Here is a 57,671-nt window from a genome sequence, read left to right on the forward strand (position 1 = left end):
GCGCCTGGCCAAGGCGGAAACCTTCCTGGCGTCGGTCGCTCAGGACGTTTTCAACGGTAGCGACGAGCGCGAAGTAACGATCCCCGCCGGCGGCGGTGCAACGGTCACGATGCGCGGCGACGAATATCTCCCGCTCTTCGTGCTGCCGAACTTCTATTTCCACGTCAGCATGGCGCACGCCATCCTGCGCGCCCAGGGCGCGCCGGTCGGCAAGCGCGACTATCTCGGTCACTACAACTGAGGCATGGACGAATTAGAAAGCGGACCGGATCGAGACCGGTCCGCTTTCGGTCAGCTCCGTAAAGGCGAGCGTCTGGTCGAGATGCCGCGCCCTGAGCGACAGAAGCTTCTCGGCATAGGCGAGCCTGACGGGAAGATAGTCCCGGTCCTCTGCCCGATTTACGAGCTCCATCGGGTCCTGCTGCAGATCGAAGAGCAGCGGCGGCAGACCGGCGAAATGCACATATTTGAACCGTTCGTCCCTGACGACCGCGAGATTGCACTCGCTGGAGCGCAGGCCGAAATGTCGCTCTGCCCCGCCACCCGAGATGTCGCGGAAGTCGAACTCCCAGAACGCCGCATCCCTTGAGCCATCAGAGCTTTCACCATTGATGAAAGGCAGCAGGCTCGAGCCGTCGACATGGTTGCTCGGATCGATGTCGAGCCGGTCGCATAGCGTCGGGAAGATATCGGCAGCGCTGGTGAAATGATCGACCTGCAAGCCCGTAGACGTGGCTCTGGGATCGCGGATCACCAGGGGAATATGGTAGCTGCCGTCGAAGAAGCCGCCCTTGCCGAGCGTCCAGTGATCTCCGGCCATTTCTGCATGGTCCGACGTGAAGATGATGAGCGTGTTATCCCAATCATCCGTTTCCTTCAGCGCCTGCCAGATGCGGCCGAGCTGTGCATCGACCTCGGCGATCATGCCGTAATAGATGGCGCGGATCGCCGCCAGATCGCTGCTGCTCCAGTCACCGACGGGGCCTCTTGCACCATGGATGAAGCCGCCCTTGCCGACGCCGGGCATGGCATAGGCGAGATAGGGGTGAAGCGATTTCTCGAGATCGAAGGTTTTGGCGCGGGCAAAGTCCGGACCATCAGAAGCCGAAAACATCCTGTTATAGGGCTCCGGCACCGAGAAAGGCGGATGCGGCCGCAGGAAGGAAACATGCGCGAACCAGGGCTCGTCCTGCTCGCCCACCCAGCGGATGAACTCGCCGGCGAGAAAGGCCGTCTGCGTCTCGTCCTTGGAATAGGCAGGGGCGGCATTGGAGATTTCCCCGAAATCCGCGCCGACAGGAACATGGATGTCCCTGGTATCGGCATCCCGATGACCACGCGACCGCAGCCAGGAAAGCCAAGGCTTCTCGTGCTCCGGCAGCAGCTGACGCACGCTGAAACCCGGCAACACGCCTTCATAGGTCGTCAGATGCGGATCGCCGGGATCCATGGTCCGCGGATCCGGCGCCGTGTCCGTATAGCCGAACAGGGTCGGATCATATCCCACCCGCCGGGCCGCCAGCGCCAGATTGTCGAAGCGCGCATCGAGCGGCGAGCCGTTGCGGCAGACGCGGTGGTTCATCTGGTAGAGGCCGGTATAGAGCGTCGCCCGCGCTGGAGAACAGGGCGCGGCCCCGGCATAGTGGCGCCGGAAGAGAACGCCTTCCCGCGCCAGGGCATCGACCGCAGGTGTCCTGACGCTGGAATGACCGACCGCCGAGAGGCAATCGCCGCGCCATTGATCTGCACTTATCAGAAGAATGTTCGGCCGATCGCCCACGCGCTTACCCTCAATGTTGGTTTGACTTGGAATGCCAGCTCCAGGCTGATTCGATGATCTGCGAGAGGTCGTATTTCGGCGCCCAGCCGAGCACCTCGCGCGCCTTGTCGTTGTTGGCGACCAGCGTCGTGGAATCGCCCTCGCGACGGCCGACATATTCGACCGGGAAGGGACGGTCCGAGACCGTCTCGATGGTCGACAGCAGTTCCTTGACCGTCGTGCCGGTGCCGGTGCCCAGGTTGAGCGCGACCGACTGGCCGCCGTTCAGGAGATATTCCACCGCCCGGACATGGGCGTCGGCAAGGTCGAGCACATGGATATAGTCGCGCACGCAGGTTCCGTCCCGCGTGTCATAGTCGCTGCCGAAGACCTTGAAGCCCTGGCGGCGGCCGAGTGCTGCATCGATCGCCAGCGGAATGGCGTGTGTTTCCGGCGTATGCCATTCGCCGATGCGGCCTTCGAAATCGGCGCCGGCGGCGTTGAAATAGCGCAGGCATACCGAGCGGAAATCCTTGTACTGGTCGTAATCGGCCAGCGCCTGCTCGACGATATATTTGGTCCGGCCGTAGGGATTGATCGGCACCTGGCGATGGCTCTCGTCGAGCGGAACGCTCTGCGGCAGGCCGTAGGTGGCGCAGGTCGAGGAGAAGACGAAGGCCTTGATGCCGGCCGCCTGCGCTGCCGAGAGCAGCGTCAGCGTGCCGATAACATTGTTTTCATAGAAGGAAACCGGATCCTTGACGGATTCGCCGACTTCGATCAGCGCTGCGAAATGCAGGATTGCCGCCGGCTTGTGTTTTGCCAACACCTCGTCGAGACGGGCGCGATCCCGGATATCGCCCTCTTCCGCCGGTCCCCATTTGACGAATTCGCGGTGGCCGTTGGAGAAATTGTCGTAGACGACAGGTTTGAAACCTTTGTTGGCAAGATCGAGGCACGTATGCGACCCGATATAACCAGCACCACCCACCACAAGAACCGTTTCACCCGCCATTCCGCTCTTCCTTTCGCTGAACATGCCTATCTGCATGCAAGACTTAGCCGAGTTGTAAGTCGAGAAAAAGACTGAACGTGCCGACGATGATCCGGCTTTATTTGGGCCGGTTTTCCGCGGAGTGATCGTCGACGTGGATCATGATCGCGAAAAACGCCAGGACGGGTGGCACGAGAAAGCAGAACACTCCGGCAAACAGGAAGGAGAGGGCGGCCGCAGCGCAACCGAGCGCGAAGCCGCCGACCGCAGCGCTCATCCGCTTCAGCCGTGAAAGTAGGGCAGCCCTGGCATCCGGCGAAACGACACGCATCAGGTCGGCGACGTCGATCATGATCTGGGTTGTCGTGCCCGTCATCAGCGTGGTCGGCGGCGCAGTGCCGAGATGGACGCGGTGCACGGCGTTCTGGATTGCCATGGCGGACACCAGCACCATCCCCGTCAGGATCGCCTGCCAGCCATCGCCGGTCGCGAAGGGACCGAAATGGATCGCCAGCGCGGCTGCGATGACCAACAGGGCGAGCTTGAGACCGAGCAGAATCCTTAGGACAGGCGCGCCCGCCTTCGCAAGGCTGTCGCCGAGAAGCCGGGCGCAGATCACCACGACGCAGAAGACCGGCAAGGCCAGAAGCTTTGCCAGCGCTCCCGATGTGCCAAGCACCATCGAGGCGCCGAATGTGACGAAATTCCCGGTCACATGGGCGGTAAACAGGCCCTGCAGGGCCAGGAAGCCGGCCGTATCGACATAGCCGCCATTCAGGCTCAGCAGGGTTGGAAGGCTAAGCTTCATCGAGAGTTCCCCCAAAGCGTCGACATCGGGTCGTCATCGGCGGCATCGCACATTGATGGACCCCGTCATCATTGCCCGACAGACTTGGCATGAATCTCGGCGATATAGCCACCGGGAAATTCGACCATCGCAGCCTCCCGGCCATCCGAGACATAGGGTCCGCCGAGTACCTGCACGCCGCTCGCCTTGGCCTTCTCCAGCGTGTCCTTGAGATCGGTCACCTCATAGCCGGTCACTTCCCGACCATAGGGAAAGGGCAGGTGCCCATCTGTCACCAGAAGCACAATCTTCCCGAAGATCGATTCGATGCGGATACGGTGAAATTTTTCGCCGGGCCGCCCAATCTCCGCCCCATCGGCATTGCTCTCGTCCGAGACGACTTTGCCATGCGAAAAGGCAAGGAAGTCATGGACGAAACCCGCCACACCGTCCGCTGAGAGATAGATGCGATTTTCCGGCACCGTCTGAAGTGCGGGATAGGACGGTGAAACCGTATGCCAATAGAGCTGCATGTTGACGCCATCAGGCCATTGAATGACGGCATCGCGGCCGATGGGATCAGGAAAGGGAGCAACGAGAATATCGGCGCCGGCTGCGCGCGCAGCCGCGACCGCCTTGTCCATATCCGTCACCAGATAGCCGGACCGCTCAAGCCCGAAAGGGTAGGGGATCGGGGTCTGGAAGCCAAACAGGGAGACCGCGCCGAACGGCGTCTGAAGCAATTGAGATGTCGTCTTGCTCGGCGTCGGGGTGACTGTTGTGACCACCTTCTTGGTGCTCGTGCCACCAAAGGTGGCAAGGAAGCTCCTGGCAAAGGCGTCTACGTCCTGAGGAGCGATATAGACATGCGTGGTGTCGTACTGAGCCCCGACCCCGACCTGCAATTCCGATGCAACGGCCGGCACGGGACCGGCTACCGATAGGATCGAGAGGACGGTGAAGAAAAGGCGTGGCAGGCGGGCCGGACGGAAATCCATTGGAGCTTATCCTCGACTGGGGCTGATATTCGCATATCAAACACCCGGCCGAGGTTGAAGTCGTCAGCGCGTGGACAGACTGTTAGCGAAACCCTCTTTCAAGGCTGTCAATCTCATCCGAGACTTCGTCGATGCGCTGCCGAAGATCCGTCTCCGTTCCGTCGTCAATCTCCTCTTCGCCAAAACAGTATCGCGCATTATGCATCTCGAGCTTGGCCTCAAGCTCGGCACGTTTGGCGTAGAGACGATCGAGATATCTAGTGCTCATAAGCAAACCTCATGTCTCTGCGTTTGTCGTTCTTCCCTATGTAGTGTCGGCAAGCCGCGGGTACTATGGCCGACGATTGCGGCGTGGTATTGTCCTCTCCAGGAACTTCACTCGACATCAAACGTTCCATGTCGGCGAAGAATTCGCGTCCTCTCACGAGCGGAGATTGCCATGACGACCTCTCGGCGCCGGATGACTTTGCTATTGCCGTTGTTGCTGCTTGCGGCGCCCGCTTTCGCCGACGAAACCGGCTTTCTGAAATCGCTCGAAGGAAGCTGGGCCGGGAGCGGAATGGTCAAGACCAACGCGCAGGCAAAGCCGCTCAATGTCACCTGCAGCTTCGATTCCCGCGCCGACGGCACCGCTCTGTCGATGAAAGGCAATTGCCGCGGCCTGCTCGTCATATCGCGCTCGATCGGCGCCGATCTTCAGACAAACGGGGCGCGCTACAGCGGCGTCTACGTCGGGCCCCAGGGCGGCAGATCGAGCCTCAACGGCGCACGGCGGGGCAATACCATCAATCTCGCCGTGCATTGGGCCAAACCGGTCAATGGCGACCGCAATGCCGACATGATGATCCAGAAGATCGGCAACAATGGAATGAGGCTGACAACCGTCGATCGCGACCCGACCTCGGGACAAAAGGTCACGACAAGCGAGATCAACCTGCAGCGCAAGACGGGCGCGTGACCGGCGAAAGCCCGATCACGCAGGAATACACACGCAGGAATACAATTGCTATGCCGCATCCGGCATAGGCGACTTCAGATAGCCCATCATGAGCTTGAGCAGGTCGCCGGTTTCGGCCGTTTCCGCGTCGACGAGATCATCGATCGAAACCAGCACTTCGCCCCGCTTCCAGCCGCTGGCCACGGCGCGATCGATCAGATCGTTCAGCTCGCGCAGCACGGCTCTCTGGCAATCGCGGATACGACGTGGATCACCCTCGGCAAAATTGGGCGAACTGATCATAAATCCCTCCTTCAGTTTCCGAACAAACAATATCTGCGCGCTAAAAATGGTAGGAACCTAACTTTTTTGTGGCGCATTGAAGATCGCACGAGATCGTGATGTTGCGTGTTCGGCTAAGGGTTCGCGGCGCGCGGCGTGAAAAATTTCAGCGGCTTCCTTAAGGGCCGGGGCTTGAAGGGCAGGGGCGCGCAGCTAGTTGATTTCATGGCTTGATCGGTTTTCGCAAGCCATAGCTAGGGGCACCTCATATGAACAAATCCTCCATCGCCGCCGCCTGCCTCCTTCTTCTGACCCTCTCCTCCTGCGCCAACACCGTTCGCGGCATGGCGACCGATGTAAAGGATACCGGCCAGGCGCTGGATTCGAGCACCAGACGCGTTGTAAAGGCAGCGAACTGACGGACGCGCCTCGCAGTACACTTCGCGATAAATTCTTGCCCCTACGACCGGAAATCGACGCGGGATGTTGGATAGTGGCTTTTTCACGGGATTATGCGAACAGGTGCCACCAATGACCGCTTTCTGCCCGTAGCGGCCATACGGTCTATTGCTAGGGCATTGGCTTCTGGTCCGGATTCGCGAATAGGAATTCGGCAAGGGTCGGGGCCTCGGAATGGCGTTTCTGCTGATCGACAATCACAAAATCAGCCGCCAACTCGACCTGAAGCAAAATCAGAAGCTTGTTATCATGCGATGGCTCCATGTCCGAGGTTGCATACTCGGCGCGCTTAAGGCCACGCCTTAGGCTGGATTGCTCATTTTGCATGGTTTCTTTGTTAGAAGGCTCTACAGTCACAACAATACCCTGCGGAGCAGAAGAACAACACAATGCGAATGCCCGGCACCCTCAGCTCTCCCGTTGCGGGCGCGACGGACGGTTTCGCTCCCTACGAAGCGCCTTGAGAAGGCCGGCCTTTTCCCGTCGTTTGGCAACGTCACCAGTATTGATGGTGCGAAATACCGTGGCGGTCTTCTCACTCATCGTGCATTTAAAGCCTCTTGCACTTTTCGACGTTTGGCTGCTGTTGTCTGACATAATGGCATCCTTGCCTGTTGCGGAAGGTGATCGGCATCATAGATGAAATAAATTTCATCATTCTCATTTGTAGAAATAATTTCCTAGAGAGGTGATTATATCATGCCTCTGCCGGAATGGTTTTCTTTATATGTGCATTTAATAAAATTATGACTAACCCTATGAGCACACACGAAACAATGTGCAGTCCCAGTCGCCGACGGGATGTTCCCTGGATGCAGCGGGGTATTTAGTACCGTTAGGGTCGACACCGGGCGTGTCCATCAACGGGTTGGCGCGTGATGCGCCCTGCCCATCGGGGTAATTCTATTGTGATCGGGCGAGGCGTAATGTTCTATTTGGCCTTCATTTCAGCGGCCAAAGAGGAGGACGCAATGCCTACCATACTGGCCTACCATGACGTCAAAGATGTCAAACATTGGCTCGCTTCACCGCGCCGAAAAGAGATTTTCGAACCCATCGGCTGCACAAACATTCGCACGTTTGTCGATCCACAAGCGTCCAAAAGAGTTGGCCTGGTCATGGAGGTAGCCGACATGGGCCGCTTGGCAGAGTTTATGAAGACCAAGGCAGCGGCGGATGCGATGGAGTACGACGGAGTGTTGCCAGAGACTTTGGTGATCCTTGCTCAATCGTAGCGGGAAAGTGCAGAGTTCGGCGTCATGAACGCCAATTCGAACGTCAGGAGGCCGAGCCTTGCCCAGGACGGTGTGGATGGAGACTTGGGCTCGTCCATCTATCTCACATATCAGAGGCCGCCACAGGTTTTCATCGATCACGCGTAGCGGCCTAGAGCCCAAATGCCCCCATCGGGCAAAGAATGAAATAGAGCGAGGGAGGGTTACAGCAAGGCCCGGACCTCTGAATAGACGAAGGCCAGGCACCACTAGGGGGACGCCGGCGGCACCTGACCCATTCCCCGGCATCGAGGTTTTGCTCAATGACGGGTTGGGAACCTTGATGGTAAGGAACCTGGCGGGATGCGATCGGCTAGCTCCAAGCCACCTGGCGCAATTCTGGTTGTTAAAGCCAGGTTTCTTATTCTCCGTATCAATGCGGAGGGACGCCCGCCTACCGCGCTGAACTCTGCTGTCCAACTGCGAATAATATTAGATGCATTCGGTTCCTTTTTGCCGCTCTGCGCAGCAAGTCGAAGCGATCTTAAATGGGCAGTTTTTGCCGCCCGTTCTTCCGTTTCGGCCGTTGTGATCTCGCGAGAGACGATGTCCGTTACAACACTTTTATCGCCGGGGAACCGACTGGCATTCCTGTACGAGGAAATTCTTCCGTTTGTCATGATAGCTCCGCAACGCAGCGTGATCGCTGCTTTCTCTAACATTGGCGAGATGCGCTACGCGCATCACCAAGCGATGCGCGTAGCTGCTCACGGCCACGGGTACGCAAACAATCCCACGGCAATGTATTGTCCAGATTGGCAGTTTACGGTTGGGCTCGCATTATTCTAAGCAGATCGTTGTCACTGCCCATACCTTGGCCATAGTGCTTAAAGCGCATGACGGAGAGGCTTTGGATTTCGCAGTTCATAGCTGTCCGTCGGTCCGCCCTTCGGCCCGCGCCGAAAAAAACGCCGATAATCGAATGTCCTGCTAGCTTCTGATGGAGTTGTCGGACTGGACCAAGCATGGCTAGTCCTTTCAAATTGGGGCGAAAGCGTCCCATGCTTCCAAACCGCAGCCGCCCGCAAAAGGTTGGCTCCGACGATCGAAGGGTGCGCTGCTCGGCAGGATATAGCAACCCCTTTCCACTAATCACTTTGATCGGGAGCGGATTGACTCGATATTCGTTGTCGAGCACCGTTTTTTCGTCTCCGGCCCCGGAGCGCTCACAGCCTGACATCCGATTAGAGATCATTCGAACTGGAGCGTCACTGTAATATGCCCGACAAGAAGGGGGATCATATAGCGCCTGCGGATTCCTTTCGGACCTCCCCCGCTACCAATCCCCTCCAACCGGAGCATTCCCCGATGACTTCTCTCCCTGTTCTCGGCGCAGCCATGACGCTCGACGACCTCGAAATTCACCGCGACTGGCTTTTCGAAAAGCAGCGCGACCTGGAACTGCAGAGCTTTGTCGAAGCCAACATCTTGAACGGCGATTGGACGCCGCTGGCAGATCGCACAAAGAAGCTGCTTGACGGCTACACTGGCCGCCTTGGCATTCACGGTCCTTTCTGGGGCTTCATAATCGCCTCCCAGGACCCTGACATCCGTGACGTCGTCAAGAAGCGCATCGGACAGGCACTCGACGTTTGCGAAAATATCGGCGCGACCCAGATGGTCATCCATAGCCCTTACACGACCTGGTCCTACAACAACCTGGACAACAACAAGGGCGAACGCGAAAAGATCGTCGACTATTGCCACCAGACGCTTCGCGATGCCGTCAAGCGCGCTGAGGACATGGGCCTCACCATGGTCATCGAGAATATCGAAGACATCGATCCACATATCCGCGTGGCGCTTGCCGACAGCTTCAACTCAAAGGCCGTCGCCGTCTCGATCGACACCGGCCATGCGCACTATGCCCACGGCTCGACGGGCGCTCCGCCTGTCGATTACTACGTCCATGCCGCCGGCAACCGCCTCCAGCACGTCCACCTGCAGGACGCCGATGGCTATGCCGACCGCCACTGGAGCCTCGGCGAAGGCACCGTTCGCTGGCATGCCGTCTTTGCGGCCCTCGCCAAGCTCGAAAGCAATCCGCGCCTGATCATCGAGATCAAGGACAAGTCCAAGATCCCCGCCTCCGCCGCCCATATCGCATCGCTCGGCCTCGCCGAGTAAGCAAAACGGATTGCACCGGTCTCCGGATTTGCATCGGAGGCCGGCCACCTGTCTTGCATCGCGGCAACGCGTGTCAGTCCGCCCCAATCGCCAAAGCAATCGAACGCGGCAGCGGATAAAGCTGTTCCTGCGGCAAGTTTGCCTCGAGATACGAGCGATCTCCTGCATCCACTGCCTTTTTGAGGCGTGATGCTTCTTCTGTGATATCGGTGATCGACTTGATCCACTCTCCGGCATACATGTGAACAGCTTCGCCGCTGAGGCCGATCTGAAGCGATCGATGCGGCAAGGGCCGGAAGAAGATATCGCGTTCCGGATCCCATTGAATCCGGACCGCACTGGCCTGAAGCTTTTCCTTCCAAGCCGTCTCGCTGGGGTAAAGCTCGGAATCGAAGTGGCTCAGACATGCCATCGACAACGCGCGCTCGAAGCCGGCGCGATCGATATCGATGGCCAATACCCGCTTTTGGTTCTCATCCTTGAGACCCCAGCCGCAACGATACATCATCCAGAGGAAGGAAGGTTTGATCCAGGTCATTCGCGAGAAGCTGAACGGCGCTGCAAAAGTGCCCTGCCGAAGCGCTACATCGGCGATTTGATCGCCATAAGCTTGATAAACCCGAATTGTAGTATCAGTAAAAATTGCTCGTATTTGTTTATGCATAGCCACTCATAGGTGAAAAACCTTAGCCGTACAAGCTTGCCTCATAACATGCACCTAGCGGCAAGAGGCCTCAACGCGCCCGCAAACCGTACCGTTTCGGCCCGTTGCTTGCTTGAAAAGCCTCCATCGCGGGTCTAATAACCCGCTACCAATTTCTTTTGCGGAGGCTTTTCCCATGACAGTGCGCAATCTCTTCCTCCTGCCCGGCGACGGCATCGGCCCCGAGGCCATGGGCGAAGTCCGCAAGATCATCGCCTATCTCAACGAGGCGAAGGGCACCGGCTTCGTTCTCGACGAAGGCCTCGTCGGCGGCTGCGCCTATGATGCGCACGGCGCTGCCATCTCCGAAGCTGATATGGCGAAGGCCATGGCAGCCGATGCGGTTCTCTTCGGCGCCGTCGGCGGCCCGAAGTGGGATAGCGTTCCTTACGAGGTTCGCCCGGAAGCCGGCCTGCTGCGCCTGCGCAAGGACATGCAGCTCTTCGCAAACCTGCGCCCGGCCATCTGCTATCCGGCGCTCGCCTCCGCCTCCTCGCTGAAGCCGGAGCTGGTCGAAGGCCTCGACATCCTCATCATCCGCGAACTGACCGGCGGCGTCTATTTCGGCGAGCCGAAGGAGATCATCGATCTCGGCAACGGCCAGAAGCGCGGCATCGACACGCAGGTCTATGACACCTACGAAATCGAGCGCATCGCCGGCGTCGCCTTCGAGATGGCCCGTACGCGTCAGAACCGCGTCTGCTCGATGGAAAAGCGCAACGTCATGAAGTCTGGCGTCCTCTGGAACCAGGTCGTGACCGCGACGCACAAGGAAAAATATTCGGACGTTCAGCTCGAGCATATGCTGGCCGATGCCGGCGGCATGCAGCTGGTCCGCCAGCCGAAACAGTTCGACGTCATCGTGACCGACAACCTGTTCGGCGATATGCTCTCGGACGTCGCGGCGATGCTCACGGGCTCGCTCGGCATGCTGCCCTCGGCCTCGCTCGGCGCCCCCGACGGCAAGACCGGCAAGCGCAAGGCGCTCTATGAGCCGGTCCACGGCTCTGCCCCTGATATTGCCGGCCAGGGCATCGCCAACCCGATCGCCATGATCGCCTCCTTCGCCATGTGCCTGCGCTACTCCTTCAACCTCGTTGCCGAGGCCGATGCGCTGGAAAAGGCGATCGCTAACGTTCTCGACCAAGGCATCCGCACCGGCGACATCATGTCGGAAGGCGCCCGCAAGGTCGGCACGACGGAAATGGGCGACGCGATCCTCGCCGAATTCAAGGTTCTCGCTGCCTGATTTTGGCCGCCTGATATATTTCACGTGAAACATTCTGGGCTATGCATCCTGTCGCATAGCCTGGATTACAGTCCGAAACGCCCGTTCCGATCCCCGGTGCGGGCGTTTTCGTTGATCTTCCCGCCAGTGTCTCCTATCTCCGCCATATGGACGCAGAAAGCACCAGCATTCCCCCCACAAGAAAGAAGATCCCTTTCCGGCAGGCCCTGTTGCGCCGCTATGCCGTCCGCCGCACCCTGCGCCGGCCGATCCCCTGGATCGTCTACACGCTCAGCGCCATCAACATCGTGGCAATCGCCCTCTTCATCCTCGATGCGCCGCTCGGGCAGGGCGCAAAGACCCTTCCGCCGCATCTGATAGCACTTGCAAATGCCGTGACCGATCTCGGGCGACTCGTCTGGGTGCTGGTCATGGTGAGCGCCGTTCTAGCCGCAAGCGTCTTTGCCGCGGCACGACTTTCCGACGGCCGCCGTCGCTTTCGGCTGAGCTATGTCGAGCGGGTGGCGGCCTATGTCGCCATGTCAGTGCTGTCGGCGAGCATATCAGTCCATATCCTGAAATATGCGATCGGCCGCGCCCGGCCGCTGGTCTACGACCAATACGGCATTTTCAGCCTTCACCCCTTCAATGGTGATTTCCTGTTCCAGAGCTTTCCCTCGGCGCACTCGGCACACGTGGGAGCGCTCTTTGCAGCGCTTGCACTGCTTTTCCCGCGTCTCAGGGCGCTCTTCATCGGCCTGGCTTTGTGGCTTGCGGCAACAAGGGTCATCATCGGGGTGCACTATCCGAGCGACGTCATTGCCGGACTGGCCCTCGGCTTCTGGTTCGGCTATGCGACGGCGATCGTCTTTTCCCGCTTCGGCCTGGTCTTTTCCCTAGGCCTTGCGGGCTGGCCTGTCCCGCGCCTCAGGCATCCGGGCCGGATATTCAGAGCGCCTTATCGGCCGGGTAGGGCGTCGGAAGCAGCAGCAAAAGACCGCCCGCCAGAAACAGGATGAGCGTCGCCATCCCGAGCCTTGCAGACCCGCTCCAATAGGTGACGAGCGAGAAGAACAGCGTCGCCATGAAGCTGGTGGCGCGGCCGGACAGCGCATAGATGCCAAAATAACGACCGGCCTCATCGAGGCTGACGCTGCGCGCCAGATAGGATCGCGACGAGGCTTGCACGGGCCCGAAGGCAAGGCCGACCAGAAGCCCGTAGAGGATATAGGCCTTTTCTGCCGCGGTTCCGAAAAGACCGCCGGAATCCGCAGTCGAAAGCGGCACCAGACCGAACAGCGTGAAGCCGGGGCCAGTCGAGATGATGCCGACCGCTGCAACGGTCAGCATGACAAGGCTGATGACGACAGTCGTCTTGGAACCGAGATGGCGGTCGACGCGTCCGGCGATCAGGCAACCGAAGATCGCGACCACATTGAGTATGATCCCGTAAATGCCGATCTCTATCGTCGCCCAGCCGAACATGCCGGCCGCGAATGTCCCGCCGAGGATCAGCAGACCGTTGACCCCATCCTGATAGATCATCCGCGCAATCAGAAAGCGGCTGATGCCGTGGCGGCGCCTGAGTTCGCCAAGCGTTGCCCTGAGCTCGTGGAGGCCGGAGCGTACGGCGGCGCCAAACGGCTTTCCGCGCGGCGCATCCGGCGTGAAGAAGAACATCGGCAGCACGAACAGGAAATACCATACGGCGGAGATCGGGCCGGTGATGCGCGCATCCTCGCCGAGATTGGCATCGAGCCCGAAGAGGGGCGTCAGCCCGAGGATAGTCTTGCCTGTCTGCGGATTGCCCGCGAGCAATGCCACGACAGCAATCAGCACGATCATGCCGCCGAGGTAGCCGAGCCCCCAGGCCGTATTGGAAAGCCGGCCCACATCATCCTTGGGCACGAGCCGCGGCATCATGGAATCGTTGAAGACGATCGAGAACTCAGCCGCGATCGAGGCAAGGATCATGAAAATGACGGGATAGATGACCGGCGAGCCGGGTGCCGCACCCCAGAGCGCAAAAAGGCTTGCGATCTTGATAACGGCAAAGAAGCCGATCCAGGGTTTTCTTGCACCCGATTGATCGGCGATCGAACCGAGGACGGGAGAGAGCACGGCGATGATGACCGAGGAGATGGTCGCCATGTTGCTCCATGTCGTCTGCGCCGAAACGGGGTCCGCCGTCAGCCGCGACACGAAATAGGGCCCGAAGATGAAGGTGGTGACGACAGTGAAGAACGGCTGCGCCGCCCAGTCGAAAAACATCCAGCCCCAGATGCCACGCGCCGGCACTTTTGCCGACGCTTCCTTCCCGATATCGATGGTCACCAAATCCCGCCCTCAAGCATGAGCCGCGCGGACCATGTCACCTCGCCCGGTCGCGCGCAAGATCGGTGAGCAGGCCGGCGGCAACGGTGATCCGCGCAAGATTGGGGTCGCCGCTCTCGCTGAGGCCGGAGAGCTCCTCGATGATGCGGTTGATGCGGATACGGTCTTCCGCATGCCAGGCGAGCACCGGCTGCTTCTCTTTCGGATGGTTGCTGAGCGCCGAGATGACGATATCGCGGCGGGCGCTGGCGATCTGGTCGATGCTGCGCGCAAGCGCCAGGCTTTCGTAATGATCGCCGGTGACGATGCGGCTACCGGACACCAGAAGCCGGCCGACGCGGAATGTCTGCGACACCGTGAAATAGCTCTCCGCCGCCCGGGCCAGATTGTCCCCGGTGCTTTCGGCGATCTGCATGATCTCGGGCACGAGGGCGAGCGTGTAGATGGCGGATATCTCGGCAGCAAGCGTCTCGGGGAAACCGTTGGCCTGATAATCCGCCTGACGGGCCGCGATCTCGTTGGCAAATTCCGCCGGGATATTGGCAAGGAAGAGCGGCCGCAGCTTCTTCAGCGCCGTCTGCAGCCGGCTAATGGTTTCTTCCATCGCGCCCTTCGCCATGCCTGTCTTCAGGATAAGGCGAGTGAGGATCGTGTAGATCTGGCTGAGCTCGCCATAGGCGCGGTTCTGCACCTGGCCGGGCACAGTGCCGTCGAGCGCGTCCAGTTCTGCCCAGAGCCGGTTGAGGTCGAAGCCGTCACGAGCGAGAACGGTCGCCTTGACGACTTCGGCAGCCGATGCGGCGGTCGCATCCATCATGGCGACGGCAAAGCCGGGGCCGCCGCGATTGATCGCCTCATTGGCCAGCGCCGTTGCGATGATCTCGCGGCGCAGGCGATGGCCGTTGATATCTGCCGCATGGCTGCGCTGCATCTTGACCGGGAAGTAGTCGGAGAGCGTGTCAGCGAAATAGGGATCGTCGGGCAACTCGCTTGCGGCGAGTGCATCGAAGAGCACGATCTTGGCGTAGGAGAGCAGCACGCCGATCTCGGGGCGAGTCAGCGGCCGATTGTTGGCATAGCGCTCGGTAAAGGTCTGGTCGTCGGGCAGCGTCTCGACCTTGCGGTTCAGCTGCTTGGCGCCCTCGAGCACGCTCATGAAGCGGGAAAGCTCCAGCCCGTTGGCCGTCCCCTTGCGCTCCGTCAGCGAAATCGCGAGCGATTGCAGGTAGTTGTTGCGAAGCACCAGCTTGGCGACCTCATCCGTCATCGAGGCAAGCAGCTGGTCGCGCTTGGCGCGCGTCAGCCGGCCGTCATGCATGGCGGATGCCAGCGCGATCTTGATGTTGACCTCGACGTCGGATGTGTTGACGCCGGCGGAATTGTCGATCGCGTCGGAATTGCAGCGGCCACCCTTGAGGCCATAGGCAATGCGGCCCTTCTGCGTCACGCCGAGATTGGCGCCTTCGCCGATCACCTTGGCCCGGACATCGTCTGCCGTAATGCGGATCGGATCGTTCGTGCGGTCGCCCACATCGGAATCGGTCTCAACCGCCGCCTTTACATAGGTGCCGATGCCGCCGAACCAGAGAAGATCGACGGGAGCCTTTAGGATCGCCGTCATGATCTCGAAGGGCGTTGCGACCTTCTTGCCGATATCGATTGCGGCCGCCGCTTCCGGCGTCAGCGTGACGGACTTGGCGGAGCGCGGGATAATCATTGCGCCTTCGGAAAGGACGCTCTTGTCGAAATCCTGCCAGCTCGAGCGCGGCAGGTCGAAGAGCCGCTGACGCTCGGCGAGCGTCTTCTCCATGTCCGGATTGGGATCGATGAAGATATCCCTGTGGTCGAAGGCGGCGATCAGCCGGATCTTCGGCGACAGCAGCATGCCGTTGCCGAAAACGTCGCCCGACATGTCGCCGACGCCGACGACATTGAAGGACGTCGTCTGGATGTCGATATCCATTTCGCGGAAATGGCGCTTCACCGTTTCCCAGGCGCCACGGGCCGTGATGCCCATTTTCTTGTGATCATAGCCGGCAGAGCCGCCCGAGGCGAAGGCATCGTCCAGCCAGAATCCGGCTTCCTGAGCCAGCGCGTTGGCGGTATCCGAGAAGGTCGCCGTGCCCTTGTCGGCGGCAACGACGAAATAGGGGTCGTCGCCATCAATTCGCACCGTATCCGGCGGCGCGACGATGTCGGTACCGGAAATATTGTCGGTGATCGACAGCAGCGTGCGGATATAGGTCTTGTAGGCTTCGCGACCTGTGTTGAAAATCTCGTCGCGCGTGCCTCCGACAGGCAGCTTCTTCGGATAGAAGCCACCCTTGGCACCAACAGGCACGATAACGGCGTTCTTGACCTGCTGCGCCTTGACGAGGCCAAGCACTTCCGTGCGGTAGTCCTCGGCGCGGTCCGACCAGCGCAATCCGCCGCGGGCGACCTTGCCGAAGCGCAGGTGCACGCCCTCGACCTCGACGCCATAGACGAAGATTTCGCGGAAGGGCCGCGGCTCCGGCAATCCGTCGAGCAACTTCGGATCGAGCTTGATGGCAAACATCGCCTTCGGCATGCCATCCGGATCTTTCTGGAAATAGTTGGTGCGTAGCGTCGCATCCACGGCATTGACGTAGCGCCGCAGGATCTGGTCGTCGTCGAGGCTCGGAACATTCACAAGCTCCGCCTCGATCGCCTGATGGAGATCGGCGAGCTTCTTCAGGCGGCTCTTCTCACCCAGCTTCGGATCGAGCGTGTCGCGGAAAAGCCGGAAGATCGAAGCGGCGATCGAGGGATATTTGTCGAGCGTCGTCGCGATGTAGTCCTGTGAATAGGCGATGCCGGCCTGCCGGAGATAACGCGCATAGGCACGAAGAACGTTGACCTCGCGGGACAAAAGGCCTGCCGAAATGATGAGGCGATTGAAGCCGTCATTGTCAATCGTGCCGGCGAAGGCCGACAGGAAGGCCTCTTCCAGCGCTGATCCGTGCTTGTCGAGATCGATGGCGGCGCCATTACGAGCCTCGAGTTCCATATCATGCAGGACGATGGAGCTTGTCCGTCCACCCTTGTCAGTCACGTCGATATCGAAGGTCCGCTCGGCGAGAACGTTGAAGCCGAGGTTTTCGAGAAGCGGTACGCGGCGCGAGAGCGCCAGATTGCCGTGCCCATGAAAGATTTTCAGCGAAAGAATATCAATCTCGTCCGTCGTGCGCACATAGAAGGCAATGCGGATCGGCTCCTTGCCTGACGTCGCAACAATATCGGGAAGGTCGGCAACCGCCTCTTCCGGCGTGAACGCTTCCTTGAACGCCTGGCTCACGGCAATACGAGGCGCCTTGGGCCCGGCCAGCATCTCGAAGCGGTCGCTCCAGCGCGCGGTAATCGCGCGGACCACTTCCTCCAACTTCGCCTGCGGGATGCGGGGAGTCTTGCCGAAGGAACGGCCGATGATGAAGTGGACACGGGCGACACCGCCTTCCGGGAAGGCCGGATAGTAAGCCGAAACGCGACCGTCGTAGATAGTTTTCAGATAGTTGCCGATCCGCTCGCGGACGATGGAATCATATTCCTCGCGCGGGACATAGACGATGACGGAAACGAAGCGATCGAACCGGTCGATGCGCGGCAGGACGCGCACGCGCGGCCGCTCGGTCAAATCGTTGATCTGCTCGCAGAAGCCGGCAAGCAAGGTGGTGTCGATCTGGAAAAGATCGTCGCGCGGATAGGATTCCAGCGTGTTGGCCAGCATACGCCCGGAATGGCCCGCCGGATCGAAGCCGAAATGATCGGTGATCTTCTCGACCTTGGCCCGCAGCAGCGGAATGTCGGAAGCCGCACTGCTATAGGCGGTCGAGGTGAAGAGGCCGACGATGCGCAGTTCGCCGACGACATTGCCGTTGCCGTCGAAGCGCTTGACGCCGACATAGTCCATATAGGCGCGGCGATGAACGATGGACTTCACATTGGCCTTGGTGACGATCAGGAAATCGGGACCATCGAGGAAGGCGAGAATTTCCGGCGTGGTGGTAACGGCATCCTTGCCCTGGCGCAGCACGCGAACATCGGGATTGGAGAGAATGCCGAGCCCTGCACCCTTGTCGCGCTCGACCTTCGCATCGGCGCCACGGCCCGAATAGACATATTCGCGCATGCCGAGGAAGGTGAAATTGCCGTCGCGCAGCCATGCAAGGAAGGCCAGCGCCTCATCGCGATCTGCCTTGCGGCGCCCGGCATCATGAGCCGATAGTTCCTCGATGACCGTATCGAGCTTGGCGAGCATCGGCTTCCAGTCGGAGACGGTCATGTGCGTCTGTTCAAGCACGGTCTCTATGCGCTTCACGAGTTCCGCTGCCTGCCCCGCACCGAGGGGAGCGAGATGCAATTGTATGTGGCTGACACGCCGCGCGGGATCGCTGGGAACTTCGGCCGAGAAGAGCGTCGGTTGCTTGCCGTCTTCGATGACCAGGATCGGATGGACGGCCATATGGAGATCGCGATAGGTGCTCGTGACCTCGCCCATGATGGATTCGTAAAGGAACGGCATGTTGCGGTCGGTAATCGACAGGATTGAGACGGCAATTCCTTGAGGTTCGATATTGGGAACGGTCTCGACGGTCACACGCGGGGCATCGCCGCTCCAGGCAGCCAGTTCGCGTGCCGCATGGACGGCTGCAAGCGCCAGCATTTCCGGCGTATAACGCTCCATGTCGTCATTGCTGGCCCGGCTAAAGAGGATCGCCGGATCGAGGTGATTGTCCCCCGTAGCCGCAGCAATCTTGCGCGCAGCCTCGATCTGTTTTTCCCGCTTTGGGTTGTTTCTGGCACCCATCGAATCCTCCCGGATATAAAATTTTTGCTCAGGCTAGCAGAAGGTTGATTGAAACACTTGCAAAGAATCTAAGGCATCTTGTCGCCGGTCAAAATGGATCGAATCTTACGAAATCTCCGAATTAGTATGCGATTTCTATCCATACTTTGTGAAAAGAAGAAAGATTGGACACGGCTTTGATCCAATGAGGTTTTCATGGCTTCATGAAGCACTGTTGACAGCCGGGCGGCAAAGATATCATCAACGGCCATTGCAAATCGGAAGAACGTGTCATGTCGGAAATTGCGGCGGGAGCCATCATCGTCATCTCCAGCCATGTCGTCAGAGGATCGGTCGGCAACCGGTCAGCCGTCTTTGCCCTTGAGACGCTTGGCCATCCCGTCTGGGCATTCCCGACCATCGTGCTTCCCTGGCATCCGGGCCATGGCAAGTCGACGCGCCTGACCTTCCCGGAAGCCGATTTCGACCAGGCGATCGACGATATCATCTCGGCGCGCTGGCTGCCCGAAGTCAGGGGGGTTCTGTCAGGTTATTTCGCCAATGCCGCGCAGGCACGCTCGGTCGCAAGACTGGTGACGGCGATGCGGGAGAAGAATCCTGATATCTTCTACGCATGCGACCCTGTCATCGGCGACAAGGGCGGCCTCTATGTCGCCGAACAGACGGCTGAGGCCGTCCGCGACCATCTGATCCCGCTCGCCTCGCTGGCAACACCCAATCGCTACGAACTCGCCTGGCTGGCCGGCGCGCCGCTCGACGACAACAATTCAGTGATGGAAGCCGCCCTGGCGCTTGGCCCGTCGCGCATGCTCGTCACCTCGGCTGTGCCGATGATGACGGGAGGCATCGGCAACCTCTATCTCAGCGGCAAGAATGCCCTCTTGGCGGAGCATCGCGCCATCGAAAATGCACCGAATGGCCTCGGCGACCTTCTCTCGGCCGTGTTCCTGTCCCGGCTGCTTTCCGGCAACGACGAGGAGAAGGCGCTACAGCTGGCGACGGCGAGCGTCTACGAGGTTCTGGCAAGGGCGGTGAAGCGCGGCAGCGACGAGCTGACCCTGGCAGCCGACTCCTCCAGCCTGTCGACGCCGATGGCGATGGTACAGATGCGCAGGCTCCTGCACCCGGCCCAACGGCGAAGAACCTGATCTTGCCAGAGTCATTTTGCGCTGCAGCAGTTGATATTGCAGGCAGGGCGCTGTAATCGAAAATGATGCAGCGTTTTCCTTCTTATCTTTTGAACGGTTATCGCAACTTCATGAGCGGGCGCTATGAGCGCGAACGCTACCGCAGCCTTGCGGAAGAAGGTCAGAGCCCGAAGACCCTCGTGATTGCCTGTTCGGACTCCCGTTCGGCGCCGGAGACCATCTTCGACGCAGGCCCCGGCGAACTCTTCGTCATCCGCAACGTCGCCAACATGGTTCCGCCCTACCAGCCGGACGGCCATTTCCATTCGACGTCCGCCGCACTCGAATTCGCGGTGCTGGCGCTGAAGGTGACCGATATCGTCGTCATGGGCCACGGCCGCTGCGGCGGCATCAAGGCGGCGCTTGATCCCGATGCCGAGCCGCTGTCGCCCGGCGATTTCATCGGTCGCTGGATGTCGCTGGTCAAGCCCGCCGCCGAGCAGATCCAGAGCAACGACGTCATGACGGCTGCCGAGCGCCAGACGGCGCTGGAGCGCGTCTCGATCCGCAATTCGCTCAACAATCTTCGCAGCTTTCCCGACATCGAAAAGCTCGAGAAAGAAGGCGCGCTGCAGCTTCACGGCGCCTGGTTCGATATTTCGACGGGCGAACTTTGGGTCATGGAGCCCGATACAGGCGATTTCATCCGACCTGACCTGCCCGTTTAGGGCTTGTTTAAGAGAATTTTTATATTTTGCCGAACGGATAGTCTCCGCATGACGTTGCGGAAGGGACCATTTCTGTCGGCAAGGGCTCTGGATGAATTTTGAAACCATCAAGAAAGTCGTTCTCGCAGCGATCGTGCTGCCGTTCATTTTCATGATGGCGGAAGGGCTGCTGCTCATCCATTCCTCCTACGAACAATTCGTCGAACTGAAGAACGACCGGGAAATCGCCGATCTTCTGGCCCAGGCCGGTGCCATCGCCTCGACTGAGATCATCAACGAGATGGACGCGACGCAGCGCTTCCTTGAATCACCCGACGCACAAACCCAGTCGGCGATGCAGAACGCACGCACGACGCTGGACAACGGACGCAGGAAATTCTTCACGCGTCTGCCGTTGGGCGATCAGCGGAATCCCGGATTGAAGAACGAGCTGTCGCAGCTGAAGATGGCCTATAGCCGCATCATAGGATTGCGCGCCGCCGTCGATGCCGGACGCTACGGCAAAGCGTCCGATGTCGAATATATCTACCGCCGGGCGGCCCTCAAACAGCTCGGCATTGGCGGTTCGCTCTCCGCACGCATCCATGACCCCGTGCTTCTGAGGAAATCCGGCGACCTCCTCAGCATGTTGCTGACCTACCACGGCGAGATGGTGGTCAATGCCCTCGGTACCCGCTATCTGGCGCAATCGGAATTTTCCGCCACGTCCCATGACCAGCTGGTCCAGGGCGATATCCTGCGCCGCTCCGGAATGGATCGTCTGCAGTTTAGGACATCATCGGCGGTCATCCGCGACGTGCTGCGGTTCCTGCGCCAGCCCGACCAGCAGGCAGCCGAGATCTTCACGCACGCGATCCTGACGGGCGCCCTGAAGCCGACGCTCGGCCTGCGCGACAGCTGGATCATGACCCAGCAGACGCGCCTGTCCTTCCTTCGTAGCAAGATCATGCTGCTGACCGACAATCTGCGGACGACGGGACAGACGCTGTCGGCGCGGTCCGACCGCCACATGATGGCTGTTGTCGGCCTCTCGCTCGCGCTCCTCATCCTGGTCGCGATCATCGCCGGGCTCGCAGCCAAGGGTATAAATCTGGTAGACAGGCTGACCCGCGAGCGCGAGACGCTGGTCCGCGAACTGCGCGATGCCGCGCAGACGGACCTGCTGACCGGCCTCTACAATCGCCGCGGCTTTGAATTTGCCGCCAAGGCGCTGGTGACCCAGGCGACAAGCAGATCGCGCTGGTTTTCGGTGGTACTGTTCGACCTCGACCACTTCAAGCGGATCAACGACGTCCACGGCCATGACGCGGGCGACATCGTCCTCAGGCAGGTCGCCGATATCGCCAAGCAGAATTTCCGCGGCTTCGATCTGCTGGTCCGGCATGGCGGCGAAGAATTCATGGCATTCCTGCCGGACTGCACGCCTGAGGTAGCCGCAAGCGTCGCCGAAAGGGTACGGGAAGCGGTCGAGGCAGCCTCGTTCAATCTGCCGAGCGGCGAAGAGCTGAAAGTAACCGCAAGCTTCGGCTGCGCCGGCCGCACGCATTCCGCGGCATCGGTCAATTTCGAAGATCTCGTCAAACGGGCCGATCTCGCCCTCTACGCCGCAAAGGCAGCGGGCCGAAACCGGGTTTCCAGCGGCAGCGTACAATCCGCATCGCCGGAAGCAGGCCGCCGCTCGCGGCCGGCCTGACGACCCAGAGCAATTCCAGCAAAAGCGTCACAGGGTTTTGCGTCCGGAATTGCGTCAAATCAAAGAGATGACGCGCTTCCGCTATCCGAAGAAAAGCGGAAGGGCTGTAGCCTTAGCGACCGTCGATCTGCTGGCCGATATAGGCGAGGGCCTGCTGGTAGACCATGGCGTCATTCCAGCCGGCGATCGCGGCGAAGTTGGGCTCGCCCTGCTGATAGCCGGCTCCGGGGCGCCACCCGTGTCCCCGCAGGAAATTCCCCGTGGAGGCCAGTGCGTCGGCCTTGGAGCCGACAAGATCCACTCGACCATCGCCGTCGGCATCGACGCCGAAATTGACGACGTTGCGCGGCATGAACTGGGTCTGGCCGATCTCGCCATGCGTCGCGCCACGGGCGTTGGGGCTGAGGTAGCCTTCGCCGACGAGCTGCAGGGCTGCATAGAGCTGATCGGTGAAATAGGGAGAGCGGCGGCAGTCATAGGCCAGCGTCGCAACGGACGATATCGTCGGCTGGTTGCCCATAAAGCCACCGAAGCCAGTCTCCATGCCCCAGATCGCGATGATCGGGCCGGCGGGAACGCCGTATTTTCGCTCGATCATGGCAAACAAGGCTGCGTTGGCGCGCTTGTACTCGCGGCCACGGTTGATAACCGCCTGACCGCCGCGCTTCTTCATGAATTCGTCGAAGGACAGCTTGAAGCTCTTCTGGCCGCGATCGGCGCGGATGGTCGGAACGTTGTAATGGACATCGGCAAAGGCGCGATCGAGAACCGAACGGCTGACACCCTGGCCTGCTGCCTCCTGCTTGAACTGCTCGACCCAGGCCGGAAAGCCGGCCGGACCGTTACCGCATTGGGCGGCGTTCGCTGCGACGGGCGCCGCAAGCAGCAACACCCCTGCAAGAGCCGACCATCCAGACTTCACCATACGCATCCACGTCCCCATATCTTTGTCTAACCTCCCCGGACCATGCCAGCCGGAGGCAATTATGTCATCATCACGTTTCAGCTACCGCGCATTTGCACCCGACGTGAAACACGAAGGCAACAACGGCATCCAAAAACCCCGCTGCTTCAAAACGAAACAACGGGGCTTTTATAAGGTAATGGTTTATAAACCGTATTTGTCGGACAACTCGGCGCCGATCCGAGGCGTTTAGGCGGCCTGCTTGCGCGGCTTGATCAGGCCACGATTGACCAGCAATTCAGCGATCTGGATTGCGTTCAATGCAGCACCCTTGCGCAGATTATCCGAAACCACCCAGATGTTCAGGCCGTTTTCGACCGTCGCATCCTCGCGGATACGCGAGATGTATGTGGCATCCTCGCCGGCGGATTCGTAAGGCGTGATGTAGCCGCCGTTCTCGCGCTTGTCGATGACAAGGCAGCCCGGCGCTTCGCGCAGGATGTCGCGAGCCTGGTCGGCCGTGATCTCGTTTTCGAACTCGATGTTGACCGATTCCGAATGGCCGATGAAGACGGGAACACGCACGGCCGTGCAGGTGACCTTGATCTTCGGATCAAGCATCTTCTTGGTCTCGGCCAGTACCTTCCATTCTTCCTTGGTGTAGCCGTCTTCCATGAAGCTATCGATATGCGGGATCACGTTGAAGGCGATGCGCTTGGTGAACTTCTTGTTCTCGATCGGATCGGCAACAAAGACGGCGCGCGTCTGGTTGAACAGCTCGTCCATGCCTTCCTTGCCGGCACCCGAAACAGACTGGTAGGTCGAGACGACGACGCGCTTGATCTTGGCGAAATCATGCAGCGGCTTTAGTGCGACCACGAGCTGGGCGGTCGAGCAATTCGGGTTGGCAATGATGTTGCGCTTGGTGAACTGTGTGACGGCATCCGGGTTCACTTCCGGAACGATCAGCGGCACGTCTTGGTCGTAGCGCCAGGCTGAGGAATTGTCGATGACGACGCAGCCCTGCGCGCCGATCTTCGGCGACCACTTCTTGGAAACCTCGCCGCCGGCCGACATCAGGCAGATATCGGTGTCGGAGAAATCATAATTCTCCAGGTTGGCGACCTTCAGCGTCCGGTCGCCATAGGAGACTTCAACGCCCTGCGAGCGGGAGGAGGCGAGCGCCACCACTTCGTCGACGGGAAATCCGCGCTCGACGAGGATATTGAGCATTTCGCGGCCGACATTCCCGGTCGCTCCCGCAATTGCAACTTTGAAACCCATTCTAAAGCTCTCTTTCTCTTCTCTCCTCTTGTCGGTGAGGGGGAAAGGCGCGACAAGATCGCGTCTTCCTGTCCCCAGCCGAGCCGGGGAGAGAGCGGCAGGCCAGAGACGTCAGACGGTTTTCGTCGTCGTTTTGGCCTTGGTTTTGGAGGAAACCGAAAAACAGAAATTCCCCCGGGCAGAATATGCCGGGTGATCGCTCATGCCGATCTGTTCGAAGCGAACCATGGAACGTCTTCCTTTTCCGGCGTTGGTATTCATTTTTTTTGGAAAAGAGTCAAGGGAGACCCTTTGCCTCTTGCCCGTCGCAGGAAGGGATTCGGCGAATCGATATCGTCGAAAAACACTCAGGTCCGCGCCTCGACAGCCAAGGGCTGTGGGAACTAAAAGATCAAGCAGAATAGAGTTTTGTGCCGACATGCACCGATGACGACAATTGATTGGGCTGGAGAGGGTCCTTGGCCGAGATTTACGCAATGAACTTCCCATTGGCACTGCTCGGACGATGGGGGTCAGACGCTGGTGAGGATGACGCGCGTTCTGAATATCACGTGTCTATCGAGAACGGTCGCCTGACAGTCATGGGTAGGGACTGCGTGGACCACGAACCATTCATTATCTCGAATATTACTTACGATCGGAATCGCGTTGAGTTTGACACCCTGATGCCCTCTACAGGGCGAGCGGGTCACCTGATCCTCGTCGACATCGGCGTTCCAGACGCCGCACAAATGAAATTTACATTTACCGATACGGCCATCGTGAAAAAGCTGATCGATAAAGCTTAGAAGCTTCCGGCAGTCGCTGGCACTAAGCCCAATTCAAAAGTGTCAGCTCTCCAAAAAATACGACGCAGGCAACGAGGCCTGCGTCGTGTGGTCAGTCTTGGGAAATCAGGCAGCAGCCGACTTTGCGGTCGGGACGGCAGCGATGGTCTTGAGGACCTGCGAAGCGATTTCGTAGGGGTTGCCTTGGCTGTTCGGACGACGGTCTTCGAGGTAGCCCTTGTAGCCATTGTTGACGAAGGAGTGCGGAACGCGGATCGAAGCTCCACGGTCGGCAACGCCGTAGGAGAACTTGTTCCACGGAGCCGTCTCGTGCTTGCCGGTCAGACGCAGGTGGTTGTCCGGGCCGTAGACGTTGATGTGGTCATGCAGGTTCTTTTCGAATTCAGCCATGAGGGCTTCGAAATATTCCTTGCCGCCGACTTCGCGCATGTAGGTCGTCGAGAAGTTGCAGTGCATGCCCGAGCCGTTCCAGTCGGTGTCGCCGAGCGGCTTGCAATGCCATTCGATGTCGATGCCGTACTTTTCGCAAAGGCGGAGCATCAGGTAGCGAGCCATCCAGACTTCGTCGGCAGCGCGCTTGGAGCCCTTGCCGAATACCTGGAATTCCCACTGACCCTTTGCCACTTCGGCATTGATGCCTTCGTGGTTGATGCCGGCGGCGAGGCAGATGTCGAGGTGCTTTTCAACGATTTCGCGGGCAACCGAGCCGACATTGCTATAGCCGACGCCGGTGTAGTACGGGCCCTGCGGAGCCGGATAGCCGGCTTCCGGGAAGCCGAGCGGACGACCGTCCTTGTAGAAGAAGTATTCCTGCTCGAAGCCGAACCAGGCGCCTTCGTCGTCGAGGATCGTGGCGCGCTTGTTCGACGGATGCGGCGTCTTGCCGTCGGGCATCATGACTTCGCACATGACGAGAACGCCGTTCTTGCGCTCGCTGTCCGGGAAGACGGCAACCGGCTTCAGTACGCAATCCGAGCTGCGGCCTTCGGCCTGCTCGGTCGACGAGCCGTCGAAGCCCCAGAGCGGGAGCTGTTCGAGCGTCGGGAAAGCGTCGAATTCCTTGATCTGCGTCTTGCCGCGGAGGCTCTGAACCGGGGTGTAACCATCGAGCCAGATGTACTCAAGCTTATACTTTGTCATTGCGTGTCTCTCATAACGTGTTGCTGCCGGGAGCGAGCAATCCTGATGTCTGGCCAGAAACCTGCGTCATCAGGGGCCGGAAAAGGAGAAGCATTTTGCGTGCCAATTGCAGACCACGATGCAAAAAATTCGCGGAGTAAAGCCGATTCCCGATCTGTTCATTCCGTGGGCATTAGCGGATTGTATTAGCATCCACCGAAACTTAAGCCATTTCTGAGACGTTAAGCTATCTGCCGAACAATGAATCGGATGCAGAAAAAAGAGGCAGAAACGGACCGAGAAGAATCGATCGTCGCCCTCTGAAACGCGGCATGCTCAGATTTCCGACAAATATTGCCGATATTTGCAGCATTTCGCGCAAACAAGATGCAGATCTGCTATATTCTCATCCCGGCGCTTCGGCGCCACACCAAGGAGGTGACATGATGACGACGCAGTTCCATCGCGAATCGGCGAAGATCTATCAGTTTCCGAAGAGGCCAATCCGTCAGAACGGACTTACGGCAAACGCCGCCCCGCCCGTCGAACTCGACCCCTCCGATATCTGCTATGCGGCGCTCGAGAACTGCTGGTATCACCAGGAGGCAATCCGCGAGGATGCAGAGCACGATCACAAGGGCAAGCCGCTGTCATAAGGACGCATTTGCTTCATTGACCTCGTAGCCCAAAATCCCTTTGCTTCGCCCGGATTTTCCCAAGAGGAGATTTGTCGGTGGGCTGGATTCCACAAACAACGGGAAGGCGCTTGCCGCTCCTGATCGCCACAGTCGCGGATGACGCGCGGTCCGGCGAATAAAAAATCCCCCTCCAATTTTCCCCCTTACCCAAAACCATGCCTACAATCCTCCCGCTTCCGTCGCCGGAGTGTTTCGCGAGACGTTCGCGGGCAGGCGGGAGCCGGCGCTTTCGTCTGACCCGTAACGTGCGGGAAGGGCGGAAGAGGTGAAAGCCATGGAGCGCCCGTCGAAAGACAAATGGCTCCTATCAAGCCTCCCCCGGGCAGCCGTGCCCGGTTCGGTTAAGCCGTGCAAGTAGCAGGATTTCCCGAAAGGAAATCGCAAATGCAGCTACGCAGCGAGGCGAGGTGATCACCTGTAGGGGAGGGATGCCCCGAAAGAACGCCGAAGGCCACGCGAATGCGGAGCCACAGAATTTAAATAAAAGTGAGGTTCCGCATTCGCGTGGGCTCTCCAGCTTGAAATCTCAAAACGCAGGCGGATTCCGTCGTGCGAACGCGGACTTAGACTAAAGTCATAAGCCGAAAGCATCTCTCTGTCTGACTGCGCTTTTCTGTCACAGTCAACGCAAGTGCGTCGCGCCTGTTCGGCAACCCGGAGGAGAGTTGGGTCAGACGCGCTTGGACACACTCTGTTGGAGGACAGAAAATGGCGAATGTTGCAAGCGTGGGCCGCCCCAAGGCCGGCCCCATGACGGGCGAGGAGAAGAAGGTCATCTTTGCCTCTTCACTCGGTACCGTTTTCGAATGGTATGACTTCTATCTCTACGGTTCGCTCGCCAGCTATATCGGCGCGACCTTCTTCACCCAGTATCCCGAAACGACACGCAACATCTTCGCGCTGCTGGCTTTCGCGGCCGGCTTTCTGGTTCGTCCCTTCGGCGCGCTTGTCTTCGGCCGGCTCGGCGATCTCGTCGGCCGCAAATATACGTTCCTCATCACCATAATGATCATGGGTCTGTCGACCTTTCTGGTCGGTCTGCTGCCCGGAGCGAGCTCTATCGGCTTTGCCGCACCGGTCATCCTGATTGCGCTGCGCCTGCTGCAGGGTCTGGCACTCGGCGGCGAATATGGCGGTGCTGCGACCTATGTCGCCGAACATGCCCCTCAGGGAAGGCGCGGCTACTTCACCTCCTGGATACAGACGACGGCAACGCTTGGTCTGTTCCTGTCGCTCATTGTCATCCTTGTCGTTCAAGGCTTCATGAGCAAGGAGGATTTCGGTGCCTGGGGATGGCGCATTCCGTTCCTCGTCTCCTTCGTATTGCTGGGTATTTCGGTCTGGATCCGCATGCGGATGAACGAGTCGCCGGTCTTCCAGCGCATGAAGGCGGAGGGCAAGGGCTCGAAGGCTCCTCTCACTGAAGCATTCGGAACCTGGAAGAACGCCAAGATCGCGCTTCTTGCGCTCTTCGGCGCGACCATGGGCCAGGCGGTTGTCTGGTACTGCGGCCAGTTCTACGCCCTGTTCTTCCTGCAGAACGTGCTCAAGGTGGAGTTTCGGGCTGCCAACATCATGGTCGCAGTCGCTCTTCTCATCGGGACGAGCTTCTTTGTGTTCTTCGGCTGGCTATCCGACCGCGTCGGCCGCAAGCCGATCCTCATGCTCGGATTGCTGCTTGCCGTGCTGACCTACTTCCCGCTGTTCAAGGCAATGACCTGGACGGCCAATCCTGCTCTTGCCCAGGCCCAGGCGACTGTCCGCGCGACCGTCACCGCCGATCCCGCCGATTGCAAGTTCCAGTTCAACCCGACAGGCACGTCGAAATTCACCAGCTCCTGCGATGTGGCGACCGCCTTCCTGACCAAGAACTCGGTGCCCTACGACATCGTGGCGGGAGCACCGGGACAGGCTGCTTCGGTCAAGATCGGCAACGAGACGGTGCCGAGCTATGACGCGGTTGCCGCCGGCGACAAGGCGAAGTCACTGAACAGCGCCTTCGAGAAAGGCATCAACGTGGCGCTGCATGACGGTGGCTATCCGCTGGTCCGCGGCGCCATCAAGGTGCCTGACATCAAGCTCGACGGCTTCATCAACGCCAATCCCGAACTCAGCCTTAATGCAGACGCGGTCAGAGGCGGGGACAAGGCGATGGTGCCGGTCGACAAGCTCGTCGCCGACAAGCTGATCACCAAGGAAGAAACCAACGGCCTGACCGAAATGCCGGTCTATACGATCGCAAACGGCGGCGCGTTCGCCATGGTCGCCGATCCGGCAGCGGTCAACTGGTTCGGCACGATCGCCATCCTGACGGTTCTCGTCATCTATGTGACGATGGTTTACGGCCCGATCGCAGCCCTGCTCGTCGAGCTCTTCCCGACACGCATCCGCTACAGCGGCATGTCGCTGCCCTACCACATCGGCAACGGCTGGTTCGGCGGCCTGCTGCCCGCCATGGCCTTCGCGATGAGCGCGGCCAAGGGCGATATGTATTACGGCCTCTGGTATCCGATCGTCTTTGCCGCAATCACGCTTGTCATCGGCATGCTGTTCCTACCGGAGACAAAGGATCGCGACATCAACGCGATGGACTGACCACCCCCAGCCGTCGCGTGACGAACCCGGTGCCTCAGGGCGCCGGGTTTTCATTTGCCGATGTCGAGCGGATGATCGGCAGGCGCGGCACGGGCCAGCCATTCTCGCCGATCCTGAAGAGCAAGCCATAGCGGGAATAGACGATCGCCAGCATGAAGGAGAACCAGGCGCCGAGCGCAAGGCCGGCGATGACATCGCTCGGATAATGCGCACCGATCATGACGCGCGTGGCGGCAAGCCAGATGGCACAGGCCGCAAAGACGAAACGATAGCGCGGGGAGAGAAAGGCAAGTGCTGCAAAGAAGGCGCCGATCGTCGTGGCATGACCGGACGGAAAACTCTCGAAGCTGGCATGGCCATTGAAAGGCGAGAAGCCGAGGATGCCCCAATCATCATAATGCATGGGCCGCGCGCGCCCGATGATGCGCTTCAGGATATTCACGAGAATGCCTGAAAGAGCGATGGAGACGAGCAGATAGCCGCCGATGCGGCTGAACTGTACCGCCTGGCAACGGCAGCGCGCCGAGCGCAGCAGCCGGCTGCCGGCAAGGCCCTCGAAAAACAGGAAGGCGCTGACGATGATTAACCAGCCGGACTCGCCGAAATTGGTGAGAAGCTTTGCGAAGAAATGGATTGGCGGAGCAAGGTTCTTGGCGTTGGCACCGACGGGAGCATCCAGCAGAAGAGCCGACAACAGCACGATATTGGCTGTCATGAACAAACAGATCTTCCAGTGAAAAGGTGCAAAACCACCCTTACCGCGCTTCCATCTCCTGTCCAGCGAAACCAGGATTGCCTGCATCTCCACCACCTTCCCTCGTCGCCGGCACGCCCTCTGTGCCGGCGAGATGGTGGTAGCAGCCCCTTGCAACAATTTTTTTACGGATCTGCGACAGTTCACAGCACCCGTACGGGATATCCGATCTGAGAGAAAGGATATCCCTTAGTGGCGGAAATGCCTGATGCCGGTGAAGACCATCGCGACATTGTGCTCGTTCGCGGCCGCGATCACCTCCTCATCGCGCATCGAGCCGCCCGGCTGGATGACCGCGGTCGCGCCTGCCGCGATGGCAGACAGCAAACCGTCCGCAAACGGCAGGAACGCCTCGGAGGCGACGGCTGAACCGCGAGTCAGCGGCTCGGCGAGACCCATGGCCTTTGCGGCTTCCTCGGCCTTGAGCGCCGCGATACGGGCGGAGTCGACACGGCTCATCTGGCCGGCACCGATGCCCGCCGTCTGGCCGTCCTTGGCATAGACGACAGCATTGGACTTCACATGCTTGGCGACGCGGAAGGCGAACTTCATGTCCTCAAGCTCCTGCGCGGTCGGCGCACGCTTGGTCACGACCTTGAGTTCCATGTCCTCGACCAGCGCATTGTCGCGACCCTGGACCAGCAACCCGCCGGAGACGGTCTTTGCCGTGATGCCGGGTGTGCGTGGATCGGGCAGGGCGCCGACCGAGAGAAGACGCAGGTTCGGCTTGGCGGCGATGATCGCCTTTGCTTCCTCGGTCACCTCAGGGGCGATGATGACTTCGGTGAAGAGCTTGACGATCTCTTCGGCCGTCGCTGCATCCAGGATCTGGTTCAGCGCAATGATGCCGCCGAAGGCCGAGACCGGATCGCAAGCCAGCGCCCGCTTGTAGGCCTCGACAAGGCTTGGGCCGGTGGCAACGCCGCAAGGGTTGGCATGCTTGATGATGGCGCAGGCCGGCCCCTTTTCGGGCAAGAACTCGGCAACCAGCTCGTAAGCGGCATCCGTGTCGTTGATATTGTTGTAGGAAAGCTGCTTGCCCTGCAGCAGCGTTGCCGTCGATACGCCGGGCCGGTTCTCGCCGGTGACATAGAAGGCAGCCTTCTGGTGCGGGTTCTCGCCGTAGCGCATTTCCTCGCGAAGCACGCCGCCGATGACACGGTGGCGTGGCGTGGCGATATCGAGCGCATCCGCAAACCAGTTGGAGATCATCGCATCGTAGGCTGCGGTGCGGGCAAAGGCCTTGGCGGCCATGCGCTGGCGGAAGGAATAGATCGTCTGGCCATTGTCGGAAGACAGCTGCGACAGCAGCTCCGCATAATCTGCCGGATCGGTCAGGATCGTTACATAAGCGTGGTTCTTGGCCGAGGCGCGGATCATCGCCGGACCGCCGATATCGATGTTTTCGACTGTCGTCGGATAATCGCCGCCGGCAGCTCGCACATCCTCGAAGGGATAGAGATTGACGACGACGAGATCGATCCCCTCGATGCCATGCGCCTTCATTGCCGCCTGATGCTCTTCATCGTCACGGATCGCGAGCAGGCCGCCATGAACCGCCGGGTGCAGCGTCTTGACCCGGCCGTCCATGATCTCAGGAAAGCCCGTGACATCGGAAACATCGGTTACAGCAAGACCGGCTGCTGCGATGGCCTTGTGCGTGCCGCCGGTCGATAGCAGCCTGACACCCTGGTCGGTCAGCGCGCGTGCCAGCTCGACGATGCCGGTCTTGTCTGAAACCGACAGCAGCGCCGTCTTGACCTTGACCTTATCGGGGGCGGGAATCTTCTTGGAAACGACGGCCATGAGCTTTCTCCGGTTTGGCGTGCGGGAGACATCCGGCAGGGACGCTGGAGCTTGATGGCGCCGCGTTATCACAGCTTTACAGGGGAGGAAACACTCAAGCCTGACGGCGGGATAAAAACCAGCGGATTTCGGGTTTGTCGGAAAGCGAAAACGTGACCTCGATCTGGTCAGACGCCCGCACGCCTGATGCATCGGCGAAAAAGATATCTTCGCCAATCAGCACCTCGCAACCGGGCGCCGAAAACAGCCAGGTTTCGCCATCGGGAGCGACCAGCATGGCGGAATCGGTCTCGTTCTGGACCAGGCTGATCGTGGGGTGCACATGAAAGCGTGCCGAGGCGCGATTTTCCCCCTTCATGCTCTTGCCTTCAGGAACGAAGAAACGGTCGCGACCTGTCAGGATCGAGCCGCTGGCATTTAGCGTCAATTCACGTTCGTGATAGACGCCGAAGGCCGCGAGATAGCCGTCATGCGACGCCTTCACGCAATCGCGCCCGTCCTCGGTCTCGACGCGTTCCACCGGGACATTGCGGACGCCGCTCATCATCACAGGCCCTAGGAAACCCGAGCGCGAAAAAGAGCTTGAGGATGTGTCGTTGAGGGTAACGGTCGAATGCGCCGCGGTGGCGCGGGCCATCTGCACGTAGCGATCGCCGGCAAATTTCGGCGAGCCCGAATTGATGATGAAGCGATGCTTGCCTGATGACATCTCGAAGGACAGGCAGCCGGCATGCGCCGTTCGCGAGAGATCAGTGGAAAAGGGAATGCCGGTATCCATGATGACCAGCGTCTGGGCCGCGGCGAGCCGCTGATACTTTGTATGGGGCAATGCCTTGAACGGCTGGCCGGCGCTCTCGTCGTAGCGCAGCACCGACATCAGCTCATTGGCAAGCGTCGAGGTCGCGCCGTTGAAAAGCGCCAGATCGCCATCATGATGCCGAAAGAAGCGCAGCGCCGGATACATGCGGTCGATCCCGGCAATCAGCCGTGCCGGCACATCGTGCCCGAGATTGACGTAGGTCTGCCTGAGCGGCAGCAGGTCGAGCAGCAGCTCCAGCGCTGCGCGCGGATTGCGTGAGATATGGCCACCATCCGCGAGAATCTGCCGATCGATCTCGTTATCCAGTGCCTGCCCGGTGCGCTTGATCGTGCCGTTTCGCGCCGGCATGGCAACCGAGGCCATCGCAAGCGCGATACGGACACGAAAGCGCACCTCGCCATCGGGCGCCGTCGCCGCAACGCGCCTGAGATAGCGAACATGGAAAATGAGCGAGCGCATGAAGCGACGGTAGAAGCCGCTGTCGGTGCCCTGCAAGACGACAGGCGAGTGCGACAGCCATGCGATCAATCGCTGCGCGGCCGTATCGGCATGCCAGGCAATTCCCTGAATGCGGCGGCCATGGACGGCGATCCAGTCATTGACGATCGCTCGCGCCACAGCACAGGCCTGATCGGTTTTCTCCGCCCTGATATGCCGGAGCCAGTGAAAGGCGTGCAGGCGGATCGCAAACATCTGCGACGGCAGTTCGAGCGAAAAAGGAGATTTGCCGTTGGTTTCCAGCACCCGTCCGGCCAGGGGAATGCGGCCATTGAGGAGTTCGGCGGCAACGTAGGGATCAATGGATCTGAGATCGGTCGGAGCGACAATCAGCCGTTCCGGCACACGAACTGTGTGGCGGGTGAGGCGCAAACGCGCCAACGCCGCGCGGCGCGACATCCGCCGCCATGCTTCCCGCACGTGTAAACTCACCAACCGCCTGCCGGAAATTGCATATTTGCTTTAGCTTATTCTCCCTCCTCAATGGTTAAGAGGAGGTTACGAATGCGTCAATTCATCCTTAAGTGATCCATTCTGATCAGATGAGCTGTGGATGAACTAATCACCCAGGGACTTGCGACGGAGCACGGAGGCAAAGAACCCGTCCAACCCCGAAGCAAAACCACTGCCCGGCGACAGCATGACCGGCGTCGTGCGAAACTCGCCGAGAGGCGTGATGGCGGTTTCAAGACCCGGCCAGTCACCCGATGCGATGGGCACACGCTCCACATCAGGCGTATCGGCCAATAGACGTTCGACCACCCGCTCGCCCTCTTCGGGGTCGAGCGAGCAATTGGAAAAGACCACTGTCCCGCCGGGCTTGACCAGCGTCAGCGCATGGCGAAGCAGCCTTTCCTGCAGTGCTGCGAGCTTGGCGATATCCTCCGGCCCCTTGGTCCAGAGAACGTCGGGATGGCGTCTCGTCGTGCCTGTCGAAGAGCATGGCGCGTCCAGCAGCGCGGCATCGAAAAGCTCCGCGGGCTGGAATTTCGACATATCTGCAACGACGGTCTCCGCCTCCATGCCCAGGCGCGCCAGATTGCCGGACAGGCGCTTCAGACGGCTGGCCGATTGATCCAGCGCCGTCACGACGCCACCGGCAAGTACGAGCTGCGCGGTCTTGCCGCCCGGTGCTGCGCAGAGGTCGACGACGCGCTTGCCCGAGAGCGAGCCGAAAAGCTTGGCTGGAATGCTGGCCGCCGCATCCTGTACCCACCATTCTCCTTCGGAAAACCCATCGAGCGAGGGAACCGAGCCTTCAAAGGCGGCAAGTCGTATGCCGCCCGTGGGCAGGACGACGCCGTTCAGCCTTGCTGCCCATCCTTCCGGATCGGATTTGACGGTCAGATCGATCGCCGCGGGTTCGAGCTGTGTCTCTGAAATCGCAAGCGCGGCCTCGCGGCCATAGTCTTTTTGAAGCCGGGAAAGGAACCAGGACGGCATGGCCGGGACGTCGGCGACACGCTCAAGGATAGCCTGCTTCTCCCGGCCGATACGCCGCAGCAGCGCATTGACCAACTTGGCAAAGCGGCGATTGCGCGGATCCTGGTTGGCTTGTTCGACGGCGATATCGACGGCGGAATGATCCGGCACATCGAGATAGAGCATCTGCGCGGCGCCCACGACCAGAACATGGTGAAGCGCGCGAGCGCCCTCCGGAAGCGGCGTTTCCAGAAGCGAATCGATGGCCGCCTCGATGCGCGGCAGATGCCGTAGCGCCGAATTCAGGATCGCACGCACCAGCGCCCGGTCGCTTTCGCCAAGCGCCCGGTAGGCCGGATTGCCGCTTTCCGCATCGAGCATTCCATCGAGCGGCGTCTTGCGATCGATGACGGCGCCCAGGATCTTCGACGCAGCAGCCCTTGCAGCAAGCCCCGGCTTATCGGCAATCGCGACCTGCGGCCGCTTATTGGACGATCCGCCGTCCGGCCGTCTGCTTCCACTTCTAAAAGGCTTCTTCTTTTCGTCTGAACTCAAGACCAGGGTCCTTTGGGCGGTTGCGAGCCACCGCGACCCAGACCCGTATCCGGCACGGAGCGCGATTTGCGCCCCGGATTAGCAGCCCTTGCACTCTGCGTCGACCCAAAGTCGGAAATTGGTGCCGGGCTGCCCCCCGTGCCCCGCGCCATCTCCTGCAGCGCGGCGATGCGGTTTTCCGTGTTCGGGTGCGTGGAGAAAAGATTGTCCATATTCTCACCGGACAGCGGATTGATGATGAACATATGCGCGGTCGCCGGATTGCGCTCGGCATCATAGTTCGGGACATGCTCGGCGCTGCGGGCGATCTTGTTCAGCGCCGAGGCGAGCCAGAGCGGATTGCCGCAGATCTCGGCGCCACGCCGATCGGCCGAATATTCGCGTGTCCGGCTGATCGCCATCTGCACCAGCATGGCGGCAAGCGGAGCGACGATCATGGCAGCCAGCACGCCGATAAATCCGAGCGGATTGTTATTGTCGCGGCGCCCGCTGAAGAAAAACGCGAAATTGCCGAGCATGGAGATTGCGCCCGCAAGCGTGGCCGTAATCGTCATCGTCAGCGTGTCGCGGTTCTGCACATGGGCGAGTTCATGCGCCATGACGCCGGCGACTTCCTCAGGCGTCAACGCATTCAGAAGGCCGGTGGAGGCAGCAACTGCAGCGTTCTCAGGATTTCGCCCGGTCGCAAACGCGTTCGGCTGCGGACTGTCATAGAGGTAGACACGGGGCATCGGCAGGCCGGCGTTCCGGGCCAGATCACGAATAATGCCATAGAATTCGGGAGCAGCGCGCTCATCGACCTCCTGGGCATGATAGGTCGACAGGACCATACGGTCCGAATTCCAGTAGGAAAAGAAGTTCATGCCGGCAGCGACGACGAGAGCAATCATCATTCCGGCCTGGCCACCGATGAGATAACCGACCCCCATGAACAGGGCCGTCATGAAGGCAAGCAACATGGCAGTGCGCATGAGGTTCATCTGTCATCTCCGTAAAGCATGGGTCCAAACCTTTTTATTTGAACCCCGTCGCACTATCATTTGGGAATTCGACCACCCAATTCAATATTTCCTGGCCGGAGAGCCCCATGCAGACAGCGGATAACGACAATAGCGCAAGCCCCGAGGAGGCAACCAGCTCGGGCGCGCCACGCAAACCGTTGTCGCCTGCCGCCAAACGCGCACTGGCCGAGGCCGAGGAACGCCGCCGGACGCAAGCCGCACCGGACCTGCCTCCGGAGATCGGCGGCCGCGGTGGAGCCGAGCCGTCACGGTTCGGCGACTGGGAGATCAACGGCCGGGCAATCGATTTCTAAGGTAAATATTCCTATTGACTTTCGCTGATATCAGGAAATAATTCCTGATATGTTTCGCTCTCGCTTGATTCCCACCCTGATTCTTCTTACCTCGCCGCTGGCAACATCGGCGAAGGCGCAGACCGTCCATGAAACCATCGACGGCCCCGTCTCCGCCGAAATCATCCGGGTGGTCGATGGTGACACCATTCTTGTCGAAGCAATGCCTTGGCCGCAGCAGACAATCGAGGTCTATGTCAGGCTGCGCGGCATCGACGCGCCGGAACTTCATTCGAAATGCGAGGAAGTTCGCGCCGCAGCACTGAAGGCTCAGGAAGCGCTGGAGGCAATCATGCCGGCGACAGGCGAAATCGAGCTGACCAGGATTTCCGGCGACAAGTATTTCGGCCGTATCCTCGCCGACGTGACAACCAAGGACGGACGGAATCCGGCTCACGATCTTTTGCAGGAAGGCTATGCCGTTTCGTATAACGGCGGCAGGAAGCCGGTCCAGCCCTGCGGAAGTGATTCTGATTAGGCGTTGATCAGACGATCATGATGGCCTGCTTGCCGGATGGCGTCAGCCTCGGCCTCCTGCCGAGGATGACGAAGAGCATCTTGCTGGGCTTCCCGACGGGCCGACGCCGCCGAAGATACCCGTTGGCAACCACTTAAGCGGCATTCGCCTTGTTCTGCCGGTTTGCGATGAGATCGTCGACCACTGCCGGATCGGCCAGCGTCGAGGTATCGCCGAGCGAACCGAAATCGTCCTCGGCGATCTTGCGCAGGATGCGGCGCATGATCTTGCCCGACCGGGTCTTCGGCAGGCCCGGGGCGAACTGGATCTTGTCCGGCGCCGCAATCGGACCGATCTCAGTGCGGACATGCTTCACCAGATCCTGCCTCAGGGCATCCGTTCCCTCATGGCCAGCCATAAGGGTGACATAGCAATAGATGCCCTGACCCTTGATCGCGTGTGGATAGCCGACAACGGCGGCTTCCGACACCAGATTGTGCGAGACGAGCGCCGATTCGACTTCTGCCGTGCCGAGGCGATGGCCGGAGACGTTGAGAACATCATCGACGCGGCCGGTGATCCAGTAATAGCCGTCCTCGTCGCGGCGGCAGCCGTCGCCGGTGAAGTATTTCCCCTTGTAGGTGGAGAAATAGGTCTGGATGAAACGCTCATGGTCGCCATAGACCGTGCGCATCTGGCCCGGCCAGCTGTCGGCGATGCAAAGATTGCCGTCGGCAGCACCTTCGAGCACCTTGCCTTCGGCATCTACCAACTCGGGCTTGACGCCGAAGAAGGGCGTCGTTGCGGAGCCGGGTTTCAGGGCCGTTGCGCCGGGCAGCGGCGTGATCATGTGGCCGCCTGTTTCCGTCTGCCACCAGGTGTCGACGACAGGGCAGCGTCCGTCGCCGACGACATGATAGTACCATTCCCAGGCTTCAGGATTGATCGGCTCACCGACCGTGCCGAGCAGGCGCAGGCTGGAGCGCGACGAGCGCTTCACGAAATGATCGCCGGCGCCCATCAGCGAACGGATCGCGGTCGGCGCCGTGTAGAAGATATTGACCTGATGCTTGTCGATGATCTCCCAGAAGCGCCCCTGGTCCGGGAAGTTCGGTACTCCCTCGAACATCAGCGACGTGGCGCAGTTCGATAACGGCCCGTAGACGATGTAGGAATGACCCGTCACCCAGCCGACATCGGCCGTGCACCAGTAGACATCGCCATCATGGTAATCGAACGTATATTCATGCGTCATCGACGCGAAGACGAGATAGCCGCCCGTCGTGTGCAGCACGCCCTTGGGCTTGCCGGTAGAGCCCGACGTATAGAGAATGAAGAGCGGGTCTTCGGCCTTCATTTTGACAGGCGGGCATTCGGCCTTCACGGTCGCGACTTCCTGGTGATACCAGAGGTCGCGTCCCGGCGCCCAGCCGGTCTTGCCGCCCGTACGGCGCACGACGAGTACCTTGTCGACAATTACATGCTGGCGCGCGGCGATATGGATGGCGGAATCGGTGTTGTCCTTGAGAGGGATCGGCTTGCCGCCGCGCACACCTTCGTCGCAGGTAATGACGAAGGTGGACTCGCAGTCGACGATGCGGCCGGCGAGCGCATCAGGTGAAAAGCCTCCGAAGACCACGGAATGGACAGCTCCGATGCGCGCGCAGGCCAGCATCGCATAGGCCGCTTCCGGGATCATCGGCATGTAGATGGTGACACGGTCACCCTTCTTGACGCCATGCTTCTTCAGCACGTTCGCCATGCGGCAGACATGCTCGTAAAGCTCGTTATAGGTGACCTTCTTGTCGATATAGGGATTGTCGCCTTCCCAGATGAAGGCGACGCGATCGCCATGCGTCTTTAGGTGCCGGTCGATGCAATTATAGGAAACGTTGGTGAGCCCGTCCTCGAACCATTTGATCGAAACCTTGCCCTTGAAGGACGTATTCTTGACTTTTGTATAGGGCTTGAACCAGTCGATGCGCTTGCCATGCTTGCCCCAGAACTTGTCGGGATCCTCGACGCTCTCCTGATACCATTTCTCATATTTGGCCTTGTCGATCAGGGCATGGCTTTTGACGGCCTTGGTGACCGGATAAATCTTTTCCGACATGGTTTCCTCCTCAAATATGCGCCGCCGCGATACCCGGTTCGAGGAAGTATGGGCGGTCTTTCGGGCCAATCAATAGCAGGTCAAGTCACGGGAGCAATTAGACAAAGGTCATTTCGTCCTCAAAGAATTGCAATTCTGTGTCACTGCGGTTATATAGCGCTATATTTCCCGGACAATATGGTGAAACCCACCGACCGCGACACCGGCGCGGACGACAGAAGGACTATATCCATGGCTCAACAACTGCTCATGCCGAAGGCGACCGCCATCTGGCTCGTCGACAATACCGCCTTGTCTTTCGACCAGATCGCGCAGTTCTGCAAGCTGCATCCGCTCGAGGTCAAGGCAATCGCGGACGGCGAAGCCGCGCAGGGCATCAAGGGCCTGGATCCGATTTCGACAGGCCAGCTGTCGCGCGATGAAATCGCCCGCGCGGAAGGCAACCCGAACTACAAGCTGAAGCTCTCCGAGCCGAAGGTTCGCGTGCCGGAATCCAAGCGTCGGGGCCCGCGCTACACGCCGGTTTCCAAGCGCCAGGATCGCCCGAACGCCATTCTCTGGCTGGTTCGCAACCATCCGGAACTGAAGGACGCGCAGATTTCCCGCCTCGTCGGCACGACCAAGTCGACCATCGAGCAGATCCGCGACCGCACACACTGGAACTCGACCAACCTGACCCCGATGGATCCGGTCACGCTTGGCCTCTGCAGCCAGATCGACCTCGACATGGAAGTCGAAAAGGCCGCCAAGGGCCGTCCGCTGCCGACCGCCGCCGAACTCGGCGCAACGCTGCAGCCGGCGCAGGAAACCGAGAAGCTCGGCTTCAGCTACGATCGCGACGAGGAGAAGGAAAAGGAAATCGACGCCGACGCCGTTTTCGCCAAGCTCAAGTCGCTCAAGTCGACCCCCAAGGACGAAGACGAGGACGATCAGTACTAAGATCGACCACTTCCAGGACATGGATCAAGCCCGGCTTTTCGCCGGGCTTTATTTTTGCCTTTGAGAGACGAGGGAGGCGCCTAGAGCGCCACCGAACCGTATCCTCGCTCACGCAAGGCGGCACCAATCTCGTCGAGGATGGCGGGATCGTCGATGGTGGCGGGCATTTTCCATGGCACGCCATCTGCGATCTTCTGCATCGTCCCCCGCAGGATCTTGCCGGAGCGGGTCTTCGGCAGTCGCTTGACGACGATTGCCGTCTTGAAGCAGGCAACCGGCCCGATTTCGTCACGGATCAGCCGCACAACCTCGTTCTCGATAGCCACTGTTTCCCGTGAAACATTTTTCTTCAGCACTAGGAAGCCGCAGGGCACCTGTCCCTTAAGGCTGTCGCTGACGCCGACGACAGCGCATTCCGCGACATCGGGGTGGCGCGCGCACACTTCCTCCATCGCGCCCGTGGACAGCCGATGGCCCGCACAATTGATGATGTCGTCCGTGCGCGCCATGATGAAGAGATAGCCGTCCTCGTCGATATAGCCAGCATCGGCGGTCTTGTAATAGCCGGGAAACTCCGTGAGATAGACCGCTCGAAAGCGCTCGTCCGCGTTCCACAGCGTCGGCAGACAACCGGGCGGCAAGGGCAGCCGGAGAACGACATTGCCGAGGGTGCCAGCAGGCACGGGATGGCCCGCATCATCCAGAACCTCGACCGCATAACCCGGCATCGGCACCGACGGCGAGCCGTGCTTGACCGGCAAAAGGCCGAGCCCCAGCGGATTTGCGACGATCGGCCAGCCCGTTTCCGTCTGCCACCAATGATCGATGACCGGCACTCCCAGCATCCGCTCCGCCCATTTCAGCGTTTCCGGGTCTGCGCGTTCGCCGGCGAGAAACAGCGCCCGAAAATGCGGCATGCGATAGGCCTTGATGAAATCGCCTTCGGGATCGTCACGCCTGATGGCGCGAAACGCCGTCGGCGCGGTAAAAAGCACCTTGACCTGATGCTCAGCACAAATCCGCCAGAACGTTCCCGCATCCGGCGTGCCCACCGGCTTGCCCTCGAAGACGACGGTCGTGACACCAGCAAGCAGCGGCGCATAAACGATGTAGGAATGGCCGACCACCCAGCCGATATCCGAGACGGCCCAGAAAACCTCTCCCGGCTTCATCCCAAAGATCGCCGACAACGACCAATAAAGCGCAACCATATGCCCGCCATTGTCGCGCACAACGCCTTTTGGCTGACCCGTGGTCCCCGACGTGTAGAGTATATAGAGCGGGTCGGTGGCTCCGACCGGCGTGCAAGCGATATCGGCGCCGCGCTCCCGCTCCTCCATAACCGCGGTCTCGAAATCGATATCTCGCCCAGGCAGCAACTCAGCCGCCAACTCCGGCCTCTGCAGCACAAGGCAATGTTCCGGCTTCACCTTGACCAGGGACATCGCCAGGTCGAGCAAGGGTTTGTAGGCAACCGCACGGCCCGGCTCCAGCCCGCAGCTCGCCGTGATGACGAGCTTTGCACCGGAGTCGTCGATGCGGCTCGCCAGCTCATTGGCGGCAAATCCGCCGAAGACGACGGAATGAACTGCGCCAATGCGCGCGCAGGCGAGCATGGAGAAGACCGCTTCCGGCACCATCGGCATATACAGAATGACCCTATCGCCTTTGCCGACGCCGAGACCGATCAAGACGGCCGCAATTGCCTTCACCTCGCGCAGCACGTCGCCGAAACTGAAGCGGCGCTTGGCACCCGTCATTGGGCTGTCGAAGATGACAGCCGTATCGGCCCCACGTCCGGCAAGGACATGCCGATCGACGCAATTGTAACAAGTGTTGGTCTCAGCGCCGATAAACCAGCGCCCATGGACGCCATCGTCAGCGGCAAAGACCTTTTTCGCAGGCTTGAACCAGTCGAGTCCCTGAGCGGCACGCTCCCAGAAACCCTCGGAATCGCTCTTCCAGGCCGCATAGACCTGATCATACTCGCTCTGCATTCGCTCCTCCCCAGGATATGCAAGCCGATATCAGGACAATCTAGGGGAGGGGAGGGGATACAGGAAGCCCGACCAAAGCGGTAAAAGCTTCGGCTCAGCGTGCCCCGAAAATAGCGGAACCCACACGAACGCTGGTGGCGCCAAAGGCAATCGCGGTTTCATAGTCACCGGACATGCCCATCGAGAGCTTCTCGACACCGCATTTCTTTGCAAGCTTCGCAAGAAGTGCAAAATGCGGACCCGGATTTTCTTCCGCCGGTGGAATGCACATCAGACCTTCGATCGAAAGCCCGAGTTCGTCACGGCACAGCGTCACGAAGGAAACAGCATCGTCCGGCGCAATCCCCGCCTTCTGCGGCTCAAGCCCGGTATTGACCTGCACGTAGAGCCTGAGGACGCGATCCTGGCGCTTCATCTCGTCGGCCAGCGTGCGCGCGATCTTTTCACGGTCGACAGTCTCGATGACGTCGAATAGCGCCACCGCCTCGGCAGCCTTGTTGGATTGCAGCGGCCCGATGAGATGGAGCTCGATACCGGATGTCTCGGCCTTCAGTTCCGGCCACTTGCCCTGGCTTTCCTGGACACGGTTTTCCCCGAAGACACGCTGGCCCGATTCGATCGCCAGCCGGATCACGTCCGCCTCGAACGTCTTCGAGACGGCGACGATCTGCACCGAACCTTCGGGGCGCCCCGCCTGCTGTTCCGCTGTTGCAACATGCAGACGCACATCGTTCAGCCGCTCTTGAAGTTCCATCGTCTCGCCTCGACATAAGTGCTGCTTCGTGATTTCTGAAGTAAAGAGCGGCCACGCTCTTGCCAAGGCCCAGCTTGCAGAATCCGACGCTTAAAGCCCCTGTCTCGACTTCTGAAATACCCGCCAAACTTGACGCTCGATTGGTTTCGTGATGAAGGTCACCACCAACTCCCATGATTTTTCCGGAATACAGGTCTGATGGCTACCGAACGTTATAATCCGCGCGACGCCGAACCGCGTTGGCAGCAGAAGTGGAACGAGGAAAAGGTCTTCGTTACCGACAACGCCGATCCGCGCGAAAAATACTACGTCCTTGAAATGTTTCCCTATCCGTCGGGCCGCATTCACATGGGCCACGTTCGCAACTATGCCATGGGCGATGTCGTCGCCCGCTACAAGCGCGCCCGCGGCTACAATGTGCTCCACCCGATGGGTTGGGATGCTTTCGGCATGCCGGCCGAAAATGCTGCCCGCGACAACAAGGTTCATCCCAAGGAATGGACCTATCAGAACATCGCTTCCATGCGCTCGCAGCTGAAGGCGATGGGCCTTTCGCTCGACTGGAGCCGTGAATTCGCCACTTGCGACGTCGAATATTATCATCGCCAGCAGATGCTCTTCATCGACATGATGGAAAAGGGGCTGGTTTACCGCAAGAAGTCCAAGGTGAACTGGGATCCGGTCGACAACACCGTGCTTGCCAACGAGCAGGTGATCGACGGTCGCGGCTGGCGCTCTGGCGCCCTGGTCGAGCAGCGCGAGCTGACGCAATGGTTCTTCAAGATCACCGAATTCAGCCAGGATCTGCTGGACGCGCTGGACACGCTCGACCAGTGGCCGGAAAAAGTGCGGTTGATGCAGAAAAACTGGATCGGTCGCTCCGAAGGCCTGACCATTCGCTGGGAAATCGTACCCGGTACGGCCCAGAGCGAAGACCGTGAAGTCACCGTCTATACCACGCGCCCCGATACGCTTTTTGGCGCGTCCTTCCTGGCGATCGCAGCGGATCACCCGCTGGCAAGGGATGCAGCCGCTGAGAATCCGGCTATCGATGCCTTCTGCGAGGAGTGCCGCCGCGCCGGCACCTCGCTGGCAGCCCTGGAAACGGCTGAGAAAAAGGGCATGGACACCGGCATCCGCGTCAGGCATCCGCTCGATCCATCCTGGGAGCTGCCGGTCTATGTCGCCAATTTCGTGCTGATGGACTACGGTACCGGCGCGATCTTCGGCTGCCCTTCCGGCGACCAGCGCGACCTGGATTTCGCCCGCAAATACGGCCTGCCGGTCGTTCCCGTCGTCGTGCCGGCAGATGGTGATGCAGCAAGCTTCACCGTCGGCGATACCGCCTATGACGGTGACGGCGTGATGATCAACTCGCGCTTCCTCGACGGCATGTCTACGGACGAGGCATTTGAAACCGTCGCCAGGAAATTGTCCGCCGCAACGCTCGGCAACGAGCCGCAGGCCGAGCGCAAGGTGAATTTCCGCCTGCGCGACTGGGGTATTTCCCGCCAGCGCTACTGGGGCTGCCCGATCCCGGTTATCCATTGCGACGATTGCGGTGTCCTGCCGGTGCCGAAGCAGGATCTCCCGGTCAAATTGCCTGACGACGTGACCTTCGACCAGCCTGGCAATCCGCTGGATCGGCATCCGACCTGGCGACAGGTCGCTTGCCCGCATTGCGGCAAGGAAGCCCGGCGCGAGACGGATACGATGGATACCTTCGTCGATTCGAGCTGGTACTACACCCGCTTCACGGCACCCTGGGAAGACCAGCCGACGGACAAGGCCGTTGCCGATCGCTGGCTGCCTGTGGACCAATATATCGGCGGCATCGAGCACGCGATCCTGCATCTGCTCTATTCGCGCTTCTTTACCCGCGCCATGCGCGAAACCGGCCATGTGGGTGTCAACGAGCCGTTCAAAGGTCTGTTTACCCAGGGCATGGTGGTTCATGAGACGTACAGCCGCAGCCAGGGCCTGACTCGCGAATGGATATCGCCGGCCGATCTGCGCATCGAGGAAATCGACGGCAAGCGCCGCGCGGTCCTGTTGTCGAGCGGCGAAGAAGTGACCATCGGCTCGATCGAAAAAATGTCGAAGTCGAAGAAGAACGTGGTCGACCCGGATGATATCATCGCATCCTACGGCGCCGATACGGCACGCTTCTTCGTTCTCTCCGATTCGCCGCCGGATCGCGACGTCATCTGGTCCGAAGCAGGCGTTGAAGGCGCACATCGTTTCACCCAGCGTGTCTGGCGTTTGGTGTCCGAGGCTGCCGAGGCACTGAGCGGTATCGAATCGACTCCGGCTAAGGATGGCGAAGCGCTGCCCGTTTCGCAGATTGCGCATCGGACGCTGAAAGCCGTCCAGGGCGACTACGACAAGCTCGCCTTCAACAAGGCCGTGGCGCGCATCTACGAGTTCGTGAACGCCCTTGCCGCCCCGTTGGCGAAAGTTGCCGCTGGTGAGGCCGACAAGGCCTATAGCGCCGCTATCCGCGAGGCTGTCGAGATCCTGATCGCCATCGTGGCGCCGATCACGCCCCATCTGGCCGAAGAATGCTCGTCTGCCATTGGCAACACGCATTTGATCGCGATGTCGGCCTGGCCTGACTACGACGAAGCCTTGGTGGTGGAAAACGAGGTCATGCTGCCGGTACAGATCAACGGCAAGAAGCGCGCCGAATTGACAATCGCGCGCGACGCGGATCAAGATGCCGTAACGAGTGCTGTACTAGCCTTGGATGCCGTCCAAAGTGCGTTGAATGGTCAGGCGCCAAAAAAGATCATTGTCGTTCCACAGAGGATCGTAAACATTGTCGTCTGATTTCATTCTGAAGCTCGCCCGCGCTGCGGGCGTGGTGTCTTTGGTCGCGGTCGGCGGCTTGCTTTCCTCCTGCCAGGTGCGGCCGCTCTATGCCGAGAATACCGGCGTGACCCAGAAGCTCGCCGCCGTATCCTTCTCTGACGTTGGTAGCCGGGTTGGCCTTGAAGTCCGGAACCACCTCGTCTTCATAGCCAACCACGGCGGCGGCGAACCAAAGAACCCGCAATATGACGTCACTTTGACGGTGACGTCAGGGACTTCAGGCGTCATCTATCTGCCATCGTCTTCGACGTCGGCGGCAGCGCGTACGACCGTGACTGTGTCCTACATGCTGAAGCGGATAAGCGACGGCAAGGTACTGAAGGCCGGCAACCGCGCCGCGACCTCGCTGCTTGACCAGCCGACGCAGGAATTCGGCAAGATCCGCGCCGACATCGATTCCGAAAACCGTGCTGCGGCGGAAGCCGCAGAGCTGGTCGCAGCCGATCTCGCCGCGACGCTCAGCCGTTGAATGCCCGGTCGTCGAGATGACGGAAATCAAGTCACACGAATTTGACGGATTCCTACAAGGCTCGGCGCGCAATTACAGGATCTTTATCGTCTACGGGCCCGATCGCGGGCTCGTCTCAGAGCGTGCAGCGGCAATTGCCCAAGGGACAAAGATTGCCCTCGACGACCCTTTTTCGCTCCTGAAGCTCGACGTCGGCGATCTGAGTGGCGTTCCTGGCCGCCTCATCGATGAAGTCAACTCCATTGGGTTGTTTGGAGGCGAGCGGCTCGTCTGGGTGCGGGGCGCCGCAAACGAAAAAGCGCTCATCGATGCGCTCCAAGTCATTGCCGAAAAGCCGCCCGAGAGCTGCTTTGTCATCGTCGAAGGCGGCGACCTGAAAAAGGGCGCGGCCTTGCGCAAGATAGGGGAGGGTAACAGATCAGTTGCAGCAATCGCCTGCTATGCTGACGACGCCCGTGCTCTGAACGGCTTGATTGATAGTGAGCTGGCAAAAGAACATCTCCGCATCACGCCTGCCGCCAGAGAGACCCTGCTGGAACTCCTGGGCGGCGATCGCATCGCCTCTCGCAACGAGATCAGCAAACTGGCGCTTTATTGCCGCGGCCTAGACACGATTGACGAGCAACATGTCAACGAGATTATCGGCGACGCCAGTGCCGTCTCTGCCGATGACGCAGTCGACGCCGTCCTGAAGGGTGATACCGAAGCCTTCCAGCATGCCATCCGAAAGATTGCTTCTTCGAAGACACCCATGTTCCTTGTTTTGCAGGGATGTCTTCGTCAGTTTCAGATGCTCGATACCATGCGCTTAGAGATGGATGAAAAGCGGCTGCAGCCGGCGCAGGTGATGCAAACACACGGCCGGCATCTGCATTTCAAGCGCAAGCCTGTCATCGAGCAGGCGTTGCGCACATGGACTGGGGCGGCAATCGCCCGTGAAACAAACAGGCTTCAGGCCGCCATCTTCCAGACCCGCCAACGCCCCAGCCTGGAAGACAGCATCGCCATACAAACGCTTCTGAGCACGACCCTGCAGTCGGCCCGCAAGGGCTAGTCGTCGCCTAAGGCGAAATCGATATTTGTGAAACAATGGGCTTTCGAGCGGCCTCAGCGCCGCTCGAGCAACCTGCAGATCTCTTCGAGCTGCTCCAGGGTCTTGTAGCCGATGCGAACCTGACCACCGCCATTGCCCTTGTGATTGATGGAGACATCCAGCCCCAAAGTGTCCGACAGCGTGCGCTCCAGGGCGAGCGTATCGGAATCCTTGGTGTCTCCCTTGGGAATAGCGGAGCGTGGCTCGCTCTGGGCCTTAATATCGTTCTGCGCAAGCCGTTCGGCATCGCGCACGGACATGCCCTTGGAAACGATGGTCCGAGCCAGCGCCGCGGGATCTGATGTCGATACCAGGGCGCGAGCATGCCCTGCCGACAGGCTTCCGCCGGCCAACATGTCACGTACCGGATCGGGAAGTTTCAGCAATCGCAATGAGTTAGCCACATGGCTGCGGCTCTTGCCGATGATCTCGCCAAGGTCGTTCTGCGTGTAACCATGCTCAGCAATCAGCTGCTCGTAGCCAAGTGCTTCTTCGAGCGGGTTGAGGTCCGCACGCTGGACGTTTTCGACGATCGCGATCTCCAGCGCCGTCTTGTCATCCACATCGCGAACGATCACCGGAATCTCGACCAATCCTGCGAGCTGGGCGGCACGCCAACGTCGTTCGCCGGCTATTATCTCGTATCGATCGGCTGAAATAGTGCGAACGACCACAGGTTGAACGATGCCATGCTGGCGGATCGAACTCGCGAGATCATGAAGCTCGGCCTCGTCGAAATAGCGACGAGGGTTCCTGGGATTACGGCTGACAAACTCAATCGGGATCATCCGGTCCGGATTGATGCCGGAACGTCCTGTCTCAACAGGCGTCGATTGATCCATTTCTCCAATCAGTGCAGCCAACCCGCGGCCGAGGCGCCGTTTTGAAGGATCATCGTTCATCGCGCTTTACTCGCCTTTATACCAATTTTTAACTATGCAGCCGCCTTGCGCAGCCGCTCCCTCTGAATAACCTCAGAAGCAAGCTGAAGATAGGCCTGGCTGCCTGCGCACTTCAGATCATACAGAATCGCAGGCTTACCATAGGACGGAGCTTCCGATACGCGGACATTGCGGGGAATGAGCGTATGATAGACTTTCTCCCCCAAATGGGTGCGAACGTCGCTGACGACCTGCTGTGCCAGATTGTTCCGGGCATCGAACATCGTCAGCACGATACCCTGGATGTCCAAGGACGGATTGACAGTCCGGCGAATCTGATCGACGGTCTCCAGAAGCTGACTAAGACCTTCCAGCGCAAAGAACTCGCACTGAAGCGGAACCAGAACGGAATGAGCGGCCGCCATTGCGTTCATCGTCAGCAGGTTGAACGAGGGCGGGCAATCAACCAGTATATAGGCAAATTCCGCAGCTTCGGCAGATGAGAGGGCGCGCCGCAGACGGAAGACTCGGTCGCTCTGCTGAGAGATCTCCATTTCCACGCCGAGCAAGTCCATAGTCGACGGAATAATGTAGAGATTAGGAACTGCGGTCTCCTGAACCGCCTCCTGAACGCCATGCGTCCCGACCAGCAAATCATACGAGGATGATTTGCGGTTGCGACGCTCAATACCGAGACCAGTGCTGGCATTGCCCTGAGGATCCAGGTCAACAATCAGCACCCGTTCGCCGATCGCCGCTAGCGCCGTTGCGAGATTGATAGCGGTAGTGGTCTTTCCGACCCCACCCTTCTGATTTGCGATGGTGATTATACGATTGCGTTCGCCTGCCATGGTCGCTCTCACCTGAAATGGTTTAAACTTTCCGCCGGAGTCCGGAGATTTCCAGGATAACGGAATCCCGCTCAACGACACTCTGATGTTCTACCAGATCAAATTCCCAACGACCACGCGCTTTTTGAGTTTCGGTTTGGTAATCCCGGCCTTTATGCAAAATTAACCGAAGATCAGGGTTGCGTTCGGCCCACCCATATGAATAGCCGAGCAGAGTATCCAGATCAGCAAGCGCTCGAGCGGAGAGAAAATCGCAATCTGGGACGATTTTGCGCGCTTCTTCAATCCGAACTGCATGGACCGCGCCTCGGGCCGAGCATTCGCGAAGACACACCCGTAAGAAGGCAGCCTTTTTCTGGTTGCTCTCGATCAGATCGACATGGCCGGTCCCTGACTCCGCAAGAAGAATCGCGGTAACAATGCCAGGAAAGCCACCCCCACTTCCAAGATCAACCCAACGACCCGGGCTTGTATTAAACCGAAAGATCTGGGCGCTGTCGAGAACGTGACGCTGCCATAGGTCTTCCAAGGTCGATGGCGCAACCAAATTGATCGTCGCCGCCCATTTCCGAAACAGCGATACGAAATGCTCTAGGCGCTCCTGTGTTTCACGTGAAACACGTAGACCGTTCAATTCCATTTGAGACTCTCAAACATTGCAAAGATTAAGCCGAGCGCGCAACTGCGAGCTGCTTCTCCAGTTTCTTAAGCTGGGCCAACAGGAGCGAAACCGCAGCTGGTGTCATCCCCTCTATGCGGGCTGCTTGCGCAAGATTCACCGGGCGCACCGAGCTCAGCTTTTGTTTCAGCTCATTTGACAGACCAGAGAGTTGGTCAAATGCAAATGAGTCCGGGATGACCCGGTCCTCCTCGCGGCGCGTCTGCGCAATATCCGCTGCCTGCCGATCCATATAGACCGCATAGCTCGCTTCAATCTGAATGGCCTCCGCAACGGCCTGCCGAATAGCGCCAAGTTCTGGCCAGAGCACACGAAGCGCCGCGATTGATTGGTCCGGATAAGACAAGATCTCATAGGCGGTTCGCCGCTGTCCGTCCTGGTTCAACCTCAGCCCAGCCTTGTCAGCCTCCTTTGGCGTGACACTTAAACTCCGCAGCGTATCGCGCGCCTCGGCAAGCTCCCGAATGTGGCTCCCGAAGCGTTGGGCACGGGCCTCCCTGACGCAGCCGATTTCAAGGCCGACCGGAGTGAGCCGCAGATCAGCGTTGTCGACGCGCAGCGAAAGCCGATATTCCGCGCGCGAAGTGAACATGCGGTAGGGCTCTGCTACGCCGCGAGACGTCAAATCATCGATCATCACACCAATATAGGATTGAGCGCGGCTAAGATGAACAGAAGCGCCACCCGACGCCATTCGCGCAGCATTTAGCCCCGCGAGAAGCCCCTGCGCTGCGGCTTCCTCATATCCCGTCGTCCCGTTAATCTGCCCGGCAAGAAAGAGGCCAGGAACTTTTCTGACTTCAAGCGATGGCTTGAGTTCGCGCGGATCGACGTAATCATATTCAATCGCATAGCCTGGTTGCAGGATCCGCACTTGTTCCAGCCCCGGAATAGTTCTGATAAACAGATCCTGAATCGAGGCGGGAAGGGACGTTGAAATTCCATTGGGATAGACGGTATCGTCATCCAATCCCTCTGGCTCAAGAAATATTTGATGCCCGTCTCGTTCGCCAAACTTGACGATCTTATCCTCGATGGAGGGGCAATAGCGCGGCCCTACGCCCTCGATCTGACCGGAATACATGGCGGACTGATTCAGATTGTCCGCTATAATCTTGTGTGTCGCAGATGTCGTACGTGTTACGCCGCACTCGATTTGCTCATTCCGGATTACGTCCGTCATGAAGGAGAATGGGATTGGATCGGCGTCCGCGCCTTGCCGCCCAACGCTATCCCAATCGATCGTCTTACCATCCAAGCGGGCCGGCGTGCCGGTCTTCAGACGCCCCAACCGGAGCTCGCGTCGTGCCAAGGTCTGTGAAAGACCAAGCGACGGTTCTTCTCCGACACGTCCAGCGGGTGTCCGTTCGTTTCCGATGTGAATCAATCCGCGCAGGAATGTTCCGGTTGTGAGGACGGCTGCCCCACATTTCAGAATGCGACCATCCTTCAGGATAACTGCCGTCAGGCCGCTATCGCTCAGTTCCAAGTCGAAAGCATCGCCCTCGATCACATCAAGGTTTTCGATCGAGGCGATTTCCGCCTGCATGGTCTCTCGATAAAGCTTCCTATCGGCCTGGGTGCGAGGACCACGGACCGCAGGTCCCTTCTTTCGGTTCAGCATGCGAAACTGAATACCCGCGGCATCGGCGACCCGACCCATAAGGCCATCAAGGGCATCGATCTCCCTCACCAAATGCCCTTTACCCAGCCCGCCTATGGCCGGATTGCACGACATGACCCCGATCGTTTCTTTCTTATGAGTAACTAAGGCTACACTGGCGCCCATACGCGCTGCCGCCGCCGCAGCCTCACAGCCGGCGTGTCCGCCACCGATAACGATGACATCATATGTCTTATTGAGCATCTCGCGCTCCTATACTACCAAATACGATCGGTCGGAACCTATAAGGTTTCACGTGAAACAGTTGCCACCTTATAGCGCAGATCGCTGTTTCACGTGAATCATTTGCCAATGCAGAACTCGGAGAAGATTACATCAAGTAAGTCTTCAACATCAACGCGACCTGTGATCCGTCCGAGGCTCTGGGATGCCAGTCGAAGATACTCGGCTCGAATATCCAGACTCTCCTGCGAGCTAGCCGCCGCTCTCGCCACCCAATCGGTCGCCTCTTGAAGCAGCTTTCTATGCCGCAATCGGCTTGGCAACGAAAGCGACGAACCATCACCGTAAGAGCGGAGATGCCCAAGAATGAGCAGCCTCAGCTTATCTAGACCTTCGCCTGTCGTCGAGGACAGGCACACATCATAATCCGCCGACGATTCACGAATGTCGAGCTTCGTGCCAATTCGAAAGACCTTGCCGGAGAGAGTAGGGAAATCCTGCTGCGCAGGAAGACCGATCTCAGCCAGCGAGAGAACCACATCGGCCGCGGAGACCGCATGAAGCGCTCTGCGAATGCCCTCTCTCTCAACAACCTCTTCCGTCTCTCTCAGCCCGGCCGTGTCATAAAGACGAACGGCGTAGCCTTCGATATCAAGGTCGACATGGAGAACATCCCTCGTCGTGCCGGCAATATCGTTAACAATCGCCACCTCACGCCTCGCCAAGGCATTCAGTAGGCTGGACTTGCCGGAATTCGGTGCGCCGGCGATTACCACTTTCAACCCATCGCGGACAATCTCACCAAAGGCAGCGCCAGCCAAATGAACGGACAACTCCTTCTGCAATTCCGCCATATCCGCCCAGACCTGCTGAGAGACTGATCCTGGGACGTCGTCCTCGTCCGCGAAATCGAGCTCCGCCTCGATCAGCGCCCGTGCACGCGTCAGGCGATCAGCCCAGCCGCTATAGCGATCCGAAAGGCCTCCGGCGCTGTGTTCAACGGCCAAGCGCCGCTGCATCTCCGTCTCGGCAGCGATGAGATCGGCAAGGCCTTCTACCTCGACCAGATCCATCCGGCCATTTTCCATGGCTCGACGGGTGAACTCACCGTGCTCGGCGAGCCTGCAGTCATCGGAGGCATCAAGTTCGGCCAGCAGGCCAGCCACAACGGCTTTGCCACCGTGGAGCTGAATTTCGATACAGTCCTCACCGGTAAAGGAATTCGGCGCCGGGAAGGATAGAACCAAACCCTTATCAAGTACGATTCCATTACGAGTCCGAATCGTTCGTAGGGCAGCCTGCCGCGGCGCCGGAACAGATCCGACCAGTTGCTCGAGAATAAAGGTTGCCTGCGGTCCGCTCACCCGTACAACGGCTACACCAGCCGGCAGCGAGCCGCTGGAGAGCGCAAATATCGTGTCTGTGTGAAGCCTACTCATCGCTACGCCAAATCAGTTCGGTTCCGAATCGTTACTCGCGGCCCTAATAAATATGGGCCGCACAACGTGCGACCCGCATAAACCAACAGCTGAATCCGGCTAAGGAAATCAGGTATTCATCGACTCGAAGAAGTCAGGATTGTTCTTGGTCTGCTTCAGTTTGTCGATCAGGAACTCGATTGCATCGGTCGTTCCCATCGGAGCCAGAATACGGCGAAGGACGAAGATCTTCTGCAAGTCCTGTCGCGGCACCAGAAGGTCTTCCTTGCGCGTGCCGGACTTAAGAATATCCATTGCCGGGAAGATGCGCTTGTCGGCGACCTTGCGATCAAGGACGATTTCCGAGTTACCGGTACCCTTGAATTCTTCGAAGATGACTTCATCCATGCGGCTGCCGGTATCGATGAGCGCGGTTGCGATGATCGTCAGCGAACCGCCTTCTTCGATGTTGCGGGCAGCGCCGAAGAAGCGCTTCGGACGCTGAAGCGCATTCGCGTCCACACCACCTGTCAGAACCTTACCGGAAGAGGGAACGACGGTGTTGTAGGCGCGGCCGAGACGGGTGATCGAGTCGAGTAGGATGACGACGTCACGGCCATGTTCGACAAGCCGCTTGGCCTTTTCGATGACCATCTCCGCCACCTGGACGTGCCGCACGGCGGGTTCGTCGAAGGTCGAGGAGATAACCTCGCCGCGAACCGAGCGCTGCATGTCGGTGACTTCCTCAGGCCGTTCGTCGATCAGCAGAACGATCAGATAGCATTCCGGATGATTTGCCGTGATCGAATGGGCGATGTTCTGGAGCAGAACCGTCTTACCGGTGCGCGGCGGCGCGACGATCAGGCCGCGCTGGCCCTTGCCGAGGGGCGCGACGAGATCGATGACACGCGGGGACAGATCCTTGCTCGTCGGAATATCGAGCTCCATCCGGAAACGCTCGTTCGGATAGAGTGGCGTCAGATTGTCGAAATGAACCTTGTGGCGGATGCGCTCCGGATCGTCGAAATTGATCGTGTTGACCTTAAGCAGCGCGAAATAACGCTCCCCTTCCTTAGGTCCGCGGATCGGTCCTTCGACGGTATCACCCGTCTTCAGAGAGAAACGACGGATCTGGGAAGGAGAAATATAGATGTCGTCCGGGCCTGGCAGGTAATTGGCATTGGCGGAACGCAGAAAGCCGAAGCCATCCTGCAGGACTTCCACGACGCCTTCCCCAATGATTTCCACGTCCTGGCTGGCGAGCATCTTTAATATGGCAAACATGAGCTCCTGTTTGCGCATCGTGCTTGCATTTTCGACCTCGAGCGATTCTGCAAAAGCCAGAAGATCGGTCGGGGATTTGTTCTTAAGTTCTTGAAGCTTCATTTCAGCCATGAAGGGAATTACTCTACGTTTTAAAAGGGGGAAGGCGATGTTGCTCGTATTCGGGACCGCGATGGGGGACTCGCGGGCGACTGAATGATACATGCCACGAAGATGAGATGGCCGGAAAATAGCGATTCATTTTCACCCCCGCAAGGGGGGAGGCCGAAATGAAATAAATTTAACCTCCACCCTCAGCCTCGCTCAGCCGAAAGGTTTGACGACGACCAGGATGACGATCGCAATCATCAGGATCGTCGGTGCTTCGTTCATATATCGCCAGTACCGCGCAGAATGACGGTTCTTGTCCCGGGCGAATGCCTTCACCGAACGGCTGAAGGAAATGTGGACGAGGGTCAGAAGGACGACGAGACCGATCTTCATATGCAGCCACGTCCCCTGAAAGCCGTAGACCGACCAGGCGAGATAAAGGCCGAAGATCCAGGTCAGCATCATGGCCGGGTTCATGATGACCTTGAGCAGGCGTTGCTCCATCACCTTGAACGTCTCAGACTGCACCGAGCCGACTTCTGCGTCCGTATGATAGATGAACAGCCGCGGCATGTAGAACAGCCCCGCCATCCAGGAGATGACGGCGATGATGTGCAGCGTCTTGATCCAGAGATAGAGATTGTCGGGCTGCCAGACGAAGAGCCCGACCGCCAGCACGACAAAGAAGGCTATCGCCAGATGGGCACGCCGTCGCGCATAATTTCCGGGCCTTGCGTCGGTCTGCTTTTCCATCGCCTCAGCCCTTCCATGCCCGCACACGCTCGACCAAGGTCGACACGTTTGCCGGATCGGCCTGGGGCGTAATTCCATGTCCCAGATTGAAGATCAGTGGGCCATTGCCAAGCGCCTGCAGGATCGCGTCTATGCCTTCCTCGAGCGCCCGACCGCCGGCAACCATCCGCATCGGATCGAGATTGCCCTGAACCGGCCCTTCCTTCTGCAGCTCCTTAGCAAAGCTAAGCGGCACAGCCCAATCGAGCCCGATCGCGTCCGCACCGGTCTTACGACGATAATCCCTAAGCAGATAGCCGGCGCCCTTGGCAAAGGCGATCACCCGAGCGTTCGGACGTCTCGACTTGATCGACGCGATCATCCGCGCGACAGGCCTTACCGCAAATGCCTCGAACTCCGCTTCGCCGAGAACACCCGCCCAGGAGTCGAATATCTGGACGGCATCGGCGCCGGCATCGATCTGCGCCACCAGATAATCGGCCGAGATGTCGGCAAGAAGCATCAGCAGATACTCGAACGCCTTTCGATGCCGATAGCCGAAGAGACGGGCAGGGGCCTGGTCCGGGGTACCGTGGCCGGCAATCATATAGGTCGCCACCGTCCAGGGCGCGCCGCAGAAGCCCAGCAGAGTGGTCTCCTGCGGAAGCTCGTGCCGCAAGCGACGCACGGTCTCCAGAACCGGAGCGAGATGCTCGACGATCTCCTCACCGTTCAGAGCGTGGATCCCGGTCTCGTCGATCGGATCCATCTCCGGGCCATGTCCTTCCGTAAAACGGACATTGCGCTTCAGAGCATCCGGAATGACAAGGATATCGGAAAACAAAATTGCAGCATCGAAGCCATAACGCCGGATAGGCTGTAGCGTCACCTCGACGGCAAAATCTGGCGTATAGCAAAGATCGAGGAAACTTCCTGCCTTGGCGCGAGTTTCCCTGTACTCTGGGAGATACCGTCCTGCCTGGCGCATGAGCCAGATAGGAGGCGGTATGACAGTTTCGCCGTCCAAGACACGCATTATCTTCCGGCGTTCATCGCTCAATCCCATGCCCTCTTCTAAAATCAAATCTATTTAAAAGAGTTTCTATTTCTTAGAGTCGGTGACTATCAAGGATTAAACGCGCTCCACAGACCGTGCGATTTGTCGCGTCTGTCCATCCGGATTAGCCTGAGAACAGGATTGATTGAAAAAAGTCGGGCATTGTCCGGAATCCTTCAATCTTCTCCGCCGCTTGCTGTGACCCCGGAAGAAATCGGCTCTGTGGATAAGCTGGGGAATGTTGCTCAGGAATTAATGTTGTCCACACTTCCCACATTCGCCCTTTTCTAACCCCCGAAAAATTGCCGATGTGGAAAAATCGGCAGTTTTCCCCTTGCCCCTGCCGAGGCGATCGTCCTACCTCTTCGCCGTCCCGCCTTATCAACAGAGGATGGAAAATAGCGTGGAGAACCGCACAAGCTTCTTTCATCTTCATCTGATTTCTGACTCCACCGGAGAGACTCTCATATCCGCTGGACGCGCGGCCTCGGTTCAGTTCCATGCCAGCCAGCCGATCGAACATGTCTATCCCCTGGTTCGAAACCGCAAACAGTTGCTGCCCGTGCTGGAGGCGATCGATAAGAGCCCCGGCATCGTCCTCTATACGATCGTCGATCGTGAACTGGCGGATCTGATTGATGAGCGCTGCAGGGACATGGGTGTCCCCTGCGTCAACGTGCTCGAGCCTGTCCTGAATGTCTTCCAGACGTATCTCGGGACCATGTCCCGCCGGCGCGTCGGTGCGCAGCATGTGATGAATGCCGATTATTTCGCGCGGATCGAAGCGCTCAATTTCACCATGGACCACGACGACGGCCAGATGCCCGATGATTATGATGATGCCGACGTGGTCATTATCGGCATCAGCCGAACCTCGAAAACGCCAACAAGCATCTATCTCGCCAATCGCGGCATCAAGACAGCGAACATCCCGATTATCCACGGCATGCCGCTTCCCGAAAGCCTTATCCAGGCAACGAAACCTCTGATCGTCGGCCTCGTCGCGACGACGGATCGCATTTCCCAGGTCCGCGAAAATCGCATCCTTGGCACGGCCGCGGGCTTCGACCGCAGCCACTATACCGATCGCGCGACGATTTCCGAGGAGTTGAAATATGCCCGCTCGCTCTGTGCTCGGCACAATTGGCCTGTGATCGACGTCTCCAGGCGATCGATCGAGGAGACCGCAGCCGCGATCGTTGCCCTGAGGCCCAAGCTGCGATAAGCCGCAAATACTGCCGGACTTCAGAGGTTCCCGATATGCCCGATCTAATCCTTGCTTCCTCCA

At 59.4% G+C, this 57,671-nt stretch carries 49 protein-coding genes (2 of these 49 running past the window's edge); 21 read left to right on the top strand and 28 right to left on the bottom strand.

Features of this window, described 5'->3' with window-relative positions; translation table 11 throughout:
• Positions 1 to 241 carry the end of a DUF1993 domain-containing protein gene (locus EV561_RS13950; protein WP_132522391.1) on the top strand. Its footprint begins 272 nt before the window's first position, so only the last 241 of its 513 coding nucleotides appear in the window; the start codon falls outside the window, past its left edge; it ends in the stop codon at positions 239 to 241.
• Between the two features lie 12 nt (positions 242 to 253).
• Here EV561_RS13950 and EV561_RS13955 read toward each other — a convergent pair whose 3' ends face one another.
• From EV561_RS13955 to EV561_RS13975, 5 genes are all read right to left on the bottom strand, one after another.
• On the bottom strand, positions 254 to 1,813 hold the full coding sequence (locus EV561_RS13955) for an alkaline phosphatase family protein (protein ID WP_132522628.1): 1,560 nt from the start codon (positions 1,811 to 1,813) through the stop codon (positions 254 to 256).
• Positions 1,791 to 2,774 carry a UDP-glucose 4-epimerase GalE gene (gene galE / locus EV561_RS13960; RefSeq protein ID WP_132522393.1) on the bottom strand — a complete coding sequence of 328 codons (984 nt, stop codon included), beginning with the start codon at positions 2,772 to 2,774 and terminating at the stop codon, positions 1,791 to 1,793. Before galE ends, EV561_RS13955 begins: the two co-directional genes overlap by 23 nt.
• Before the next feature lie 97 nt (positions 2,775 to 2,871).
• Positions 2,872 to 3,561 carry a DUF1275 family protein gene (locus EV561_RS13965; protein ID WP_132522395.1) on the bottom strand — a complete coding sequence of 230 codons (690 nt, stop codon included), beginning with the start codon at positions 3,559 to 3,561 and terminating at the stop codon, positions 2,872 to 2,874.
• Positions 3,562 to 3,629: 68 nt separating this feature from the next.
• Positions 3,630 to 4,538: a glyoxalase gene (locus EV561_RS13970; RefSeq protein ID WP_132522397.1), complete on the bottom strand. Its 909-nt coding sequence runs from the start codon at positions 4,536 to 4,538 to the stop codon at positions 3,630 to 3,632.
• Positions 4,539 to 4,620: 82 nt separating this feature from the next.
• On the bottom strand, positions 4,621 to 4,806 hold the full coding sequence (locus EV561_RS13975; RefSeq protein WP_132522399.1) for a hypothetical protein: 186 nt from the start codon (positions 4,804 to 4,806) through the stop codon (positions 4,621 to 4,623).
• 171 nt (positions 4,807 to 4,977) lie between these two features.
• On the opposite strand from EV561_RS13975, the gene EV561_RS13980 reads away from it, so the two are divergent.
• Positions 4,978 to 5,496, top strand: a complete 519-nt coding sequence (locus EV561_RS13980) for a hypothetical protein (RefSeq protein WP_132522401.1) — start codon at positions 4,978 to 4,980, stop codon at positions 5,494 to 5,496.
• Positions 5,497 to 5,544: 48 nt separating this feature from the next.
• Here EV561_RS13980 and EV561_RS13985 read toward each other — a convergent pair whose 3' ends face one another.
• Positions 5,545 to 5,778: a hypothetical protein gene (locus EV561_RS13985; protein WP_132522403.1), complete on the bottom strand. Its 234-nt coding sequence runs from the start codon at positions 5,776 to 5,778 to the stop codon at positions 5,545 to 5,547.
• Positions 5,779 to 6,026: 248 nt separating this feature from the next.
• Between EV561_RS13985 and EV561_RS13990 the strand changes: the two genes are divergently transcribed.
• The 3 genes from EV561_RS13990 to EV561_RS14000 all read left to right on the top strand — a co-directional run bounded on the left by EV561_RS13990 (position 6,027) and on the right by EV561_RS14000 (position 9,617).
• The gene (locus EV561_RS13990) at positions 6,027 to 6,176 is read left to right on the top strand and encodes an entericidin (RefSeq protein WP_132522405.1); all 150 of its coding nucleotides are present in this window, start codon (positions 6,027 to 6,029) and stop codon (positions 6,174 to 6,176) included.
• 1,011 nt (positions 6,177 to 7,187) lie between these two features.
• Positions 7,188 to 7,451: a hypothetical protein gene (locus EV561_RS13995; RefSeq protein WP_132522407.1), complete on the top strand. Its 264-nt coding sequence runs from the start codon at positions 7,188 to 7,190 to the stop codon at positions 7,449 to 7,451.
• A 1,347-nt stretch (positions 7,452 to 8,798) separates the two neighbouring features.
• A complete protein-coding gene (locus tag EV561_RS14000) occupies positions 8,799 to 9,617 on the top strand; it encodes a sugar phosphate isomerase/epimerase family protein (protein ID WP_132522409.1) in 819 nt (272 codons plus the stop codon).
• A 73-nt stretch (positions 9,618 to 9,690) separates the two neighbouring features.
• Here EV561_RS14000 and EV561_RS14005 read toward each other — a convergent pair whose 3' ends face one another.
• Positions 9,691 to 10,281 (bottom strand): DUF4291 domain-containing protein, encoded by a 591-nt coding sequence (locus EV561_RS14005; RefSeq protein WP_132522411.1) that lies wholly within the window; start codon positions 10,279 to 10,281, stop codon positions 9,691 to 9,693.
• 175 nt (positions 10,282 to 10,456) lie between these two features.
• Here EV561_RS14005 and leuB point away from each other — a divergent pair, with 175 nt between their 5' ends.
• Both leuB and EV561_RS14015 read left to right on the top strand, forming a co-directional pair.
• On the top strand, positions 10,457 to 11,569 hold the full coding sequence (gene leuB / locus EV561_RS14010) for a 3-isopropylmalate dehydrogenase (protein ID WP_132522413.1): 1,113 nt from the start codon (positions 10,457 to 10,459) through the stop codon (positions 11,567 to 11,569).
• A gap of 209 nt (positions 11,570 to 11,778) precedes the next feature.
• On the top strand, positions 11,779 to 12,567 hold the full coding sequence (locus tag EV561_RS14015) for a phosphatase PAP2 family protein (RefSeq protein WP_245512662.1): 789 nt from the start codon (positions 11,779 to 11,781) through the stop codon (positions 12,565 to 12,567).
• Here the strand turns inward: EV561_RS14015 and EV561_RS14020 are convergent.
• Together EV561_RS14020 and EV561_RS14025 are read right to left on the bottom strand one after the other, a co-directional pair.
• A complete protein-coding gene (locus EV561_RS14020; RefSeq protein WP_348633733.1) occupies positions 12,497 to 13,882 on the bottom strand; it encodes an MFS transporter in 1,386 nt (461 codons plus the stop codon). The two genes, EV561_RS14015 and EV561_RS14020, sit on opposite strands and share 71 nt — an antisense overlap.
• A gap of 37 nt (positions 13,883 to 13,919) precedes the next feature.
• Positions 13,920 to 18,707, bottom strand: a complete 4,788-nt coding sequence (locus EV561_RS14025; RefSeq protein ID WP_132522417.1) for an NAD-glutamate dehydrogenase — start codon at positions 18,705 to 18,707, stop codon at positions 13,920 to 13,922.
• A gap of 272 nt (positions 18,708 to 18,979) precedes the next feature.
• Here EV561_RS14025 and pdxY point away from each other — a divergent pair, with 272 nt between their 5' ends.
• The 3 genes from pdxY (at position 18,980) to EV561_RS14040 (ending at position 22,255) form a co-directional block, all read left to right on the top strand.
• Positions 18,980 to 19,855: a pyridoxal kinase PdxY gene (gene pdxY / locus EV561_RS14030; protein ID WP_132522419.1), complete on the top strand. Its 876-nt coding sequence runs from the start codon at positions 18,980 to 18,982 to the stop codon at positions 19,853 to 19,855.
• Positions 19,856 to 19,920: 65 nt separating this feature from the next.
• Positions 19,921 to 20,562, top strand: a complete 642-nt coding sequence (locus EV561_RS14035; protein ID WP_132522632.1) for a carbonic anhydrase — start codon at positions 19,921 to 19,923, stop codon at positions 20,560 to 20,562.
• 91 nt (positions 20,563 to 20,653) lie between these two features.
• The gene (locus EV561_RS14040; RefSeq protein ID WP_132522421.1) at positions 20,654 to 22,255 is read left to right on the top strand and encodes a GGDEF domain-containing protein; all 1,602 of its coding nucleotides are present in this window, start codon (positions 20,654 to 20,656) and stop codon (positions 22,253 to 22,255) included.
• A 112-nt stretch (positions 22,256 to 22,367) separates the two neighbouring features.
• Here EV561_RS14040 and EV561_RS14045 read toward each other — a convergent pair whose 3' ends face one another.
• Both EV561_RS14045 and EV561_RS14050 read right to left on the bottom strand, forming a co-directional pair.
• Positions 22,368 to 23,186 (bottom strand): lytic murein transglycosylase, encoded by an 819-nt coding sequence (locus tag EV561_RS14045; protein ID WP_132522423.1) that lies wholly within the window; start codon positions 23,184 to 23,186, stop codon positions 22,368 to 22,370.
• A 222-nt stretch (positions 23,187 to 23,408) separates the two neighbouring features.
• Positions 23,409 to 24,443: an aspartate-semialdehyde dehydrogenase gene (locus EV561_RS14050; RefSeq protein WP_132522425.1), complete on the bottom strand. Its 1,035-nt coding sequence runs from the start codon at positions 24,441 to 24,443 to the stop codon at positions 23,409 to 23,411.
• Between the two features lie 458 nt (positions 24,444 to 24,901).
• Between EV561_RS14050 and EV561_RS14055 the strand changes: the two genes are divergently transcribed.
• The gene (locus EV561_RS14055; protein ID WP_132522427.1) at positions 24,902 to 25,231 is read left to right on the top strand and encodes a hypothetical protein; all 330 of its coding nucleotides are present in this window, start codon (positions 24,902 to 24,904) and stop codon (positions 25,229 to 25,231) included.
• Between the two features lie 105 nt (positions 25,232 to 25,336).
• Here the strand turns inward: EV561_RS14055 and EV561_RS14060 are convergent, their stop codons facing one another.
• Complete coding sequence (locus EV561_RS14060; protein ID WP_132522429.1) at positions 25,337 to 26,371, bottom strand: glutamine synthetase beta-grasp domain-containing protein; 1,035 nt, start codon at positions 26,369 to 26,371, stop codon at positions 25,337 to 25,339.
• 422 nt (positions 26,372 to 26,793) lie between these two features.
• Between EV561_RS14060 and EV561_RS14065 the strand changes: the two genes are divergently transcribed.
• Complete coding sequence (locus EV561_RS14065; protein ID WP_245512663.1) at positions 26,794 to 27,006, top strand: DUF2735 domain-containing protein; 213 nt, start codon at positions 26,794 to 26,796, stop codon at positions 27,004 to 27,006.
• 750 nt (positions 27,007 to 27,756) lie between these two features.
• On the top strand, positions 27,757 to 29,643 hold the full coding sequence (locus EV561_RS14070) for an MFS transporter (RefSeq protein ID WP_132522431.1): 1,887 nt from the start codon (positions 27,757 to 27,759) through the stop codon (positions 29,641 to 29,643).
• A 34-nt stretch (positions 29,644 to 29,677) separates the two neighbouring features.
• On the opposite strand, the gene lpxE is transcribed toward EV561_RS14070, so the two are convergent.
• From lpxE to htpX, 5 genes are all read right to left on the bottom strand, one after another.
• Positions 29,678 to 30,445 (bottom strand): lipid A 1-phosphatase LpxE, encoded by a 768-nt coding sequence (gene lpxE, locus EV561_RS14075; protein WP_132522433.1) that lies wholly within the window; start codon positions 30,443 to 30,445, stop codon positions 29,678 to 29,680.
• A gap of 141 nt (positions 30,446 to 30,586) precedes the next feature.
• A complete protein-coding gene (gene purH, locus EV561_RS14080) occupies positions 30,587 to 32,203 on the bottom strand; it encodes a bifunctional phosphoribosylaminoimidazolecarboxamide formyltransferase/IMP cyclohydrolase (RefSeq protein ID WP_132522435.1) in 1,617 nt (538 codons plus the stop codon).
• A gap of 94 nt (positions 32,204 to 32,297) precedes the next feature.
• On the bottom strand, positions 32,298 to 33,920 hold the full coding sequence (locus EV561_RS14085; protein ID WP_132522437.1) for a heparinase II/III family protein: 1,623 nt from the start codon (positions 33,918 to 33,920) through the stop codon (positions 32,298 to 32,300).
• A 159-nt stretch (positions 33,921 to 34,079) separates the two neighbouring features.
• Positions 34,080 to 35,504 carry a transcription antitermination factor NusB gene (locus EV561_RS14090; RefSeq protein ID WP_132522439.1) on the bottom strand — a complete coding sequence of 475 codons (1,425 nt, stop codon included), beginning with the start codon at positions 35,502 to 35,504 and terminating at the stop codon, positions 34,080 to 34,082.
• Positions 35,495 to 36,478, bottom strand: coding sequence for a zinc metalloprotease HtpX (gene htpX / locus EV561_RS14095; RefSeq protein WP_132522441.1), 984 nt, complete (start codon positions 36,476 to 36,478; stop codon positions 35,495 to 35,497). The genes EV561_RS14090 and htpX overlap by 10 nt, the downstream gene beginning before the upstream one ends.
• A 107-nt stretch (positions 36,479 to 36,585) precedes the next feature.
• On the opposite strand from htpX, the gene EV561_RS14100 reads away from it, so the two are divergent.
• Positions 36,586 to 36,813 (top strand): DUF1674 domain-containing protein, encoded by a 228-nt coding sequence (locus tag EV561_RS14100; RefSeq protein WP_132522443.1) that lies wholly within the window; start codon positions 36,586 to 36,588, stop codon positions 36,811 to 36,813.
• Positions 36,814 to 36,862: 49 nt separating this feature from the next.
• Positions 36,863 to 37,330 carry a thermonuclease family protein gene (locus EV561_RS14105; RefSeq protein WP_132522445.1) on the top strand — a complete coding sequence of 156 codons (468 nt, stop codon included), beginning with the start codon at positions 36,863 to 36,865 and terminating at the stop codon, positions 37,328 to 37,330.
• 133 nt (positions 37,331 to 37,463) lie between these two features.
• Here the strand turns inward: EV561_RS14105 and acs are convergent, their stop codons facing one another.
• The gene (gene acs, locus EV561_RS14110) at positions 37,464 to 39,422 is read right to left on the bottom strand and encodes an acetate--CoA ligase (protein WP_132522447.1); all 1,959 of its coding nucleotides are present in this window, start codon (positions 39,420 to 39,422) and stop codon (positions 37,464 to 37,466) included.
• A 231-nt stretch (positions 39,423 to 39,653) separates the two neighbouring features.
• Between acs and EV561_RS14115 the strand changes: the two genes are divergently transcribed.
• Entirely contained in the window at positions 39,654 to 40,361 is a 708-nt protein-coding gene (locus EV561_RS14115; protein WP_132522449.1) for a DUF1013 domain-containing protein, read from the top strand.
• Between the two features lie 80 nt (positions 40,362 to 40,441).
• On the opposite strand, the gene EV561_RS14120 is transcribed toward EV561_RS14115, so the two are convergent.
• Together EV561_RS14120 and EV561_RS14125 are read right to left on the bottom strand one after the other, a co-directional pair.
• Positions 40,442 to 42,358, bottom strand: coding sequence for a propionyl-CoA synthetase (locus EV561_RS14120; protein WP_132522451.1), 1,917 nt, complete (start codon positions 42,356 to 42,358; stop codon positions 40,442 to 40,444).
• 94 nt (positions 42,359 to 42,452) lie between these two features.
• Positions 42,453 to 43,112 carry a YggS family pyridoxal phosphate-dependent enzyme gene (locus EV561_RS14125; protein ID WP_132522453.1) on the bottom strand — a complete coding sequence of 220 codons (660 nt, stop codon included), beginning with the start codon at positions 43,110 to 43,112 and terminating at the stop codon, positions 42,453 to 42,455.
• 198 nt (positions 43,113 to 43,310) lie between these two features.
• On the opposite strand from EV561_RS14125, the gene leuS reads away from it, so the two are divergent.
• Genes leuS through holA form a run of 3 tightly spaced genes read left to right on the top strand, consistent with a single transcriptional unit; the run spans position 43,311 to position 47,506 of the window.
• A complete protein-coding gene (leuS, locus tag EV561_RS14130; RefSeq protein WP_132522455.1) occupies positions 43,311 to 45,941 on the top strand; it encodes a leucine--tRNA ligase in 2,631 nt (876 codons plus the stop codon).
• Positions 45,931 to 46,452 carry a hypothetical protein gene (locus tag EV561_RS14135; RefSeq protein WP_132522457.1) on the top strand — a complete coding sequence of 174 codons (522 nt, stop codon included), beginning with the start codon at positions 45,931 to 45,933 and terminating at the stop codon, positions 46,450 to 46,452. Before leuS ends, EV561_RS14135 begins: the two co-directional genes overlap by 11 nt.
• A gap of 16 nt (positions 46,453 to 46,468) precedes the next feature.
• Positions 46,469 to 47,506 carry a DNA polymerase III subunit delta gene (gene holA / locus EV561_RS14140; RefSeq protein ID WP_132522459.1) on the top strand — a complete coding sequence of 346 codons (1,038 nt, stop codon included), beginning with the start codon at positions 46,469 to 46,471 and terminating at the stop codon, positions 47,504 to 47,506.
• 53 nt (positions 47,507 to 47,559) lie between these two features.
• Here the strand turns inward: holA and EV561_RS14145 are convergent, their stop codons facing one another.
• The 8 genes from EV561_RS14145 to hemE form a co-directional block, all read right to left on the bottom strand.
• Positions 47,560 to 48,447, bottom strand: coding sequence for a ParB/RepB/Spo0J family partition protein (locus tag EV561_RS14145; RefSeq protein ID WP_132522461.1), 888 nt, complete (start codon positions 48,445 to 48,447; stop codon positions 47,560 to 47,562).
• Positions 48,448 to 48,479: 32 nt separating this feature from the next.
• Positions 48,480 to 49,277 (bottom strand): ParA family protein, encoded by a 798-nt coding sequence (locus tag EV561_RS14150; protein WP_132522463.1) that lies wholly within the window; start codon positions 49,275 to 49,277, stop codon positions 48,480 to 48,482.
• 22 nt (positions 49,278 to 49,299) lie between these two features.
• Entirely contained in the window at positions 49,300 to 49,917 is a 618-nt protein-coding gene (gene rsmG / locus EV561_RS14155; protein ID WP_132522465.1) for a 16S rRNA (guanine(527)-N(7))-methyltransferase RsmG, read from the bottom strand.
• A gap of 25 nt (positions 49,918 to 49,942) precedes the next feature.
• Positions 49,943 to 51,823 (bottom strand): tRNA uridine-5-carboxymethylaminomethyl(34) synthesis enzyme MnmG, encoded by a 1,881-nt coding sequence (gene mnmG / locus EV561_RS14160; protein ID WP_132522467.1) that lies wholly within the window; start codon positions 51,821 to 51,823, stop codon positions 49,943 to 49,945.
• Positions 51,824 to 51,921: 98 nt separating this feature from the next.
• A complete protein-coding gene (gene mnmE, locus EV561_RS14165) occupies positions 51,922 to 53,241 on the bottom strand; it encodes a tRNA uridine-5-carboxymethylaminomethyl(34) synthesis GTPase MnmE (protein WP_132522469.1) in 1,320 nt (439 codons plus the stop codon).
• Positions 53,242 to 53,349: 108 nt separating this feature from the next.
• Complete coding sequence (rho, locus tag EV561_RS14170; RefSeq protein ID WP_132522471.1) at positions 53,350 to 54,615, bottom strand: transcription termination factor Rho; 1,266 nt, start codon at positions 54,613 to 54,615, stop codon at positions 53,350 to 53,352.
• A gap of 192 nt (positions 54,616 to 54,807) precedes the next feature.
• Entirely contained in the window at positions 54,808 to 55,347 is a 540-nt protein-coding gene (gene hemJ, locus EV561_RS14175; protein WP_132522473.1) for a protoporphyrinogen oxidase HemJ, read from the bottom strand.
• Between the two features lie 4 nt (positions 55,348 to 55,351).
• Entirely contained in the window at positions 55,352 to 56,386 is a 1,035-nt protein-coding gene (hemE, locus tag EV561_RS14180; RefSeq protein WP_132522636.1) for a uroporphyrinogen decarboxylase, read from the bottom strand.
• 400 nt (positions 56,387 to 56,786) lie between these two features.
• On the opposite strand from hemE, the gene EV561_RS14185 reads away from it, so the two are divergent.
• Together EV561_RS14185 and EV561_RS14190 are read left to right on the top strand one after the other, a co-directional pair.
• Positions 56,787 to 57,608: a pyruvate, water dikinase regulatory protein gene (locus EV561_RS14185; protein ID WP_132522475.1), complete on the top strand. Its 822-nt coding sequence runs from the start codon at positions 56,787 to 56,789 to the stop codon at positions 57,606 to 57,608.
• A 35-nt stretch (positions 57,609 to 57,643) separates the two neighbouring features.
• Positions 57,644 to 57,671, top strand: partial view of a Maf-like protein gene (locus EV561_RS14190; RefSeq protein ID WP_132522477.1) — the 5' portion only. The gene runs 569 nt beyond the window's last position; only the first 28 of its 597 coding nucleotides appear in the window; it begins with the start codon at positions 57,644 to 57,646; its stop codon lies beyond the right edge, outside the window.

This window comes from Rhizobium sp. BK376, from assembly GCF_004341625.1.
Classification (GTDB): Bacteria; Pseudomonadota; Alphaproteobacteria; order Rhizobiales; family Rhizobiaceae; genus Rhizobium.

Excerpts from the sequence above, each read along its gene's own strand:
- galE (WP_132522393.1), bottom strand. The coding sequence starts at position 2,774 with ATGGCGGGTGAAACGGTTCTTGTGGTGGGTGGTGCTGGTTATATCGGG.
- EV561_RS13965 (WP_132522395.1), bottom strand. The coding sequence starts at position 3,561 with ATGAAGCTTAGCCTTCCAACCCTGCTGAGCCTGAATGGCGGCTATGTC.
- EV561_RS13970 (WP_132522397.1), bottom strand. The coding sequence starts at position 4,538 with ATGGATTTCCGTCCGGCCCGCCTGCCACGCCTTTTCTTCACCGTCCTC.
- EV561_RS13975 (WP_132522399.1), bottom strand. The coding sequence starts at position 4,806 with ATGAGCACTAGATATCTCGATCGTCTCTACGCCAAACGTGCCGAGCTT.
- EV561_RS13980 (WP_132522401.1), top strand. The coding sequence starts at position 4,978 with ATGACGACCTCTCGGCGCCGGATGACTTTGCTATTGCCGTTGTTGCTG.
- EV561_RS13985 (WP_132522403.1), bottom strand. The coding sequence starts at position 5,778 with ATGATCAGTTCGCCCAATTTTGCCGAGGGTGATCCACGTCGTATCCGC.
- EV561_RS13990 (WP_132522405.1), top strand. The coding sequence starts at position 6,027 with ATGAACAAATCCTCCATCGCCGCCGCCTGCCTCCTTCTTCTGACCCTC.
- EV561_RS13995 (WP_132522407.1), top strand. The coding sequence starts at position 7,188 with ATGCCTACCATACTGGCCTACCATGACGTCAAAGATGTCAAACATTGG.
- EV561_RS14000 (WP_132522409.1), top strand. The coding sequence starts at position 8,799 with ATGACTTCTCTCCCTGTTCTCGGCGCAGCCATGACGCTCGACGACCTC.
- EV561_RS14005 (WP_132522411.1), bottom strand. The coding sequence starts at position 10,281 with ATGCATAAACAAATACGAGCAATTTTTACTGATACTACAATTCGGGTT.
- leuB (WP_132522413.1), top strand. The coding sequence starts at position 10,457 with ATGACAGTGCGCAATCTCTTCCTCCTGCCCGGCGACGGCATCGGCCCC.
- EV561_RS14025 (WP_132522417.1), bottom strand. The coding sequence starts at position 18,707 with ATGGGTGCCAGAAACAACCCAAAGCGGGAAAAACAGATCGAGGCTGCG.
- pdxY (WP_132522419.1), top strand. The coding sequence starts at position 18,980 with ATGTCGGAAATTGCGGCGGGAGCCATCATCGTCATCTCCAGCCATGTC.
- EV561_RS14035 (WP_132522632.1), top strand. The coding sequence starts at position 19,921 with ATGCAGCGTTTTCCTTCTTATCTTTTGAACGGTTATCGCAACTTCATG.
- EV561_RS14040 (WP_132522421.1), top strand. The coding sequence starts at position 20,654 with ATGAATTTTGAAACCATCAAGAAAGTCGTTCTCGCAGCGATCGTGCTG.
- EV561_RS14045 (WP_132522423.1), bottom strand. The coding sequence starts at position 23,186 with ATGCGTATGGTGAAGTCTGGATGGTCGGCTCTTGCAGGGGTGTTGCTG.
- EV561_RS14050 (WP_132522425.1), bottom strand. The coding sequence starts at position 24,443 with ATGGGTTTCAAAGTTGCAATTGCGGGAGCGACCGGGAATGTCGGCCGC.
- EV561_RS14060 (WP_132522429.1), bottom strand. The coding sequence starts at position 26,371 with ATGACAAAGTATAAGCTTGAGTACATCTGGCTCGATGGTTACACCCCG.
- EV561_RS14065 (WP_245512663.1), top strand. The coding sequence starts at position 26,794 with ATGATGACGACGCAGTTCCATCGCGAATCGGCGAAGATCTATCAGTTT.
- EV561_RS14070 (WP_132522431.1), top strand. The coding sequence starts at position 27,757 with ATGGCGAATGTTGCAAGCGTGGGCCGCCCCAAGGCCGGCCCCATGACG.
- lpxE (WP_132522433.1), bottom strand. The coding sequence starts at position 30,445 with ATGCAGGCAATCCTGGTTTCGCTGGACAGGAGATGGAAGCGCGGTAAG.
- purH (WP_132522435.1), bottom strand. The coding sequence starts at position 32,203 with ATGGCCGTCGTTTCCAAGAAGATTCCCGCCCCCGATAAGGTCAAGGTC.
- EV561_RS14085 (WP_132522437.1), bottom strand. The coding sequence starts at position 33,920 with ATGTCGCGCCGCGCGGCGTTGGCGCGTTTGCGCCTCACCCGCCACACA.
- htpX (WP_132522441.1), bottom strand. The coding sequence starts at position 36,478 with ATGAACCTCATGCGCACTGCCATGTTGCTTGCCTTCATGACGGCCCTG.
- EV561_RS14100 (WP_132522443.1), top strand. The coding sequence starts at position 36,586 with ATGCAGACAGCGGATAACGACAATAGCGCAAGCCCCGAGGAGGCAACC.
- EV561_RS14105 (WP_132522445.1), top strand. The coding sequence starts at position 36,863 with ATGTTTCGCTCTCGCTTGATTCCCACCCTGATTCTTCTTACCTCGCCG.
- acs (WP_132522447.1), bottom strand. The coding sequence starts at position 39,422 with ATGTCGGAAAAGATTTATCCGGTCACCAAGGCCGTCAAAAGCCATGCC.
- EV561_RS14115 (WP_132522449.1), top strand. The coding sequence starts at position 39,654 with ATGGCTCAACAACTGCTCATGCCGAAGGCGACCGCCATCTGGCTCGTC.
- EV561_RS14120 (WP_132522451.1), bottom strand. The coding sequence starts at position 42,358 with ATGCAGAGCGAGTATGATCAGGTCTATGCGGCCTGGAAGAGCGATTCC.
- EV561_RS14125 (WP_132522453.1), bottom strand. The coding sequence starts at position 43,112 with ATGGAACTTCAAGAGCGGCTGAACGATGTGCGTCTGCATGTTGCAACA.
- leuS (WP_132522455.1), top strand. The coding sequence starts at position 43,311 with ATGGCTACCGAACGTTATAATCCGCGCGACGCCGAACCGCGTTGGCAG.
- holA (WP_132522459.1), top strand. The coding sequence starts at position 46,469 with ATGACGGAAATCAAGTCACACGAATTTGACGGATTCCTACAAGGCTCG.
- EV561_RS14145 (WP_132522461.1), bottom strand. The coding sequence starts at position 48,447 with ATGAACGATGATCCTTCAAAACGGCGCCTCGGCCGCGGGTTGGCTGCA.
- EV561_RS14150 (WP_132522463.1), bottom strand. The coding sequence starts at position 49,277 with ATGGCAGGCGAACGCAATCGTATAATCACCATCGCAAATCAGAAGGGT.
- rsmG (WP_132522465.1), bottom strand. The coding sequence starts at position 49,917 with ATGGAATTGAACGGTCTACGTGTTTCACGTGAAACACAGGAGCGCCTA.
- mnmG (WP_132522467.1), bottom strand. The coding sequence starts at position 51,823 with ATGCTCAATAAGACATATGATGTCATCGTTATCGGTGGCGGACACGCC.
- mnmE (WP_132522469.1), bottom strand. The coding sequence starts at position 53,241 with ATGAGTAGGCTTCACACAGACACGATATTTGCGCTCTCCAGCGGCTCG.
- rho (WP_132522471.1), bottom strand. The coding sequence starts at position 54,615 with ATGGCTGAAATGAAGCTTCAAGAACTTAAGAACAAATCCCCGACCGAT.
- hemJ (WP_132522473.1), bottom strand. The coding sequence starts at position 55,347 with ATGGAAAAGCAGACCGACGCAAGGCCCGGAAATTATGCGCGACGGCGT.